Genomic DNA, 53,705 nt, shown 5'->3' on the forward strand with positions numbered 1-53,705 from the left:
ATGGTGGGTCGTGCAGGATTCGAACCTGCGACCAATTGATTAAAAGTCAACTGCTCTACCAACTGAGCTAACGACCCACTTTTGTGCTGCTGGATGCTATTTACATATCCCCCGGCAACGGCGGCATATATTACTGATTTGAATTTCCAGCGCAACCACTATTTCAACACATTACGTTCAACTGCTTAGCTTTCACGCGTTAAGACCAGAATTCAGGCGTATTCTGGTCAAGTCGCGCCAGTTAAAGAGCTGCGGAACGTTTTTGCGCCTGCTTTGCCGCTTCACTGTTTGGATAAAGTTTTATGACCTGCTGGTATACGGCTTTGGCTTTTGCCTTATCGCCCTTTTCCTGCATGATCACCCCAACCTTAAACAGCGCATCTGCGCTTTTTGGCGACTTAGGGTAATTTTTGACAACGGTGGCGAAATAGTAGGCCGCATCGTCTTTTTTGCCTTTGTTGTAATTCAACTGCCCAAGCCAGTAGTTGGCGTTAGGTTGATAAGTTGAATCCGGATACTTTTTCACAAAGGCCTGAAAGGCTGCGATAGCCTGATCGTACTGTTTCTTTTCCAGTACCAGCGCAACCGCTACGTTGTAGTCGGTATTCGCATCGCCGCTTTGCGTTGGTGCGGCCGATGGGGCCGCCGCCGTTGCATTGCCTGCCGCACTGCCGGTTGCAGCCGCCGCTCCGGCTGCTGCATCTCCCGCACCGCTGGCCTGCGCACCGGCACCGCCGCTGCTCAGAGTGTCGATCTGCTGAAGGATACTTTTCTGTCGCTCAACAACCTGGTTCAGCTGATAGCTGTTTTCCTGGATCTGGCCGCGCAAAGAATCGATATCGTTTTGCGTGTCGGAAAGCTGCTGCTGAAGCTGCTGGAGGAGTTGTGCTTGAGCATTAGAAATACGCTCAAGAGTGGTGACGCGGTCTTCGACCGAGCCTGAGCCAACGCTACTGATTGTTGCCTGGGCAATAGCGGCCCAGGGGGCCGCTATGCCAATCAGTAACGACAGACTCAATAGTTGAGCTCTGAAGCTACTAATCATGTCAGTCTCTTAGTAAACCAGTACGGCACGACGGTTTTTAGCATAAGCTGCTTCGTCGTGGCCCAGTACAGCTGGCTTCTCTTTACCGTAAGAAACGATAGAGATCTGGTCAGCAGAAACGCCTTTACCCTGCAGGTACATCTTAACCGCGTTAGCACGACGCTCGCCCAGTGCGATGTTGTACTCAGGAGTACCGCGCTCATCCGCGTGGCCTTCAACAGTCACTTTGTAAGACGGGTTGCTACGCAGGAAGTTAGCGTGCGCATCCAGCATCTGAGCGAATTCAGACTGGATGTCATACTTGTCCAGACCGAAGTAAACGATGTTGTTCTGCTGCAGCTGCTGCATCTGCAGACGCGCCTGCTCGTCAGAAGACATGTTGCCGCCGTTGTTGTAGCCGCTGTTAGAACCGTCCAGACCTGCATTGGTCTGGTCGTTGTTGTTGTTCTTGTGTGAGCTACAAGCCGCTACTGCGATTACTGGCAGTGCCAGCATTAAGCCTTTCAGCACTTTGTTCAGTTGCATTTTTGATTCCTAATTATTGTTTGTCATACATATTTATATGCATTACAGATACGGCGACCAGGCAGGAAACTTGACCTGTCCATCAGTTGCCGGAAGACGCGCTTTGAAACGCCCATCCGTCGAAACCAACTGCAATACGGAACCCATACCCTGAGTTGAGCTGTAGATTACCATTGTGCCGTTAGGTGCGAGACTTGGCGTCTCATCCAGGAACGTGTCCGTTAATTGTTGAACGGCTCCCGTTACCAGATCTTGTCGAGCGACGTGTTGAGCGCCGCCGTTGGTGCTGATCATCACCATTGATTTGCCATCAGCGCTCACGTCCGCATCCTGGTTCTGTGAACCTTCCCAGGTAATACGCTGCGGTGTACCGCCGCTTGCACTGACTTTATAGATTTGCGGACGTCCGGCCTGGTCAGAGGTATACGCCAGGCTCTGACTGTCCGGGAACCAGGTCGGTTCGGTGCTGTTATAGCGACCGTCGGTTACCTGGCGGATCTGGCCGGAGCCAATATCCATCACGTACAGGTTCAGGCTGCCGGTTTTGGACAGAGCGAAGGCCAGCTTGCTACCGTCCGGGGAGAATGCCGGCGCGCCGTTGTGACGTGGGAACGAAGCAACCTGACGGATAGCACCGTTAGCCAGCGTCTGGATCACCAGCGCTGATTTACCGCTCTCAAAGGTCACATAGGCCACTTTGCTACCGTCCGGAGACCAGGCTGGTGACATCAGCGGCTGCGGTGAACGGTGAACAACAAACTGGTTGTAGCCATCGTAGTCAGATACGCGCAGCTCATAAGGGAACTGGCCGCCGTTAGTGGTCACCACATAAGCGATGCGGGTACGGAACGCACCTTTAATACCGGTCAGCTTCTCGAAGCTCTCGTCACTGGCGGTATGCGCCGCATAGCGCAGCCACTGCCTGGTGACTTTGAACTGGTTCTGCGCCAGTACGGCACCCGGGTTGCCAGAAGTATCTACCAGCTGGTAGGACACCAGATAGCTGCCGTCTGCACCCGGCTGCACCTGACCCACAACTACCGCATCAATGCCCAGCGCAGTCCATGCAGCAGGCTGCACTTCAGCGGCAGAGGTTGGCTGCTGCGGTAAGCGTGAACGGTCAAGCGGGTTGAATTTGCCGCTGTTACGCAAGTCGGCAGCAACGATGCCACCAATGTCTTCCGGGGCAGCGCCTGGGCCATCCCACTTAAACGGTACCACGCCGATAGGACGCGCGGTGTTCACACCCTGAGTAATTTCAATACGTACTTCTGCATGCGCCACGGCGACAAACAGCAGTAGAAAACTCAGCGCTACACGAAATGCCTGCTTCATTATTTCTCCCTTATCCGGACATGACGCCCACGATAATTAGCCTTGTATCAACAAACCTAAGAGTACGGCATGCTTAACATAGTTCAACATGCCGCTGGTTACCGCATTCTTACGGTTTAAATTCCAAAGTGGCGTTTTTCACTGCCTGCCAGACTTCCGGGCTAGGTGGTTTCGGAATTCTTGCCGAGTTAGCCGCATTTATCGCAGCCTGACAAAGGGCAGGATCGCCATCCAGTGCTGCCGGACCAAACAGCGTGCCGTCTTCAGCAAGTTTAATTCGTATTTCACATTTTTTACCGGCGAAAGTATCCGCATCATAAAACTTGCTCTGAATCGCCGCTTTCACCTGACCCAGATAGCTATCTATCGCTGCACCAGAGGCACCGGATTTCTTCTGCGTGCCCTGCCCTGCAGCACCGCCACCGCCGGCAGCCTTACCTGATTTCGGCGCATTCTTACCGGAGGAGAGATCCCCAAGCAGGTCACCTACGTCATCGGCATCTTTCGCTGCCTCGGCTGCCGCTTTCTTCTTGGCTGCGGCATCGGCTTTGGCTTTTGCCGCGGCGTCAGCTTTGGCTTTCGCGGCCGCATCGGCTTTTTCCTTCGCTTCAGCGGCGGCTTTCTCTTTGGCTTCCGCTGCGGCTTTTTCTTTCGCATCTGCTGCGGCCTGCGCCCTGGCTTCCGCTGCTGCAGCTTTCGCATCCGCGGCAGCTTTCACTTTAGCCGCTTCAGCAGCGGCCTGCTTAGCCTGCTCTTCCGCTTTTTTCTTCGCGTCAGCAGCAGCCTTTTTGATCTCTTCTTCGGCTTTTTTCTTGGCATCCGCTGCGGCCTTAGCCTGTGCGTCGGCCTTGGCTTTCGCCTGGGCATCTGCTTTCGCCTTAGCCTGCGCGTCCGCTTCGGCTTTCGCTTCAGCCTTCGCTTTTGCTGCTGCCGCTTCGGCCTGTTTCTGTTCCTGCTGCGCCTGTTTGGCTGCGGCTTCCGCCTGTTTTTGCTCGGCGGCCTGCTGCTTAGCGTCTTCCTGCGCCTGGAGGCGTTCTTTTTCCAGCTGCTTCAACCGCTGCTGTTCGGCAGCCTGCTTCTGCTGCAGCTCTTCGGCCTGCTGTTTCGCCTGCTTCTGACGCTGCTGCTCGGCGCGCTTGCTGTCGCTCTGCTGATTTTGCTGGCGATTGTACTGTTCGACGACAGCGCCAGGATCGACCATCACCGCGTCGATATCGCTTCCGCCACCGCCGCCGCTGGCGTCGATATTTTCGTCAAACGAGCTCCATACGAGTACCGCAATCAAAATGATATGCAGCACCACGGAAATGGTTATGGCTCGTTTTAACTTATCGTCTTGCTCGGTTGCCTTCGACACTCTCGGTTCCCAAAAACGGTTCGGATGAATTAAATCGGCTGCGTCATCAGTCCGACAGACTTAACACCTGCCTGATGCAGCAAGTTCAGCGCCTTAATAATTTCGTCATAAGGCACTTCTTTAGCACCACCAATCAGGAACACGGTTTTCGGGTTCGCCGTAATACGGCTTCGCGCCTCGGCAACCACCTGTTCCGGCGGCAGCTGTTCCATCCGGTCGTGATCGACCACCAGGCTGTACTGTCCGACGCCCGCGACTTCGACAATCACTGGAGGATTATCGTCGCTGGAGACTGTTTTTGAATCGGTTGCGTCCGGCAGATCCACTTCCACGCTCTGGGTGATAATCGGTGCGGTAGCCATGAAAATCAGCAACAGCACCAACAGCACGTCCAGCAATGGAACAATATTGATTTCGGACTTCAGGTCGCGGCGACCGCGACCACGCTTTCTGGCCATAAAACCTCCGACTTACTTGCTTACGTCGCTGGAGAAAGCCTGACGATGCAGGATAGCCGTGAACTCTTCCATAAAGTTGTCGTAGTTCTGTTCCAGCTTATTCACTCGCTGGTTCAGGCGGTTATAGGCCATAACGGCAGGGATAGCCGCGAACAAACCGATCGCCGTGGCAATCAGTGCTTCAGCGATACCCGGAGCAACCATTTGCAGAGTCGCCTGTTTCACCGCACCCAGCGCGATAAAGGCATGCATGATCCCCCATACCGTACCAAACAGGCCGATATACGGACTGATTGAACCCACGGTGCCAAGGAAGGGAATGTGGTTTTCCAGCGCTTCAAGCTCACGATTCATCGAGATGCGCATGGCACGCGTCGCCCCTTCCACGACCGCTTCCGGCGCATGGTTATTGGCGCGATGCAAACGGGCAAATTCCTTAAAGCCCGCGTAGAAAATCTGCTCAGAACCGCCCAACTCATCGCGGCGTGCCTGACTTTCCTGATAAAGGCGAGACAGTTCGATACCCGACCAGAATTTGTCTTCAAACGCATCCGCATCGCGTGTCGCAGCATTGAGGATACGGGTACGCTGAATAATGACCGCCCAGGAAGCGATTGAAAACCCGATCAAAATCAACATGATAAGTTTGACCAGAAGGCTCGCCTTCAGGAACAAATCAAGAATGTTCATGTCAGTCACTGCTTGAACTCCGCGACAATAGACTTGGGAAGCGCTATAGGCTTCATTAGATGTGGGTTGATGCAGGCGATAAGGACTTCTGCTTCATTGAGCACACGGCCATCTGCATTAAGGATACGCTGGGCAAATGTCATGGTCGTTCTGCTCATGGCAATGACCTCGCTCTGCACGTCGAGCATATCGTCGAGGCGGGCAGCTGCAAGGTAATCGACCGTGATACGACGCACGACAAAAGCGATCTGTTGTTCCAGAAGCGCCTGCTGATTGAAATGGCGCTGACGCAGCATTTCAGTCCGTGCTCGTTCATAAAAAGCGACATAGCTGGCATGGTAAACCACACCACCGGCATCAGTATCTTCGTAATAGACGCGAACCGGCCATTGAAACAGCGTTGTACTCACTCTACATCCCGGTAATGCTTAAACGTTGGTACATGAAAACGTTGCTACTATACGCAAGAGATTACGCCTTTGGAATGGGTTGCCAGAGGGGAACGAAAATAATTATCAGCCGGTAACAACTTAGCTGATTTCAGCACATTTATCAGACAAAGATTGACACAAATGAAGCTAAAAAAAGATTTCTTAGCACTGAATCGTACAGAAGAATGAAGAGAGTGAAAGGGCCAGTCACCGCTGACCCCAGAGGCGTTTAAAAAAAGAAAAATGCCAGCCCGATGATAAGTACCACCAGAGCGGGGAGCGGGGAGAAGAATCCCTGCCAGCGGAGGCGGCGTGGGCGGAAGCCTACACCGTGAATAACCCCACTGCACACTGCCCACATCAGCACCAGTCCCTGCCAGATGGCAAGCTGGCTACTATTAGCAGCAAAGCGCGACGGGTCCCAAAACATACAGCCCGCCAGCAGCAGTGCTGCTATCAGCGAAAGGACCCGAAGCGGGCCCTTATCCATCAGCCGATAAAGATGAGCGATGCCCTGCCCCATTAATGTTTATCTTTCGCTGTTGCTTCCGCCTGCTCAAGAGCCAGCGCAGTGATCACACCGAAAGCGCAGGCCAGCAGAGTGCCAAGTATCCAGGCAAAATACCACATAGTGTCGCTCCTTCTTAGTAGAGAGAATGGCTGTTACTTTCAATCTGCTCTTTAGTCACACGACCGAACATTTTGTAGTAACACCAGATGGTGTAACACAGGACGGTTGGCACAAAGATAATGGCCACTACGGTCATCACCCTCAGCGTCAGAAGAGTTGACGTTGCATCCCACATGGTCAGGCTAACGTTTGGCACGGTCACTGAAGGCATAATGAACGGGAACATTGCCACGCCAGCCGTCAGAATAACGCAGGCCATCGTCAGAGAAGAGAAGACGAATGCCCAGGCACCTTTTTCCAGACGCGAGCAGAGAATCGTCAACAGTGGCAGCACCACGCCCAGCGCAGGAATAACCCACAGTATCGGAGCGCTGTTGAAGTTCCGCATCCAGGCACCCGCTTCATGGCTGACTTCTTTCAGTAACGGATTGGAAACGCCGTTATGGTCGATAGCGGAGGTCACTACATAGCCATCGATGCCGTAAACAACCCACACACCTGCCAGCAGGAAGCACACCATCATCACCAGTGCAGAAATCTGCGCGGTAACGCGGGAACGCAGATGCAGTTCACCCACGGTACGCATTTGCAGATAGGTTGCCCCCTGGGTCAGGAACATCGTCAGGCTGACAATACCTGCCACCAGGCCAAACGGATTCAGCAGCTGGAAGAAGTTGCCGGTGTAGAACAGGCGCAGATCGCTATCAATATGGAACGGTACACCCTGCAGCAGATTGCCGAATGCTACCCCAATCACCAGCGGCGGAACAAAGCTACCGATGAAAATGCCCCAGTCCCACATTCCGCGCCAGCGCATGTCTTCAATCTTCGAACGGTAATCAAAACCGACCGGACGGAAGAATAAGGACGCCAGTACCAGGATCATCGCCACGTAAAAACCGGAGAACGCTGCGGCATAGACCGTTGGCCAGGCAGCAAACAATGCACCACCAGCGGTAATCAGCCAGACCTGGTTGCCGTCCCAGTGTGGTGCAATACTGTTGATCATCACGCGGCGCTCGGTATCGGTTTTACCCAGAATACGCGACAGCATGCCCACGCCCATATCAAAGCCTTCGGTGACGGCAAACCCAATCAGCAGTACGCCGATCAGCACCCACCATACAAAACGCAATATCTCGTAAGAAAACATGTGAGAACTCCTGTCTTAGCGCGCCGGCTGCGAATGAGTACTGGACAGCTCGTAGTGATAGCGTCCGGTTTTCAGGCTACTCGGTCCAAGGCGGGCGAATTTAAACATCAGATACATTTCCGCGACCAGGAACAGGGTATACAGCCCGCAAATCAGACCCATCGAGAACAACAGGTCACCGGCTGTCAGCGATGAGTTTGCCACGGCCGTTGGCAGCACCTCGCCAATGGCCCACGGTTGACGACCGTACTCGGCAACAAACCAGCCGGATTCGATAGCAATCCACGGCAGTGGAATACCGTACAGAGCACATTTGAGCAACGTTTTACAGTTACCAATGCGGTTGCGAATCACTGACCAGAACGACAGACCAATAATCAGCAGCATCAACACGCCACAGCCAATCATGATACGGAAGGAGAAGTAGAGCGGTGCTACACGTGGAATCGAATCCTTAGTTGCCATCTCGATTTGTTCTTCGCTGGCATCAGTCACGTTCGGCGTATAGCGTTTCAGCAGCAGGCCATAACCAAGATCCTGTTTAGCGGCGTTGAAGGCTGTACGCACTGCCGGGTCCTGGTTACCGCTGCGCAGTTCCTGCAGCAGCTCATAGGCTTTCATCCCGTTACGGATACGCACTTCATGCTGGCCAAGCAGTTCTTTCAGACCGGTTACCGGTTTATCCACCGAACGGGTAGCAATCAGGCCCAGCGCCCAGGGGATCTGCACCGCATATTTATTTTCTTGCGTATCCTGATCGGGAATACCAAACAGGGTAAACGCAGCAGGAGCCGGCTGGGTTTCCCACTCGGCCTCAATCGCCGCCAGTTTGGTTTTCTGTACGTCACCAATTTCATAACCGGATTCATCACCCAGCACGATAACCGACAGAATAGCGGCCATACCGAAGCTGGCAGCAATAGCGAATGAGCGTTTAGCAAATGCCAGATCGCGACCGCGAAGCAAGTAGTAAGAACTGATACCGAGGATAAACATCGCGCCGCAGGTGTAACCCGCCGCGACGGTGTGAACGAATTTAACCTGAGCGACCGGGTTCAGTACCAGCTCAGAAAAGCTGACCATTTCCATACGCATGGTTTCGAAGTTAAATTCGGAAGCAATCGGATTCTGCATCCAGCCGTTGGCGACCAAAATCCACAGTGCAGAAAAGTTCGATCCCAGCGCAACCAGCCAGGTAACAGCCATATGCTGTACTTTGCCCAGACGATCCCAACCGAAGAAGAACAGGCCAACAAAGGTAGATTCGAGGAAGAACGCCATCAGGCCTTCGATGGCCAGCGGCGCACCGAAGATATCGCCTACGTAGTGAGAGTAATAGGACCAGTTGGTACCGAACTGGAACTCCATGGTGAGTCCTGTTGCGACGCCAAGAGCAAAGTTAATTCCAAATAACTTGCCCCAGAACTTGGTCATATCCTTATAGATTTGCTTGCCTGAAAGCACATATACCGTTTCCATTATTGCCAGCAGAAACGCCATACCCAGCGTTAATGGTACAAACAGGAAGTGATACATGGCAGTCAAGGCAAACTGTAACCGCGACAGTTCGACAATATCCAACATTTTGACTCCTTGCTCCGCTAATGGATCGTGGCAAAAAAATAATTGAGTAAATTACTCAGGTATATTTCGCTGACCCGAAAAAAATAATTATTCCTGGTATTGGTTTTAGACGCGTAACAGCGCGCCTCCCGCCAGGGTGATCTAAAAGTTAAAGACAGGTTAAAAAGCTCGGTAAGACTTGCACCAGCTATAATACGCCCCAATAGACTTATGTTTAAAGGGGTTTATCACTGCATTATTGTTTTTTATAACCAGATCAAATTTCAGCATCTGGCAGACCAGGACATCCGTTTGATATAGCGCAATTTATACCAAAATTGACAAATTCTTCCAGTTAAAAACTTGGTAAATAACTCGCGTTTTTTTGATCTAAAATAACATTAAGACTATTGGTAAATGGTAGCGAAGGCATGGTTGTTAATTATTTGTACCTTATATTTACTTAATAGTTAAAGATTAAGGTAATATAATGGGTATTTTAAGACATGACGAGAAATATTATATTAAATAATAAATAAGCCACTTTTGATGAACTGCTTAAAGCCTGGCAGAGGATCAAAAAAAAGGCCACCCAAAGGTGGCCAATATGTCGAGTATTTTTAACGTTATTTCTGTGGCAGAACGGCTTTAACCGCATCGCCGATGTCAGCCAGGCTACGTACGGTTTTAACACCGGCCGCTTCCAGAGCTGCAAATTTCTCGTCAGCCGTACCTTTACCACCAGCAATGATCGCACCGGCATGGCCCATACGCTTGCCCTTCGGCGCGGTAACACCAGCAATATAGCCGACAACCGGTTTAGTAACGTGTTCTTTGATGAACGCCGCGGCTTCTTCTTCAGCGCTGCCACCGATTTCGCCGATCATCACAATCGCTTCGGTCTGCGGATCGTCCTGGAACAGTTTCAGAATATCGATGAAGTTTGAACCTGGAATTGGGTCACCGCCGATACCGACACAGGTAGACTGGCCGTAGCCAATATCAGTGGTCTGCTTAACCGCTTCATACGTCAGCGTACCGGAACGGGAAACGATACCGATGCGGCCTGGCTGGTGAATGTGACCCGGCATGATGCCGATCTTACATTCGCCCGGAGTGATAACACCCGGACAGTTAGGGCCGATCATGCGCACACCGGCTTCGTCCAGTTTCACCTTAACGGTCAGCATATCCAGCGTCGGGATACCTTCGGTGATGGTGATGATCAGTTTGATACCGGCATCGATGGCTTCCAGGATGCCGTCTTTGCAGAACGGAGCCGGAACGTAGATAACAGATGCGGTTGCACCGGTTGCTTCTACAGCTTCACGCACGGTGTTAAATACCGGCAGACCCAGATGCTCGGTACCGCCTTTACCTGGCGTTACGCCGCCAACCAGCTGCGTACCATAGGCCAGCGCCTGCTCGGAGTGGAAGGTACCCTGACCACCGGTGAAGCCCTGGCAGATCACTTTGGTGTTTTTATCGATCAGAATTGACATTATTTACCCTCCGCTGCGGCAACAACGCGCTGCGCCGCGTCACTCAGGCTGGTTGCTGCAATAATATTCAGGCCGCTGTCTGCCAGTTTTTTGGCACCCAGTTCAGCATTGTTACCTTCCAGACGCACAACCACCGGTACGTTAACACCGACTTCTGCCACGGCACCGATGATACCGTCAGCAATCAGGTCACAGCGAACAATGCCGCCGAAGATGTTCACGAATACCGCTTTCACCGCGTCATCAGACAGAATGATTTTGAACGCTTCGGTCACGCGCTCTTTAGTTGCGCCGCCGCCAACGTCAAGGAAGTTAGCTGGCTGGCCACCGCTCAGTTTAACGATGTCCATGGTACCCATCGCCAGACCTGCGCCGTTAACCATACAGCCGATGTTGCCTTCCAGCGCAACGTAGTTCAGTTCCCACTGTGCTGCGTGTGCTTCACGGGAATCTTCCTGGCTTGGGTCACGCATTTCGCGCAGCTCAGGCTGACGGAACATCGCGTTGCCATCAGCAGTCAGTTTACCGTCCAGGCACACCAGATCGCCCTGCTTGGTAATCACCAGCGGGTTAATCTCAACCAGCGCCAGATCGCGCTCCAGGAACAGCGTTGCCAGGCCCATGAAGATTTTGGTGAACTGACCAATCTGCTTACCGGTCAGGCCAAGTTTAAAGGCCAGTTCGCGGCCCTGGAACGGCTGCGGGCCGGTCAGCGGATCGAGCGCCATTTTGTGGATCAGATGCGGGGTTTCTTCCGCTACTTTTTCAATTTCCACGCCGCCTTCGGTAGAGGCCATAAACACAACGCGACGCGTTGCACGGTCAACCACTGCACCCAGGTAAAGTTCCTGGTCGATGTCGGTCGCCGCTTCAACCAGAATCTGGTTTACCGGCTGGCCGTTAGCATCCGTCTGGTAAGTGACCAGGTTCTTACCCAACCAGTTTTCAGCGAAAGCACGAATGTCTTCCTTGCTGTTCACTACTTTCACACCGCCCGCTTTACCGCGGCCACCGGCATGAACCTGACATTTCACTACCCACGGACCGGCGCCAATTTTAGAGGCGGCTTCTTCTGCTTCACGTGGCGTGGTGCAGGCATAACCGGTTGGTGCCGGTAAGCCATACCGTGCAAACAACTGTTTTGCCTGATATTCGTGTAAGTTCATGATGTTCTATCCATTCAGGTCTGAAAAGACTTAGCCGTCAACAACGGCTACACATAGGATGGGTGCGGCACGAGGCCGCACGCCAGGGGTTTTAAACGTCCAGTAACAGACGGGCCGGATCTTCCAGCAGCTCTTTGATCGCCACCAGATAGCCGACGGATTCGCGGCCGTCGATCAGACGGTGATCGTAAGAGAGCGCCAGATACATCATTGGCTGAATCACAACCTGGCCATTGACCGCCATAGGGCGATCTTTAATGGCATGCATGCCAAGAATCGCGCTCTGTGGTGGGTTGATGATTGGCGTGGACATCAGTGAACCAAAGACGCCGCCGTTGGTAATAGTGAAGTTACCACCGGTCAGTTCATCTACGGTCAGCTTGCCGTCACGGCCTTTAATGGCCAGCTCTTTAATTTTCTTCTCGATGTCTGCCATGCTCAGGGCATCAACATCTTTCAGCACCGGAGTCACCAGACCGCGCGGCGTGGATACCGCAATGCTGACGTCGAAGTAGTTGTGGTAAACCACGTCTTCACCGTCGATTGAGGCGTTCACTTCCGGGTAACGTTTCAGCGCTTCTACTACGGCTTTGATGTAGAAGGACATAAAGCCCAGACGCACACCGTGGCGTTTTTCGAAGGCTTCACCGTACTGCTTACGCAGTGACATGATGGGCTGCATGTTCACTTCGTTGAAGGTGGTCAGCATAGCGGTACTGTTTTTCGCCTGCAGCAAACGTTCAGCAACACGCTTGCGAAGACGAGTCATCGGCACGCGTTTTTCACTGCGGTTGCCCAGCGAACTGGCCGGAGCAGCTTCAGCGGCTTTCGGAGCCGAAGCCTTAGCCAGATGCTTCTCAACATCTTCACGAGTCAGACGACCACCGACTCCGCTACCCTTGATTGCTGCGGCATCCAGATTGTGCTCAGCGATCAGGCGACGAATCGCCGGGCTCAGAGCATCGTTACTCTCTTCTTCCAGAGAAGCGCTCTGACGCTGTGCCGGAGTTGACTCTTTGCTGTCGGCTTTCGCTGACGTTTCTTTGCCCGCGCTATTGCCCTCTTTCAGGCGACCCAGCACCTGACGAGACGTTACGGTTGCGCCTTCATCTTCAACGATCGCTTCCAGTACGCCGTCTGCTGAAGCAGGAACTTCCAGGATCACTTTGTCAGTTTCGATCTCGACCAGCACTTCATCGCGCTGAACGCTGTCACCAGGTTTTTTATGCCAGGTTGCAACAGTCGCATCAGCAACGGATTCTGGCAGATCGGGAACAAGAATCTCTACACTACTCATTATTTTTCCTTAATTTATTCAACGTTCAGCGCGTCATCAACCAGATCTTGCTGCTGCTTCTGGTGAACGGACATATAGCCAACTGCCGGCGATGCAGATGCGGGACGACCGGCATAACGTAATGAAGCCCCAAACGGCACGACTTCGCGGAAATGATGCTGACTGCAGTACCATGCCCCCTGATTCAGAGGCTCTTCCTGACACCAGACAAAATCATGGACGTGGGCGTACTGCTGCAGAATATCCTGTACCGCTTTGTGCGGGAACGGATACAGCTGCTCGATACGTACTATAGCCACGTTGGTTTGCTCGTTTTTGCGGCGTTTTTCCAGCAGGTCGTAATAAACCTTACCGGAACACAGCACAACGCGCTTCACGCCCTGCGGATCGAGTTCATCGACTTCACCAATAGCCGGCTGGAAGCCGCCGTTAGCCAGTTCTTCCAGAGAGGATACCGCCAGCGGATGACGCAGCAATGACTTCGGTGACATCACCACCAGCGGACGGCGCATACCGCGCAGTGCCTGGCGACGCAGCATGTGATAAACCTGAGCCGGTGTAGACGGCACGCAAACCTGCATATTCTGCTCGGCGCAAAGTTGCAGATAACGCTCCAGACGCGCGGAGGAGTGCTCCGGTCCCTGACCTTCATAGCCGTGCGGCAGCAGCATCACCAGGCCACACATACGGCCCCACTTCTGCTCGCCGGAGCTGATGAACTGATCGATTACCACCTGAGCACCATTAGCGAAGTCGCCGAACTGTGCTTCCCAGATGGTCAGCGTACGTGGCTCAGCCGTGGCGTACCCGTATTCAAAGGCCAGTACCGCTTCTTCAGACAGCACGGAGTCCCAGACTTTGAAGGTACCTTGCCCATTGTGCACGTGCTGCAGCGGGGTATAGGTAGAACCGTTGGCCTGGTTGTGAATCACCGCATGGCGGTGGAAGAAGGTACCGCGGCCCATATCCTCACCGGACAGACGGCACGGGATACCTTCATCAACCAGTGTTGCATAGGCGAGGTTTTCCGCTGCGCCCCAGTCGAACAATTTATTACCCGCTGCCATTTCAGCGCGATCGTTATAAATTTTCGCCACGCGCGACTGCATTTCCACCGCTTCCGGCACCGTACTGATGCGCTTGGCCAGTTCCTGCAGGCGCTTCAGTTCGGTAGTTTCCGGATATTTCTCGTCCCACTCGTGGTTGAGATAAGGAGACCACGTGAAGGAGTGCAGGCTCATCGGACGCCATTCAGGCACCACGCATTCACCGGCATCAAGAGCATCACGGTACAGATTGACCATTTCCGTGGCATCTTCCAGGCTGGCGACCTTCTCGGCTTCCAGCTTGTCAGCATAGAGTTTACGCGGCGTGGGGTGTTTCTTGATTTTCTGGTACATCACCGGCTGAGTCGCGCTTGGCTCATCAGCTTCGTTATGGCCGTGACGGCGATAGCAAACCAGATCGATAAAGACGTCGCGTTTGAAGGTGTTACGGAAATCCAACGCCAGACGAGTGACAAAGGCAACGGCTTCCGGATCGTCCGCGTTTACGTGGAAAATCGGCGCCAGCACCATTTTACCAATATCGGTACAGTACTGAGTCGAACGGGCATCTTTCGGGTTTGAGGTGGTGAAACCAATCTGATTGTTGATCACGATACGTACGGTACCGCCCACTTCGTAACCACGAGCCTGCGACATGTTCAGGGTTTCCTGCACCACGCCCTGCCCGGTGACGGCTGCATCACCGTGAATAGTAATCGGCAATACTTTATTGCTGCTTGGCTCATCGAGACGATCGAGCCGCGCGCGAACCGAGCCCATAACTACCGGGCTGACGATTTCGAGATGCGATGGGTTAAAGGCCAGCGCCAGGTGCACGCTGCCACCCTCTGTTTCAACATCAGAGGAGAAGCCCATATGATACTTAACATCACCGGTGCCCAGATGTTCTTTGTGCTTGCCGGAGAACTCGTCGAACAGTTCCTGCGGCCTTTTGCCCAGCACGTTGATCAGCACGTTAAGACGTCCGCGGTGCGCCATACCCAGCACCACTTCACGCGTGCCGCTCTTACCGGCATGACGGATCATCTCATTGAGCATTGGCACCAGTGCGTCACCGCCTTCCAGTGAGAAGCGTTTAGCACCGGGGAATTTCGCCCCCAGATAGCGCTCCAGACCTTCTGCTGCGGTCAGCTGCTTGAGGAAGCCTTTCTTCTCTTCTGGTGAGAACGAAGCGCGCCCCATCACCGACTCAAGACGCTGCTGAATCCAGCGCTTCTCATCGGTATTGGTGATATGCATATACTCAGCACCGATTGAACCGCAGTAGGTTTGCTTCAGTGCTGCATACAGGTCGGCAAGCTTCATGGTGTCTTTGCCGATGGCAAAAGAACCGACGTTGAAGCTTTCCTGGAAATCGGCCTCACTTAATCCATGATACGCAGGATCAAGATCCGGAACCGTCTCCAGCTTCCATAGCCCTAACGGATCGAGGTTGGCATGCTGATGTCCGCGGAAGCGGAAAGTGTTAATCAGCTGGAGAACCTTGACCTGTTTGGCGTTGGTTTCAGGATCGCTAACGGAGGCGGTGTAACGCGATGCGTCTTTCGCCAGACGGCGGAAGTACTCGCGAGTGGAGGAATGAAATTGCTCAGGTTTAACCCCAGTACCGGGAAGCTGCTGGAAAAGAGACTTCCATGCATCATCGACAGAGTCAGGATCGGTTAAAAAGTCCTCATAGAGTTGCTCTATGTAGGACTGGTTCGCGCCGGCCAGCCAGGAGGAGTCCAGCCAGGGTTTCATCGCGCTGTTCTGCATTGTGATCCCTTAAGCATTTTTTGCTTTTTTTCGCCGTGGTTGTTTAATGGAACCTTTGCAAGTTCCGCGCCGCGTAAACGGCTTACCGAAATACGGTTCTTCGATACGAGCGACCGGCCCGTAAGGGAACCTTTGCAAGACGTTTCCAACAACTGCACTCTATTGGAAACATCTTACAAAGATGTCCTGTTAAAACTCCGGGAACCAGAGGTTCCCGGAAACAACACTATTATGCACCACGCTGCAGCAGCATCGACTTGATATGGCCGATGGCTTTGGTCGGGTTTAGCCCTTTCGGGCAGACACTGACACAGTTCATGATGCTGTGACAGCGGAATACACTGAAAGCATCATTCAGATTATCCAGACGCGCATCGGTTTCTGTATCGCGGCTGTCAATCAGGAAACGGTACGCAGCCAGTAAACCTGCCGGGCCAATAAACTTGTCCGGGTTCCACCAGAATGACGGGCACGAGGTGGAACAGCATGCACAAAGAATACACTCATACAGGCCATCCAGTTTTTCACGCTGCTCAGGCTGCTGCAAATGCTCCCTGGCCGGTGGTTTTTTCCCATTATTCAACAGGTAAGGCTTAATTTTCTCATACTGAGCATAGAATTGCCCCATGTCTACCACCAAATCACGAATAACCGGTAATCCCGGCAGCGGGCGGATAACAATTTTCTTCTTGCCGTTGCCCAATGCGGAAACCGGTGTGATGCAGGCCAGACCGTTTTTACCGTTCATGTTGATACCGTCAGAACCACATACCCCTTCACGGCACGAACGGCGGAAGGCTAATGTCGGATCTTTCTCTTTCAGACGCATCAGCGCATCCAGCAGCATCATGTCGCGGCCTTCTTCAGACTCCAGCGTGTAATCCTGCATCCGCGGAGCATCATCGACATCCGGGTTATAACGATAGATGGAAAATTCGAGTCTCATGTGTTTCTCCGCAAACTAGTAAGTACGCGCTTTCGGCGGGAAGGCCGCACGCAGTTTCGGCTGCATGTTCACCTCACGGCGCGTCATGCTTTCACTTTGCGGCAGATACAGGCTGTGACATAACCAGTTCGCATCATCACGCTCAGGATAGTCGAAGCGGCTGTGCGCTCCACGGCTTTCGGTGCGGTAGTTAGCCGACACCGCGGTGGCATAAGCCGTTTCCATCAGGTTATCCAGCTCCAGGCACTCAACGCGCTGGGTGTTAAAGTCACTGGAACGATCGTCAAGACGGGCATTTTTCAGGCGCTCACGCAGAACTTTAAGCTCGGCCAGGCCTTTCGCCATGGCGTCACCTTCACGGAATACCGAGAAGTTATTCTGCATGCAGGCCTGCAGGGCTTTACGCAGCTCAGCAGGATCTTCGCCTGAAACGTTGTTGTTCCAGCGGTTAAGGCGGGCCAGAGAGGCTTCAATCTCTTCTTCCGTCGCATCACGCAGCTCGCCCTGCTCGGCGATAGATTCCTGCAGGTGCACACCCGCAGCACGGCCAAAGACCACCAGGTCAAGCAGCGAGTTGCCGCCCAGACGGTTAGCACCGTGTACTGATACGCAGGCGATTTCGCCCACGGCAAACAGGCCAGGGATCAGCACATCTTCACCCTGTTCATTCACCGTCAGCGCCTGGCCGCTTACGCGGGTTGGGATACCACCCATCATATAGTGGCAGGTCGGGATAACCGGGATCGGCTCTTTGACCGGATCGACGTGAGCAAAGGTACGGGACAGTTCGAGGATGCCCGGCAGACGCGCTTCTAAAACATCTTTACCCAAGTGATCGAGTTTCAGCTTGGCGTGCGGACCCCACGGACCATCGCAGCCGCGGCCTTCACGAATCTCGATCATGATCGAACGCGCAACAACATCGCGTCCGGCCAGATCTTTTGCATTCGGCGCGTAGCGTTCCATAAAACGCTCACCGTGTTTGTTGAGCAGGTAACCACCCTCACCGCGACAGCCTTCCGTTACCAGTACACCGGCACCGGCAATACCCGTCGGGTGGAACTGCCACATTTCCATATCCTGTACCGGTACACCAGCACGTAGCGCCATACCCACGCCGTCACCGGTGTTGATATGCGCATTGGTGGTTGACTGGTAGATACGTCCGGCACCGCCGGTTGCCAGCACGGTCGCACGGGCCTTGAAGTAAACCACTTCACCATCTTCAATATTGAGTGCGGTACATCCCACGATGGCACCGTCGGCGTTTTTCACCAGGTCCAGCGCGTACCATTCGGAAAAGATAGTGGTGTGGTTTTTCAGGTTCTGCTGATACAGCGTATGGAGAAGCGCATGGCCGGTGCGGTCAGCGGCTGCTGCGGTACGGGCAGCCTGTTCACCACCGAAGTTCTTCGACTGGCCGCCGAACGGACGCTGGTAGATTCGGCCATCATCCAGACGGGAGAACGGCAGGCCCATATGCTCCAGTTCCAGAATCGCTTCCGGACCGACGTTGCACATATATTCAATCGCGTCCTGGTCACCGATATAGTCGGAGCCCTTAACGGTATCGTACATGTGCCATTCCCAGTTATCTTCGTGGCTGTTACCCAGCGCTACGGTAATACCGCCCTGAGCAGACACGGTGTGGGAACGGGTTGGGAAAACTTTAGACAACAGGGCACAGCTCTGGCCCGATTGGGAAATTTGTAGTGCGGCGCGCATACCTGCACCACCAGCACCAATAACTACGGCATCAAATTCTCTGACTGGCAAACTCATTACGCACCCCACACCACTACAGTTCCATAAATTGCATATACCAACAGCGCAACCACAATCACCAGCTGCAACATCATGCGCAGCGCCAGTGGTTTAATATAGTCGGTCAGTACCTGCCACATACCGATCCAGCCGTGCACCAGAATGGACAACAGCGTCAGAAGGGTGAAAACTTTAGTAAAGGAAGAGGCGAAAAAACCACGCCAGATGTCATAGGTCAGGGTCCCAGACATCACCAGAAAACCGAGGATATAAATCACATAGAGGGTCATCACCATGGCGGCGGCACGGAGTAACAGCCAGTCATGGATGCCATTACGACCCAGTGCAGAAGCATTGCTTACCATACAAGGACTCCAGCCAGGATTGAGAGCACGACAGTAATACCGAACGCAATTTGTGCAGAAAGTTTGCCCGTTTCTAATGTTTCACCCAGATAGCCAAAATCCATCATTAAATGGCGAATGCCACCGGCAATGTGATAAGCCAGCGCGGTCAGAATGCCCCACATAATGAATTTAGCGATAAAACTGTCCATCACGGCGGATGCCTGCTGGAAGCCTTCGGGTGAAGAGAGTGACAGACCCAGTAACCAGAGCAGAATCCCGATCGCCACGAAGGTGATCACACCGGAAACGCGGTGGAGAATGGATGCTATTGCAGTAACGGGAAACCGGATCGTAGTGAGATCCAAGTTGACAGGTCTTTGTTTTTTCACGGTTTTGCCCACACAGCTTTTCTTATTTTTGCTTCCTCCGGTCCTGAGGGCGGGTCAGACAGCGTTAACAAGTCAAACATTGCGCCAGGCACCTAAAACAACATCCAGTGTCAAAACGACGCGTATGAAACGCTGGGTGGCTCCTACAACAGGGTATTCCCGGAGACCTGGCGGCAGTATAGGCGGATCACATTCTCATTACAATTCCCCTACAAACACTTTGGGGACATTTCGATAGAACAGTGATCGCATTCACGGTTTTCATATTTGATACAAATTTAATTATCTGATTTGACATAACTTCAACACCTCTGTTACAAACTGTGCAATAAAAGTTCTATGATGCACAAAAGTTATGGGGATACACTTTCCCCTAAGCACAAGTTATGTAACATTGAGTCGTATTCTTTATAAAGCAACGGTATTGGTTATAACGTAAGCATGTTTAGACCGGATCTCTTAACTACTATGCTACACTCTCAGGAATGTGCCTAACCCAGCCCACGAGCGCCCGTCACTCTGTACCCTGCACGCCTTAAAGATGCCACAGAGATGATTACCTTCTGCGCCTGGCAATGAGCTGGGACTGCGTGACTTCCCGGTGTTAAAGATCCCTATATAAGGCGCTAAGGAGACTATAAATGGCTGATAAAAAAGCGACGCTAACCCTCGAAGGCGAAGCTCCTATTGAACTTAATGTGCTTAAAGGCACATTAGGTCAGGAAGAGATTGATGTCCGGGCTTTAGGCTCTAAAGGGTATTTCACCTTTGATCCAGGCTTTACCTCTACCGCGTCCTGCGAATCAAAAATTACCTACATCGACGGTGATGAAGGCATTTTGCTGCATCGTGGTTTCCCCATCGATCAGCTGGCTCTGCATTCCAACTACCTGGAAGTGTGTTACATCCTGTTAAACGGCGAAGCCCCAACGAAAGCCCAGTTTGACGAATTCAGAACGACAGTGACCCGTCACACGATGCTGCATGAGCAGATCCATCATCTGTTCCGCGGTTTCCGTCGCGACTCGCATCCGATGGCCGTCATGTGCGGCGTAACCGGCGCGCTGGCTGCCTTCTATCATGATGCCATGGACGTGAATATCGAGCGTCATCGTGAGATCGCCGCTTTCCGCCTGCTGTCTAAAATGCCTACCATGGCGGCAATGTGTTACAAATATTCAATCGGTCAGCCGTTTGCTTATCCGCGCAACGACCTTTCCTATGCCGGTAACTTCCTGCACATGATGTTCTCCACGCCGTGTGAGGATTATGTGGTTAACCCGGTACTGGAAAGAGCAATGGATCGTATTCTGATCCTGCACGCCGATCATGAGCAGAACGCCTCCACTTCTACCGTGCGTACCGCCGGTTCTTCCGGTGCGAACCCGTTTGCCTGTATCGCTGCGGGCATCGCCTCGCTGTGGGGACCGGCTCACGGCGGCGCGAACGAAGCCTGCCTGCGTATGCTCGAAGAGATTAGCACTGTAGAACACATTCCTGAGTTCCTGCGTCGCGCCAAAGATAAGAACGATTCGTTCCGTCTGATGGGCTTCGGCCATCGCGTGTACAAAAACTACGATCCGCGTGCCACCGTGATGCGTGAAACCTGCCATGAAGTACTGAAAGAGCTGGGTATGAAAGATGACCTGCTGGAAGTCGCCATGGAGCTGGAGCACATTGCGCTGAACGATCCGTACTTTATTGAACGCAAACTCTATCCAAACGTTGACTTCTATTCAGGCATCATTCTGAAAGCAATGGGCATTCCTTCTTCAATGTTTACCGTTATCTTCGCGATGGCACGTACCGTTGGCTGGATTGCACACTGGAAAGAAATGCACGACGACGGTGTGAAAATTGCCCGTCCGCGTCAGCTGTACACCGGCTACGACAAACGCGATTTTACCTCCAGTCTGAAGAAGTAACTGCGAAGCTGGCCTGATTTTTAATCAGTGCCAGAAACAAGCCAGTAAAAAGCCGGGATTTGCATCCCGGTTTTTTTATTTCTGGCAGCCGGGGCACCAGTAAAACGGGCGGGAAGATAGCGTCGTTTTGACGATAGTTTCACCGCAGCGCTCGCAGGCCTGCCCCGCGCGATGAAACACCTTAAAACTGAAAATCGCGCCGTGATGGCGGTTTTCATCAGGTGTACCGCGCGTTTTGTAAGAAAGTCGCGGTATCGCCAGCAGTGCTTTCGCCAGTACATCACATTGCGCATCACTCAGGTCCTCGGCCCGATGATTTGCCGCCAGCCCGGCCTGCCAGAGAATTTCAACCCGCAAATAGTTACCGAGTCCGGCAAGAAAGCTTTGATCGAGCAGTAGCCCGCTGAACTGGCGACGGCGAAAGCGCTTCGACAGTAAACGCTCGCGTACCTGCTCAACCGTCAATTTCATATCCAGTACGTCCGGTCCAACCCGGTTCAGGAACGGATGGACGGCAACACCGTCGGCATCAAGCAGTTCGATATCCGATGCGCTATATAACAGCAGCATTTTATCCACTGCCGACAGTTTGACCCGCAGCACACGCTTGCTGTCAGGCTGTTTACCGGTTGGGACCACGCGCCATACACCGTAAAGTTGATTGTGGCTGTACAGCGTCAGCCCGTTAGAAAAGTGGGTGAGTAACGCCTTGCCGCGCGTCTCAATTTCCGTGACGCGCTGCCCCACCAGCTCATGCTGACGGGCCTGCAACGCAGGATAGGCAAACCAAACCTCGGTCAGCACTTTACCTTTAATGGCTTCTTCCAGGCGGTCCGCCGCCCGGCGAATTTCAGGGCCTTCTGGCATGCAAACTCCGTTGCGTTGGAATGATAAAATCGGCGACAGATAAGCTCCTGACGACGACCATGGGATAATCAGGTTGTAAAACTTTATGACCCGGAGCGCTGCGTCGTTACAAAAAGAGAGTGTATTGACTAAGAATCCCGGCTTTAACGTCGGGTGACATCGATTTGATGCGCACGAAAAGCCTGCCGGAGCCGCTGTGCAAAGTTAAGCGCGTGGGGTCCGTCACCGTGCAGGCAGACTGTTTCCGCCCGAACTGCCACCCACTCCCCTATCACGCTCTGCACTTCGCCACGCCGTACCATATCCAGCGTCTGGCGAATTGCCAGCTCAGCATCTTCGATTAACGCACCGGGCTGCCCGCGCGGCACCAGTGAACCATCAGGCTGATAGCCGCGATCGGCAAACACTTCTTCACAGGTCACCAGTCCCTGCGCCCGCGCAGCTCGAACTGATTCACTGCCGGCTAACCCGACCAGAATCAGTGCCGGATCGACAGCTTTTATCGCCCGAGCTATCGCTTCCGCCAGCGGTGCTTCTCGCGCAGCCTGGTTGTACAACATACCGTGAGGTTTGACGTGAACCAGCCTGCCGCCGAGGCTGTTGGTCAGCGCCTTCAGTGCGCCAACCTGATAGATCACCTGCGCATAGACCTCTTCCGGCGGCAGATGCATTGCCGTACGACCAAAGTTTTCCCGATCAGGAAAGCTGGGATGTGCGCCAATCGCCACGCCCGCTTCCATAGCCTGCCGCACCGACTGCAACATGGTGGAAGCATCGCCCGCGTGAAAACCGCAGGCGATATTCACCGAGGTAACCAACGTTAAAAGCTCACGCTCGCCTGGGCACCCTTCACCGATATCAGCATTAAGATCGATTCTCATGCGCGAAGTCCCCAGGCGATCTGATCCAGTACGCGCTGCTGTTCTCTTTTAGCCTGTAGCGCTTCTTCCAGCGTACAGTGGACAAAGTGGATCGGCTCTCCCAGCCGCAGCTGCGCCAGATGATACAGATCCGCTTCAATCACGCAGGCAATGCGTGGATAACCACCGGTTGTTTGCGCATCGGCCAGCAGCACAATCGGCTGCCCTCCGGCAGGAACCTGGACTACGCCGGGAACCAGCCCGTGAGAAAGTAGCTCGCGATCGGCGTCGCGCCGGAGCTTCCGCCCCTGTAAGCGATAGCCCATACGGTTACTTTGCGGGTCGAGCCGCCATGCGGTACGCCAGAAGGCCTCACGACTCTCGGTAGTGAATTCATGATACTCCGGCCCGGGTAATGCGCGTACGCGGTTACCCCACAGCAGCTGCCGTACGCCTGCGGGTTCACCAAAATCACGCGTCGCTGCCCTCAGAGGAAGCCGATCGCCATCCTGAATTTTTCGCCCGTCAAAACCACCAAAGCCCGCTTTCAGATCGGTGCTCATCGACCCCAGCTGCGGTTCAACAGCAAAACCGCCATTGATGGCCAGATAGCTGCGCATACCACGCTGCGGCATACTCAAAGTCAGCCGCTGGCCTTTCTTTACTGCGGTTCGCCAGCCGGTCCAGACGGTCTTTCCGTCCAGTTTCGCATTACAGCCCGCGCCGGTCAGTGCAAGCCAGCCGTCGCGGCCAAACTCAGCGGTAAACTTCCCGAGAGTGATTTCCAGAACCGCCTCCTCCGCCGGATTGCCCACCAGCATATTTGCCGTCTGCATCGCAGGATTATCCAGCGCCCCGCATCGGCTGATGCCGTAGTGACGCCAGCCGTTGCGACCAGCGTCCTGAATACTGGTGCTGATCCCGGCGCGAATGATTTTTAACATACCCCCTCCTTCTGAGGCACAAAGCGCACCCGATCGCCAGATCGCAACAACACTGGCGACTGCCGGGCAGGAGTGAATAGCGTGGTTTGTGCCTGACCAATCAGCTGCCAGCCACCGGGCGTAGCCAGAGGATAAATACCGGTCTGCGCTCCGCCGATGCCAACCGATCCGGCAGGAACCATTAGCCTGGGATCGGCACGTCGTGGCGTATGCAGGCGACGATCAAGTCCGCCAAGATAAGGAAAACCGGGTTGGAAACCGATAAAGTAGACGACGTATTCTGCGGTACTGTGGCATTCAACCACCTGTGAGGCACTCATGTCGCAGTAGTGCGCGACCTGATGCAGATCGGGTCCTGCCGCCCCACCATAGATCACCGGGATCTCGATTAACCGTGACGCCGACACCTGGATCTCGCTACTTTCCCACCACTGCTGCAACCACTCGATGGCATCCAGTGCGGTTTGCTGCGGGTCGCTTAACACGACGGTAATATTATTCATCCCGGGGACAACATCGATGACTTCGGAACGATCGTGAAGGCGCTGCGCCAGTCCCCATATACGCTGCTGGCTGCTGAGTGAAACCGGCGGGTCCAGTTCCAGCACCACCGTGCGTTCTCCTAACAAATAACATCGTGCTCGCTGCACCCAAGCCTCCTGAGCGGAAGTGATCGCCATTGACGGACAGGAAAACAGTTATGCGAGATTGCGGTAACGGTGTCAACCTGCGGGGCCGCGAGGATGGCGCCCGGCAGGTTGCTTTTGTGGGATTAAACCGGATTATTAATATCAATAAAAGTGACATCCAGCCCGTGATGTTCGGCCAGCCACTCACCGAGCGCCTGTATACCGCAGCGTTCGGTGGCATGATGCCCGGCGGCGAAGAAATGCAGGCCCTGTTCCCGAGCACTGTGGAAAGTCTGTTCAGAGACTTCACCGCTGATAAACGCATCGACGCCAAACGCAGCAGCGGCATCAATAAAGCCCTGTCCACCGCCGCTGCACCACGCCACGCGTTTAATCAGCGCCGGTGCATTGTCGCCACAGTGCAGAGGCGTACGGCCCAGCGTATCTTCAATGCGCTGCGCCAGCTGTTTACCGCTCAACGGCTGGGCAAACTCGCCCCAGAAAAGCAGCTCCTCCACTTCACCTTTCACTTCAATCCCAAACAGTTTTGCGAGCAGGGCGTTATTGCCCAGTTCCGGGTGCGCATCCAGCGGCAGATGCCAGCCAAAGAGGTTAATGTCGTTTGCCAGCAGCGTTTTCAGGCGCTGACGCTTCATCCCTTTGATAACAGAAGGTTCGTTTTTCCAGAAATAGCCGTGATGCACCAGTACAGCATCGGCCTCCAGCCGCACGGCTTCGTCCAGGAGGGCCTGGCAGGCGGTAACGCCGGTAACGATTTTTTTAATTTCGCTCTTACCTTCAACCTGCAACCCGTTCGGGCCGTAGTCTTTGAAGGCGGCGGCATTCAGTAACTGGTTAACCAGCTGTTCGAGTTCACTATTGCGCATAATTAATCCATCTGTTTTCGTGCAGCTTCAAAGGCGTCCAGCGTTTGCTGGCGTGCCTGTTTATGTTCCACGATCGGCGCAGGATAATCGAGCTTTTGGTTCGTTTTCTTTGCCCATTCGTGGGGCTGATGGATATATTTTTCCGGCACCTGCCGCAGCTCCGGCAGCCACTGGCGGATAAACTCACCTGTGGCGTCGAAGCGTTCGCCCTGCGTGGTGGGATTAAAAATGCGGAAATAGGGTGCGGCATCGGTGCCGGTCGAGGCAGCCCACTGCCAGCCGCCGTTGTTGGCCGCCAGGTCACCATCGATCAGCTGCGACATAAAGTAACGTTCGCCTTCGCGCCAGTCGATTAGCAGGTCTTTTACCAGGAAGCTGGCGGTAATCATCCGCAGCCGGTTGTGCATCCAGCCAAGGCTGTTAAGTTGACGCATGGCGGCATCCACAATCGGATAGCCGGTTTTGCCTTGTTGCCAGGCGGCAAGATGCTCAGAAGAATCGCGCCAGGCAACCTTACGCGTCCAGCGTACAAAGGGCTGATGGCGGCAAAGCGCCGGATAAGCCACGATCAAATGCCGATAAAACTCGCGCCAGATAAGCTCATTCAGCCAGACAAAAACCTTACCGTCTTCCAGCCCGCGCGGATGTTCTTTGAGCAGACGGTAAAGGCACTGACGCGGTGACAGAACGCCAACGGCTAAATAGGCCGAAAGACGGCTGGTGCCGTCCAGCGCGGGCAAATCACGCCGATCGGGGTAGTGTGTCACCGGCTGCTGGCTGAACTCGCGCAGCCTGGCAATCGCCGCCTTTTCACCGGCGGGAAACAGCGCACTGTCGGTGGCCTCTCGCGGATAGTTAAAAGCCTTCACTGGAGAAACGTCTTTAATCGGCCCACTTTCACGCACGGCAGGCGCGGAAAAGCATTCGGGTAACCCTTCCTGCAGGCGCTTAACAAACGCCTTGCTGAACGGCGTAAAAACCTTATACATTTCGCGATTTCCGGTCAGCACGCTGCCGGGAGGCAGCAGAAGACTGTCGTCGAATCCCTGCACCATCACATCATTATCAAACAGCACCCGTTCAGCTTCAGCATCGCGCTGACGTTCATTCACTTCGTATTGGTAATTGTAAAACATGCGATCAACGCGATGCTCGCGGCAGAAGTCCAGCAGGAGATCCACTGACGCGCTGAAGTCCGTGCATTCAGCGAGATGCAGCTCAATTCCCTTTTGCGCCAGGGACTGCTGCAGGTCCTGCAAATTCTGCCAGATAAACTCAGCCTGTTTCGCCGCCATGTCATGGCTCTCCCACTGTTTCGGCGTGGCGATAAACAGCGCAATCACTTTTGGGCTGTTTGAGCGGCAGGCGGCATAAAGGGCATGGTTGTCGTTAATACGCAGATCGTTACGCAGCCAGACCAGGTGGGATGTCATAATGCTCCCTGAATTCATTTAATATCCATAACGCAGCCGCAGTGCTTCGGGATAAGGAGAAAAGTAGCGCTGTCCGGTCAGCCACGGATGCGGATACTGCGCCATATAATGTTTCAGCAGGGTAATCGGTGCCAGTAAAGGCTGGATGCCGCGACGATAGCTGTCAATCAGCGTGGCTAATTCCTGGCGCTGTGGTGAATTCAACTCGCGGCGGAAATAGCCCTGAACGTGCATTAGCACATTGGTGTGGTTGCTGCGCGATGCAGGTTGCTTCATCAAATCCATCAGCAGCTGGCGATAGGCCAGAGCGAACTCATCCAGCGATTCCCAACGATCCATTTTGGCCACGAACGGACCGATTTCCCGGTATTTTGGCTGTGAATGGGCCAGCAGCAACAGTTTATAACGACTGTGAAAGTCCATCAGCTTTGCACGGGTCAGACCGCCCGCCCACAGCTGATTAAACTCATGCAGCGCGTAAACCCGTGCAACAAAATTTTCGCGCAGGATGGGATCGTGCAGCCGTCCGTCTTCTTCCACCGGCAGCCACGGCAGCTGTGCCATCAGCTCGCGGGTGAAAATGCCGACGCCCTCTTCGCCCTGAGTCAAACGCAGTGCGGGTCGGGGAGCAGGCAGGCCAATCGCCATTTCCGGGCAGATCGATTCGCAGTGAAGATAAGGGGCCAGCTCTTCTGCCGCAAAAACAGAACGCTTATGCCCACCATCGAATCTTACCCGCTCACCGAGCAGGCAGGTACTGATGCCAACAGGAATTTTTTTACTCATATCTATACAACCAAAAAATTATTGTACAAATTTGAGTGTAGATTATTTTCGCTATTTTTTCTCTTAAAACCTCAATTGTTGAAATTAGCGCAAAAAAATCCCGCACTCCGGCGGGATAATAAACAGAAAAATGAATTGAAGTCGTGGGTTAGCTTTAGATCTGTAGTATCAGAGCCAGGCTTAATAAAAGTCGCAGCAGACCGATTCGGCCTCGGCCAGCCAGACGGGCTTATCGCTGGTTTTGACCCAAACCCGATGCAGATAACTGTAAAAGCGGGCACGGTCGGCGCGGAACAGCATAACCGGCAGCGCGAGCACACCGGCAAGTACTACCGCTGCACGACGCATGAAAATCCGCGTAGTTGAATAAGAGTGATAAAGATTCATACGTCCTCCTCAAATCGGCTAAAAGATTGTCTGTAATCTGAACAAAATAATACCGCCTTTAATGTAATTTTACTACTGATCGGACCACTTTTTTGACGAAAAATTGTTCTGCTTTTGCCCGAATTGTAATTTTGTTACCAAAAGGTTAATTAAGGCTTAATAAAGCCGTTAATAAGAACTATTCGTTAACAAATATCCTCCAGCAAAACTGCGGTGGGCGAACCGCATCTTCTTTTGCTAAATTAGCCGCCATCGCCATAATGACGTTTCCCGGCAAAGCTCTCTGGCTGCCGGTGCGGAGGAACCTTGACCACTATTCTGATCGTTGAAGATGAAAAAGAGATCCGCCGTTTTCTGCGCGTGGCACTTGAAGGCGAAGGCTTTCGCGTTGTTGATGCCGACACGCTCAGCCGCGGGCTGATTGAGGCCGCTACACGTAAACCTGAAATGGCGATCCTCGATCTCGGGTTGCCGGATGGCGACGGCATTCAGTTTATTCGCGAGGTGCGTCAGTGGAGCAGTATGCCGGTAATTGTCCTGTCAGCCCGCAGCGACGAGCAGGACAAAATCAACGCGCTGGATGCCGGTGCGGATGATTTCCTGACGAAACCTTTCGGCGTGGGCGAACTACTGGCGAGAGTGCGCGTTGCCCTGCGCCACCGTCCGAGTTCCAGCAGCAGCAGTGAACAGGCACAAATTACCTTTGGCGAGGTCAGCGTCGATATTGCCGCCCGGCGGGTCACCCGCGATGGCAGCGATTTGCATCTGACGCCGATTGAATTTCGTCTGCTGGTCAGCCTGCTGAATCATCCCGGCAAAGTGATGACCCAGCGCCAGCTGCTCGTCCAGGTCTGGGGACCAAACGCGGTTGAACACAGCCACTACCTGCGGATCTATATGGGGCACCTCCGGCAGAAACTGGAGCGCGATCCTGCCCAACCACAGCATCTGCTGACGGAGACTGGCGTTGGCTATCGCTTTATTCCCTGAATCACGGCAACAAAAAAGGCCATCCAGTGAATGGCCTTGTCATTTTTACCGCAAAGATAATGTCAGGGTCAGGCGTTTTTCAACACCGTACTGACGATCTCTACTGCTTCTTTCTCTATCTTCTCGCGATGCTCGGCACCGAGGAAACTTTCACAGTAGATTTTATAAGCATCTTCTGTACCGGAAGGACGCGCGGCAAACCAGCCGTTTTTGGTCATCACTTTCAGGCCACCAATGGAGGCTCCGTTGCCCGGCGCGGCAGTCAGGCGATCGGTGATCGGATCGCCTGCCAGCGTGTCCGCACTCACCATTTCCGGGGAAAGCTTCGACAGCGCGGCTTTCTGAGCAGACGTTGCCGCTGCCTGGATACGGTTGTAGCTTGGCGCACCGAAACGCGCGGCCAGTTCATTGTAGTGCTGCTGCGGGTTCTTGCCGGTAACGGCGGTGATTTCTGCCGCCAGCAGGCACATGATGATACCGTCTTTGTCGGTTGACCATGGAGTGCCGTCGAAACGCAGGAAGGATGCCCCCGCGCTCTCTTCACCGCCGAATCCGAAGGTGCCGTCAAACAGACCGTCAACGAACCACTTAAAGCCCACCGGAACTTCCACCAGCTTACGGCCGATATCGTCAACCACACGGTCGATCATTGCGCTGGACACCAACGTTTTGCCAACTGCAACATCTTTGCCCCACTGCGGACGATGCTGGAACAGATAGTTCACCGCAACCGCCAGATAGTGGTTAGGATTCATCAGCCCGTCAGGCGTTACGATACCGTGGCGGTCATAATCCGGATCGTTGGCAAACGCCAGATCGAATTTGTCGCGCAGCGCCAGCAGACCCGCCATGGCACATTCGGATGAGCAATCCATACGGATCACGCCATCTTTATCCAGGTGCATAAAGCGGAAGGTCTGATCGACGGCGTCGTTTACGATGGTCAGATCGAGTTTGTAGAACTCAGCGATGCGCTGCCAGTAGGCGATACCGGAGCCACCCAGCGGATCGACGCCAATTTTCAGGCCTGCTTTCTGAATTGCCGGGATATCAACGATCTGCGCAAGGCCTTCAATATACGGCTGGATCAGATCCTGCTCTTTCAGATAGCCGCTGGCCCATGCCCGATCCAGAGAAATACGTTTAACGTCTTTCAGACCGTCCTTAATTAAGGCGTTGGCACGATCTTCCACCACTTTGGTGACGTTGGTATCCGCTGGCCCACCGTTTGGTGGGTTGTACTTGATACCGCCATCTTCCGGTGGGTTGTGGGAAGGCGTAATCACAATGCCGTCCGCCAGTACCGCTCCGGCTTTATTATGCTCAAGGATGGCGTTCGAAATCGCAGGGGTCGGCGTATAGCCATTATCCTGCTGCACAATCACATCCACACCGTTTGCCGCCAGCACTTCAAGAACCGAGATAATCGCCGGCTCAGACAGCGCGTGGGTGTCCTTACCGACGTAGCAGGGGCCGGTCACGCCGTTCTTTTTACGTTCTTCGGCAATCGCCTGGGCAATAGCCAGGATATGCGTTTCATTGAAACTGTGACGACCCGCGCTACCGCGATGACCTGAGGTACCGAATTTTACTGCATGTTCAGCATTACCCAGTTCAGGCTGCAAGACGTAGTACTGCGATGTTAACTGTGCAACGTTAATTAAATCGCTCTGCCGGGCTGGCTGCCCGGCACGGGGGTGATTGGCCATTGGCGCTTCTCCCTGACGCTTCGGTTAAAGGGTACCGCAAACTTTCTCGGTCAGTTCCGCCGGGAACTGCATCGATAACATGATATGTTCCACCATGCTGCGCTTACGGCCGGTATTGGTGTTGGTGATCACCCAGTAAGGGGTGCCCGGAATATGCTGCGGCTTGGTATGCGTACCATTCTGAGTCAGCGTCTGCTGGTTGCCCGCGAAATAGACGCGCGTGCGGCCATGCAGCGACTCGGTGGCATCGCCAAAGGCTTTGGCGTCCAGGGTGTATAAAGTCGATAAAATCAGCATAAACCTGTTCACCACTTTCTTCTGCTCGGCATATTCGTCAGAAAGCAGCAGCTCACGCACGGCGCGAACGCGGTCCTGCGGGCGAGGTTCAGATTTCACAACAGCGGGCTCTTTAGCCGCCTGGGCAACGGGTGCCGCTGGCGCAGTCTGCCCCGCAGTGAACTTCAGCATACGGCGTAAAATGTCCGATGCGCTTTCCCCAATATGCTGAGTATGGCTGGCAATATAGCGGTATAGCTCTTCGTCGACTTCTATCGTTTTCATCTTTATCCAGTACGGTTGTTGCTTCTATCAGAATCGAGCGTAAAAACAGATACGATCTTCAGGATCGTCGGCTTTCTGGAACTCGTATCCTAACTTCAGGATTATAAAGTTAAACCCAGCCCGGGTGTAGCCTAAGCCCTCTTTGCCAGCAAAAGTCAGAATTTGCCGTAAAAAGATCGTTGGCAGCGCCTGTGCTACCCCCGGCAGAAAATGTAAAATCCATGATACCCTAAGCCTTCGTTCCAACTGTAAGAACTTTGCTATGAATTTGAATGTCCGCCTGCAATCTGAACAATCCGCAACAGACGATCTGCCTCTGGTGCTGATCCACGGGCTTTTTGGTAGCCTTGATAACCTCGGTATCCTCGCTCGTGACCTCAAGCACCGCCGCCGTTTGGTTCAGATTGATGTGCGCAATCATGGCCTGTCGCCACGCTCGAACGAAATGAACTACGCGCTGATGGCGCAGGATGTGTTGGAAACGCTAGACGGACTGGGCATTGAGCGTTTCGGCGTTATCGGTCATTCAATGGGCGGCAAAATCGCCATGATGTTAACCGCACTGGCACCGGACCGCGTGGCAGGACTGGTGGTGATTGATATGGCACCAGTCGCCTACTCCACCCGCCATCATGATGATATCTTCGCCGCGCTCCAGGCAGTTACCCATGCTGGCATCACCTCGCGTAGTCAGGCCGCAGCGCTAATGCGTCAGACATTGACGGAAGAGGGCGTGATCCAGTTTCTGTTAAAATCTTTCCACGAAGGTGAATGGCGTTTTAATGTATCTGTGCTGTATCAGTGCTACGACCAGATTATTGGCTGGCAGCCAGTGCCTGCCTGGCCGCATCCTGCGCTGTTCATTCGCGGTGAGCGTTCCCCCTATCTGGCCGATGAATATCGTGACGCGCTGCTGGCACAGTTCCCGCAGGCGCGGGCCTATGTTGTGGCCGGGGCCGGCCACTGGGTTCACGCTGAAAAACCTGATGCAGTTTTACGCGCAATTCGTCGATTTTTTGTGCTGTAAAAACAATTATTTCCCTATGTTGTTAAAACATTGTCGTCATCACTTTCACTGGGGTATGATGCGCGCTGACATTTTTCCGCTGGTGATTTTTACGGCGGATAACGGCCTGACACATCAGAAATCCAGCCTTTCAGTATCACTAATCTATGGCAAAAGAGAACACGGACCGCACAACGATCGATCTGTTCGCAGATGAACGTCGCCCGGGACGACCGAAAACTAATCCGCTGACGCGTGATGAGCAGCTGCGAATCAATAAACGTAATCAGCTTAAGCGCGATAAAGTTCGCGGGCTTAAGCGCGTCGAGCTGAAAATGAACAGTGAAGCCGTTGACGCACTGAACCAGCTGGCCGAAGCGCGCAATATGAGCCGCAGTGAGCTGATTGAAGAGATGCTGCTAAACCAGTTAAAACACCTGCAGTCCTGATTGCACCGCGTGTGCTCAACGCACAAAGTGACAAATGCCGCAGGATTACTCGTTTATCCGTTGACGGCGGTCTGCTATTATTACGGCTATCTGCAAAAATTTTGGCAGTCACCATATCATTAAGATTCAAGAGGTTATTAAACTCATGGCAATCGTAGGCATTTTCTTTGGCAGCGATACGGGCAATACGGAAAACATTGCAAAGATGATCCAGAAGCAGCTGGGTAAAGACGTTGCAGAAGTTCGTGATATTGCCAAAAGCAGCAAAGAAGACCTTGAAGCCTTCGACATTCTGCTGCTGGGCATTCCTACCTGGTACTACGGAGAAGCCCAGTGTGACTGGGATGACTTTTTCCCTACGCTGGAAGAGATCGACTTCAACGGAAAACTGGTCGCCCTGTTCGGCTGTGGCGATCAGGAAGACTATTCTGAATATTTCTGCGATGCGATGGGTACCATCCGCGACATCATTGAGCCAAACGGCGCAATTCTGGTGGGTCAGTGGCCGACTGAAGGCTACAATTTCGAAGCCTCTAAAGGCCTGGCCGATGACAACCACTTCCTGGGTCTGGCGATTGACGAAGACCGTCAGCCTGAACTGACCAACGAACGCGTTGATAAGTGGGTTAAGCAGATTTTTGATGAGCTTCAGCTGAAAGAAATCATCGAAGCCTGAGCCAAACGGCCTGATGTGAGAGACACCTCACATCAGGCCAATGGTTTTTCCTATAGAAGTAATAGATACGTATTTGTAAATACCACCTGTAAAAATGTACAATAACCCCATCGGTTATCCGCTTTCTCATCCTCCAGCATCCCTTTAACGATCTTTTATGATCGTTGTGCGATGGGATGAAATAGAGCGAAATGTTAACTTTGTAAGATTTGGACGCAGGCCTCACTGGACGTAATGACATTAATCCTTACATCCAACAGTGGCTTCAGGCATTCCTTGTTGTTTTCATTTCGATGTATGAGTTCTATACTGTGACGCATCCAACTCTAGCGTCAACCGATGTTCAGGGCTTTTCAGCCACTAAGTGACTAGCAAAGTAACAGGACAATATCCGCATGACTGACAACAATACCGCATTAAAGAAGGCCGGCCTGAAAGTCACGCTTCCACGACTGAAAATTCTGGAAGTGCTTCAGGAACCAGAAGGCCATCACGTCAGTGCGGAAGACTTGTATAAGCGCCTGATTGATATGGGCGAAGAAATCGGTTTAGCCACGGTGTACCGCGTGCTCAACCAGTTTGATGACGCAGGGATCGTTACCCGTCATAACTTTGAAGGCGGTAAATCCGTTTTCGAACTGACTCAGCAGCACCACCACGATCATCTGATCTGCCTGGACTGCGGCAAAGTTATTGAGTTCCGCGACGAATATATCGAAGCACGTCAGCGTGAAATCGCGACTCGCCACGGGATCAAACTGAGCAATCACAGTCTGTACCTCTATGGCCATTGCTCTAAGGGCGACTGCCGCGAAGACGATACGCTGCACGACGAGTAATCCATTCTGAAATCAGTATGAAACCGGTGGCCATCCACCGGTTTTTTTTGCCTGTTATCCGGCATAGACCGGCAGGACGTTCCAGTACGAAAGTAGAGAAACCAGCGCATTCACCGCGCCGAAGATCAGCACCAGTACGATTGGTGCCGTTCCCCCTCTTACCTGCCAGGCTGCGGTAGTAAAACGCTGCCTGGCCTTTCGCGCCAGCATTGCAGGGGTAATCACGGCCCAAAGTGTAGCCGCCAGCCCGGCATAACCAATCGCCACAAGAAAGCCGTTTGGCCAGATCATCGCCGCCGTCAGCGGCAGAATAAAGGTGACCACCGTCGTTTTTAACCGACCGAAGGCTGTACGATCAAACTTAAACAGATCGGCAAGGTAGTCGAAGAACCCCAGACTAACGCCAAGGAATGAACAGGCGACGGCAAAGTTCGAGAAGATATCCAGCAGCAGATTCAGATGGGGGCTGTGCAGCACACCCGAAAGTGCGGCGACCAGCACGTCGATATTTCCACCCTGTGCTGCAATCGCTTTGAATTCATGGCGCGGGATATTGCCCATCGTGCCAATAATCCAGATAAAGTAGATGATCAGCGCCAGCAGCGTGCCGAATACCAGACAGCGACAAACCCGGCTACCGTTCTTCTGATAGTAACTGACCAGCCCGGCGATATTACCGTGATAGCCAAATGACGCAAGGCAGAATGGGATCACCATCCACAGATAGCGAAGGTAATGGCTTTCCTCCCCATGACTGTCCAGCAGTTTCACCGGTTCGATATGCCATAGCAGTCCGCCAAAGATAATCAAAAACGTAATGACTTTCGCACCGAGAAAAATCAGCGTCATACGACTGACCATTGCCGTGCCCAGCCAGATAAACACCGCCACCAGAAGCGTAAAGGCGAAACCGGCACTACGGGCAGAAACCGGCAGTGAGAGCTGGCTCAGCGTGTGCTGAATAATCGCTCCGCTGGCGGAGATATAGGCATAGGTCAGTATCCCCAGAACAAAGGCGACAGACAGACCGTTAATCAGATTCCAGCCCCGTCCCAACAGATCGCGAGTGATCGTGTCAAAGCTGGACCCGGCAGGGTAATGCAGGCTGGCCTCCAAAAACAGCAGCCCGGAAAGCAGCATGCAGAACCAGGTGACAATCAGTAATGCTGATGACCAGAGAAACCATGCACCGGACATCACCACCGGTAACGAGAACATCCCGGCACCGATAATCGTGCCGCTAATAATTAGCGTTCCCCAGAGTGTAGAAGGCGGGCGGGCGGTGGAAACCGGTGAATCCATGACTAATCCTTAGCAAAAATAGGAAACTCGCCGCCATAACCGGAATTATTCACTGGATGAGCGGCATTAACGCCGCACATTCTACACCAGCCCGAACCCGTGAACTAGTACAGTATTCAGTTTATTACCATGGTTTCCTGCAGATAGCGCCAGCGTGGCGGTTGGGTTGCACAGTTAATCACCGCCAGCGAAATACGATGCGAATGATTATCCTGCTGCTGTTGCAGCTCGTGATACTGAATAATCACTTCATTCCCCCGCTGCGAAATAACGTTGCACTGCTCAATGCTGATCATCATTCCCTGGCGCGCGCCGGTTAAGCGGTTGAATAAGGCCTCAACCTCTGCCAGCACCAGGCTTTTACCTGTTGGGGTAATCATTACAAAGTCATCGGCAAAATGGGTCAGCAGCTCGGCAGTCTTGCTGCCGTCACCGTGAAAGACAGCCTCAATCAGCTGATGCAGAACAATGACGCTCTGTGATGCTTTGTTAGTGAGATCGATCATTGGATTTCCTTATGAAAACGTCGTTGATAAATCAGCCACAGCGGAAGCAAACCGCTAATGGCCGCAATAATAAATGCCAGATGCCACGCCTGTTCACCAGGAAAATAATGGCTCAGCACCGCCAGCAGCAGCGTAAATAACGCAGTGCCGAGGCTGAACGTCAGCTGCCGGTTAATATTCCACAGCGTACTCCCCCGGCTCATTTGCTGCTCGTTCAGCTCAATCAAGGCCGTGGTCTGCGCACAGTTTGCAGCAATCCCGCCACCGCTCCCCATCAGCAGATAGGCCGCACACAGTATCCCACTGCTGCTTGTATCACTGACTAAAGATAACAGCGCAATGCCGCCACTATGCAGCAACATACCGCAGCTGAATAAGCGGGGTCGCCTACCCGATAATAAATCCGCCCGGCCACCAGCATCGCCACCAGCGCGCCGGCGCCGTAAAGCAGCATAAAGCTACCGGTATGCCCGGCGCTGAAATGCAAAACCTGCTGCAGATAGAAAATATTGAGCAAATTAACGCCCGTAAACACGCCCGGTACGGCGTAGTAAACGGCGATGGACAGATTCAGCTGATGATTGTGCAGCAGGCTGAGATCGAGAATAGCCGTTGGTTGGCGGCGGTAATGCTGTACATAGCCCCACGCCAGCAGTAAAGAAACGCCCAGCCATAATGCAGCCTGTGGTAAAGCATGCTGCTCGCTAAACAGCGACAGGCTCCTCAACAGAGTACCCAAAGCGCCACAGACCAGAATAATTCCGGTGATATCTGCGCGTGTACGCACCGTTGCCTGTAGTCGTATCTATATCGCCGCCAGCAGCGCCGCAAGCAGGCTGAAAGGAATATTGCTGTAGAAGATCCAGCGCCAGGAAAACACATCCACCAGCATGCCTCCCAACAGAGGGGACAGCGCGGGGGCAATCAGCGCCACGCACATGATCAGCGTCGAAATAGCGGCGCGCTGCCGCCCCTGAAATAAATTAAAGGTTAACGCCTGCCCTACCGGGATCAGCAGCCCGCCGCCCGCGCCCTGGATAAAACGCCACACAACCAGTGTGTTGAAGGAGTCGGCCTGCGCGCAGCCCAGCGCGGCGATGCTGGAGATCAGCATTGAGGCGACGATAGTCTGCCGGGCGCCAAAGCGCGAAGCCAGCCAGCCGCTCAGCGGCACGATCAGCGTCAGCCCCAGAATATAACCATTGGCCACCCAGCTGATGGACTCCGTCGCCAAGGACATCTGCGCCGCAATTGACGGCAGCGCAATCGCCGACATAAAAATATTAATACAATCAATAAAAAAGCCGAGCAGAAAGATGGCCGCGACCCGATAACCATAGTGCATTGTCATACCTCCACGCGAAGCATAGCGGCGGTTGACCTGACAAATAAAGACGCATAAATTTAAATGATTGTTTGATTAAACTGAATAATCCCATGCACGCCCATCTTGATAAGATCCACACGTTTTTTGCCATTGTTGACAGCGGCAGCTTTACCCGGGCCGCCAGCAATCTCGGCTTAAGCCGCGCGATGGTCAGCCTGCATATCAAAAGTCTGGAACAGCTGCCTGGCGTCACACTGCTGGTGCGCAACACGCGAAGCCTGGCCCTTACCGGCCACGGGCAGCAGTTTTATCAGGATTTTAAGCTGATTTTCGCTGATATTGACCGGGCGGTCGCGCGAGTCACCACAGAGCATCACTCCCTCTCCGGGGAACTCCGCATTACCTCAACGTGGGAGTATGGCCAGCAGTTCCTGATGCCGCTGGTCGGCGAATTCTGCCAGCGCCATCCCCTGCTGAAACTGAACTACAGCGTCGGGGCTTCTCTTGATGATTTGGTGAGTAATAAGCTGGATGTGGCGATACGGCTGGGGGCGCTGCGCGACTCATCGCTAAAAAGCCGCAGGCTGGCAGACTATGCCATTTTACTGGTGGCTTCACCTTCTCTGGTAAAACGCTTTCGTCCGTAGGATCTGCAGGAGGTTTCCGCCATGCCGTGGATACACAACAGCAACCTGGCTCATCCCGGCCGCTGGACCTTTCGTGGAGCAAATAATCGTTTGTCCGAACTGAAGTCCGATGCCGCTTATACCGCCAACTCCGCACAAATCGTTCGTCAGATGGCACTGACCGGAATGGGTGTCGCGGTGCTGCCGGAATGGCTGGTCCGTGAAGATATTGCCGCAGGCAGGCTACAGCATCTGTGTAAAGAGTGGCAGCTGCCGAATCAACCGGTCAGTGCCGTGTTTGCCGGACAGGGGGAAATGCAGCGAAAAACCCGGCTGTTTATCGATTTTCTTTCGCAGAAATTACCGATGCAGCCGGGTTAGATCAGATCTACAGAGGCATAACGTGTTCTGTACGGCTGAAGCGCTTGCCGTCAGCGCTACTGGTGCGCACCCAGACTTCCCCGTTAATTAGTGGGCGATGGCTGTCGCTGTAGCGCTGCCAGCTGCGCCCCTCATCGATGGAATATTCCACCAGAATCCCCGGTAGCGCGGTATTTGCCTGCAGATAGCTATCGACAATTACCGCACCCGGCTGCGGCAGGCGCCAGGCAATACCGGCCTTGTCGAGCCTGGCCAGTTCACGCTGCCCCAGCAGGTTAGCAAAGCGTTGCCAGTCGCGATGCAGGGCCTGCTGGTCAACGTGGTGCGTTTTACCCCCTTGATACTCCCTTCCCTGCTGGTAATCCTGCTCCCACGCGGCGCGGTGCCAGCTGCGTTCGGCTACCGCCAATACCCGTGGAAAAATCATCGACTCAACCTGGCCGTCGGTACGAACCGTTTCGCTCCACAGCTGTGCAGACAGACCGTAAGCACCCGGCCACGGCTGTTCTGATTTGGTATCAAATGTATTGCCGTCACGGTCAACCGAGGTTTCAGCATTCTGCGGCAGGTTATCCGGCGCGAAGCTAAAGATCTTACGTTCATCGTTGTAGCGAGTACCCCAGTAGTAACCGCGCTCCAGCGGGTTAACCTCTGCAGGGAAGTCCAGATAGACATAATCCGGGTTGGAGATCACCACCTGATATCCCTTATTGGCCCAGTCGTTGACGCTGGAGGCTCCGCCCCAGAACAGCGTATCCCAGAAGTTCACCCGAACGTGCTGAGTGGCAAAATCGCTCGCGGCTTTAGCATCCTTAAGACCGTCCTGCCACGCCTGCATGCCGCCAATACCTTTTTCGGCAACGATCTGGCTGACCTTCAGGCCAAAATAGCTGGGCAGATGTGACAGGTCCTCAACCTTGCCATCCTTAATAATACGCTGGCAGACTTTAGATTTTGCCCATGGCTTGTCTTCGTTGCTCATATCCTTAATGCCCTTTCCGGCCTCAGGATGTCTGATATTGGTGTAGCCCGCTCCAAGATAGATATTTTTCGCCTCATCTCCACCAAAATGCCAGGTGGTCAGCGGCACGCCAGCCTGTTGGTGCATCAGATCGATTTCGGTGATGACCTTATCGGCAAAACGCAGCGATGAATCCAGGCACGGATTCAGGTAGCTGGTGCGATCGTAAAACTGTACCGACGTGGTATTTGAAGTATCGCTGGGATCGCGCAGACGATACTCACCGGCCTCATCCGGCTTGCCTTCGCGCATCAGCCTCTGATAGCGGGCTTCCATAGAGATCACCGCCGCTCGCGCATGAGCCGGCATATCAATTTCGGGGATCACTTCAATATTCCGCGCCCTGGCATATTTCAGGATTTCAATGTAATCGCTGCGGGTAAAGTAGCCGCTGCCGTTGTTGTCGCTGAACGGACCGGAGCCCAACTGCGGCAGCAGACACTGTTGCTCGCTAAGATCGTGGCAGCGCTTTGCCCCGGTTTCCGTCAGCTCCGGCAGGCCAGGGATTTCAATACGCCAGCCTTCATCGTCGGAGAGGTGGAAGTGGAACTTATTCATTTTCATCGCCGCCATTTGATCCAGCAGCCTCAGCACCACCTGCTTGCTGTGGAAGTTACGTGCCACGTCCAGGAACATTCCGCGATACGCAAAGCGCGGCGCATCTTCCACCCGCAGCGCAGCGATTTTTTGCGGGCCGGAAGCGGGGACCAGAGACAGCACAGACATCAGACCGTAGTAAACGCCCGCGCTGTCATAGCCCACGATGTTAGCTCCCCTCGGCAGAATTTCCAGACGATAGGCACCGGATACCGCCATGCTGTCGCTAAATCCACGGGAATCGATGCGGGTAGAGACGGGATAACCGCGAGAATTAACCTTAACGCCCATCAGCGTAAAACGCTGCTCGGCGGCGCGGGCCTCATCGGCGTTTAACCCAGCCAAATCGAGCGACACACCCCGGCTGAGATTGGCATTACCGTTTAAGCGGGTTGATTTCAACGGAGTCGGAAAAATTTCGGCCCGTAGCGCCGCAGCAGGCAGCAAACTCACGTCCGCATTTTTGGCAAAGCGGCTTTCAGCCGTCATCAGGACATTTTTATCCCCGGCGAAACGCTTCCAGTTATCGCCAAACGGCTCAACAAACGTCGTCAGATCCTCCGTATTGGTACTGACCATAATCTCCGGTTCCGCCTTACCGGCAGTGACGTACCAACGCGGCATGATATCGGTAATAAACAGCTGCCAGTATTCGTTAATAATCGGTATCTCAACGGATTCCCCGGCGGCAAATCCTTTGAACTTACTGGTCGGCTCCAGGCGACTGAGATCGCCGACAATATGTACAATACGGAACTGGTCACTGTCTACTTTGATCGTCTGGTGGACGTTGCTCATCCAGATAGCCCAGTTTTTACTGTTCACTGCCGGTCCGGGGTTGGTCAATCTGATAGTGGCGCGGTTACAGGCGGCCCAGTCCGCTCCCAGCGCAGCGCAGTCCACACCGTGTGCCGCCGCATCATTTTGCGTTACCTGATAGCTGACGCCAAACTGGCTGATACGGTGGACGGTTTGCTGGTCGTTAACGCCGTTACTACACCCTGCCAGCCCCAGCGTTGCCGCAGCGATTGTTGTTGCAATAAGCCTCATCCTGTTCCCCTTTGAGGTTCGGTTATCCATTACGCCAGTCACCGCTTAAAAAATGGTAAACGGCGCGGTGACGATAAACTTCACGTCCTTTTCATCCTGAAACATATTGCCGTATCCCCCTTCGTAGCTCGGAATACTGCTGTGATTATCGTAGTGGGTGTAGTGCAGCCTGAACTGGGTCCCTTTGCCCCAACCCTGCTGAAGTGTATAGAGTAAATCCAGATTCCACGCCGATTCGCGTACGCGTTGATGCTGATCGAATGCCGGGTTGCTGCTGGGTTTGGCATCCCATCCCCAGGCAAATGAGGTGCCCGTTTCCCATCCGGGCAGGTGAAGGCCATCCAGCTCGACCATCACGCCAGCGAACACCGCTTTTTCACCGTTGGCATTCCAGTCAGAGCGCGAATCCCACCAGACATCAAGGCGACCATTCGAACTGGCATAGGACGGGGTCATACGCTGAAGAAAATATCCCTGATTACCGTCAGCTTTGACCCAGGTGCCTTCCAGGCGGAATTTAAACGGACCGGTGCGATAACCCAAGGTGAGCGCCTGCAGCCAGGCAAGACCGGAATAGACATCGTTAACGTTTGCTGCACCGCCGTGCTCGCGATCGTGTGCGCCATAAAACTGCCAGCTGGTTTCCAGATCGTTGCCCAGCAGCGGAACGGCATAACTGGCTTTAGTAAAGAACTGGTCCATATAGCCATCGGCCTGGCCAACAGCCGCTTCCAGCTGCCACTTATTTTCCGAAGAAAATTTAGCACCAAGCGAATGCATGTAGTTCAGTTTCGTTATGCCGTCTGCCTTGCGGAAGTCATACATACGCTGATACCACGGAGCCTTATATTTATCGGACCACATATAAGAAACGGACAGATTGCCCAAAGAAGCAAAGTGGCTTGCTGTCCCTACTTCTACCCCGCGATAGGTACCCGGCAGCAGGCTCCAGTGCGGCGACATCAGCGTTTGGCCGCTCGGCTGCAGATATCCGGTACGCAGCCAGCTGCTGTTGTATTTCATTTTTAACGCAGCTTTATAGAGGCTTACGCCGTTTCTGTCACCGCTCCATGGCTCATCCCAACGGCTGTCGCCATCGCTGAAACCGATTTCGTTCGGTGCACCGGGCCCTTTGTTAGAAAGTTCTACAGCGGTAAATGCCGCCAGATCGATACCGATCCAGTCGGCGGCAAAGCCTGAAGAAAAATCGAGGTTCGCGTTAATTGTCGAGTGATGAAGATTTGAGGTGTACTGTTTATATTTTTCGCTATCGGGCTGAAGATCTTTGCGTTCGCGATGGCGCTGCCAGTAATAAACACCGCCAGCCAGCGAAGAGTCATCAATAAACCCACTGGCCAGGGCGGGCGAATTCAGCAAAACGCCACTGGAACCAGAGATAATCGCTAAAATAGTACTAAGTGCTTTAGTAAGCACGGGTTTGCGCTGCATTGAAAAATCCTTTTATCCCAGAAAAAATCCATGTCTATCAGGTAATTGCTGACCATTAATTTTAGCCAGCTGAATCCAGAACCAGTTAATTATTGGATTAGGATATTTTTTGCATCGCGAATTATCAATCAATTAAAACAACAAAAAGTGCAAAGTATGATCGACAGCACATTTAAAGAATGTAAATCAATGAGGGTGATGTTAAGGCGAAAAAAAGGGCGAATAATCGCCCTTTTATTAAAACAGAATCGGTTAGCCGCCGATTTTAGCCCAGGTATCACGCAGGCCTACGGTACGGTTAAATACCAGGTTATTAGCTGAAGAATAGACGCTGTCAGCACAGAAATAACCTTCTCGCTCAAACTGATACGCCGCTGAAGCTTCCGCTTTCTGCATACCCGGCTCGACGAAACCGTGACGAATCACCAGAGATTCAGGGTTGATGCTGGCAAGTAAATCTTCCGCTGCCGCCGGGTTTGGCACACTGAACAGGCGATCGTACAGGCGGAACTCTGCCGGTAACGCATGTACGGCGGAAACCCAGTGGATCACGCCTTTCACCTTACGTCCGTCAGCGGGATCTTTGCTCAGAGTATCAATGTCACAGGTGCAGAACAGGCAGGTAATATTACCGTCCTCATCCTTCGCCACGCGCTCTGCTTTAATCACATACGCGTTACGCAGGCGGACTTCTTTACCCAGCACCAGACGCTTATACTGCTTGTTCGCTTCCTCACGGAAGTCTGCGCGATCGATATAGATCTCGCGGCTGAACGGGACTTCACGGGTGCCCATTTCCGGCTTGTTCGGGTGGTTCGGCATGCTTATCATCTCTTCATGATGAGCAGGCAGGTTTTCAATCACCAGCTTAACCGGGTCCAGCACAGCCATAGCGCGCGGCGCGTTTTCATTGAGATCGTCACGAATACAGGATTCCAGCGCGGCCATCTCAACGTTGTTGTCCTGTTTGGTCACACCGATACGACGGCAGAACTCACGAATAGATTCCGCGCTGTAACCACGACGGCGCAGACCGGAGACGGTCAGCATGCGCGGATCGTCCCAGCCCTCAACCACGTTCTCGTTCACCAGCTGGCTCAGCTTGCGCTTCGACATAATGGCGTATTCAAGATTCAGACGAGAGAACTCGTACTGGCGTGGGTGAACCGGGATAGTGATGTTATCCAGCACCCAGTCATACAGGCGGCGGTTGTCCTGAAACTCCAGTGTGCACAGAGAATGAGTGATCCCTTCCAGCGCATCGGAAATGCAGTGGGTAAAGTCGTACATCGGATAGATGCACCACTTAGAGCCGGTCTGATGGTGGTCGGCGAATTTAATGCGGTACAGCACCGGATCGCGCAAAACGATAAAGTTTGACGCCATATCGATTTTGGCACGCAGGCAGACTTTACCTTCCTCAAAGCCGCCGCTGCGCATTTTCTCGAACAGCGCCAGGTTCTCTTCTACGCTGCGATCGCGATAAGGACTGTTTTTCCCCGGCGCGGTCAGGCTGCCGCGGTATTCACGGATTTGCTCAGGTGAGAGTTCATCCACATACGCCAGCCCTTTTTCGATCAGTTCTACCGCATAATTGTGCAGCTGGTCGAAATAGTCAGATGAGTAACGCACTTCGCCGCTCCACTCGAAGCCGAGCCACTGCACATCACGTTTGATTGACTCAACGAACTCCAGATCTTCTTTCACCGGGTTAGTATCATCAAAACGCAGGTTGCACTGCCCCTGGTAATCATTTGCGATACCAAAGTTCAGGCAGATCGACTTAGCGTGACCGATATGTAGGTAGCCGTTTGGCTCAGGCGGGAAGCGGGTATGCACGCTCTTGTGCTTACCGGACGCCAGATCTTCGTCGATAATCTGACGAATAAAGTTCGTTGGGCGGGCTTCAGCCTCACTCATCTCAATTTCCTCAATTAATGCCTGGAATAAATTCGCTACGAAATAACGGAGTATGATCCACAAAGCGGGGGACAGAGACAACCGTTTGTTACGGAAATCCAATAAAAAAAGGGCGGGAATTGCTCGCCGCCCTTTCTGCTGACGTTAGTATCGTATTTTAGCCATTAATCTCGTAGATACGGCTCTCACCGGCAACCACAGTATCGCCTGCCAGCAGTGTTAATCCGGAGAAGTCCTCAATGTTGCTGACCACGACCGGACTTATCATTGAGCGGGCATTCGCCTCAAGGAAGGCCAGATCCATCTCCAGAACCGGCTGACCGGCAACCACATGAGCCCCTTCTTCAACCAGGCGGGTAAAGCCTTTACCCTGCAGCGCAACGGTATCCAGCCCCATGTGCACCACGATTTCCGCCCCTTTTTCCGTTTCCAGACAGAAGGCATGATTGGTGTTGAAGATTTTCACCAGCGTACCACTGGCCGGCGCAACAACGGTGCTGCTGGTCGGTTTGATCGCCAGACCGTCACCTACCGCTTTACTGGCGAAGGCTTCATCAGGCACCTGGTCAATGGCTACTACGGTACCGCTTACCGGTGCCACCAGGGTACCAACAATCCCTTTACTGGCGTTTGGCACGGCCTGTGGCGCCGCAGCAGGTGCTGCTGGAACGACTGGGGTAGCGGTAGCCGCTGCCGCCGCGATAGGTCCTTTAGCAATCAGTTTTTTCATGCTTTCAGCGATGGATTCCGCTTTCGCACCCACGATCACCTGAATTGTCTGCTTGTTCAGCCGAACAATACCGGATGCACCCAGACGCTTACAGGCCGCATCGTTAACCAGTCCGGCATCTTTAACCGACAGACGCAGACGAGTAATACAGGCATCAATTACATTGAGATTATCGGAACCACCAACTGCCACGATATACTGGCGGGATAGCTGATCCATACCCTCTTCGGTATTGCTGTTTGCCTCTTCCTCTACCACCAGGTCAGATGCATCTTCGCGGCCAGGCGTTTTCAGGTTCATCATGCGAATGACGGCGCTGAACAGCACAAAGTAAACCACGAAGGCAACAACACCCATTACCAGCAGCATCCAAACGTTCTTACTGGCGGCAGGCAGGTTGTACATTAACGCATAGTCGATGGCACCCGCAGAGAAGGAGAAACCGGCATGAATACCCAGTAGCGTGGCGACAAACAGGCTGATGCCGGTTAACAATGCGTGAATCAGATACAGCATCGGCGCCAGGAACATGAACAGGAATTCAAGCGGCTCGGTAACACCGGTCAGGAAAGCGGTTACCGCAACGGACAGTAGCATACCGCCAACCATTGGACGACGCTCTTTTGGTGCGGCCATATACATCGCCAGCGCGGCGCCCGGCAGACCGAACATCATGATCGGGAAGAAGCCCGACATAAACATCCCTGCGGTACCGTCACCGGCGTAGAAACGGTTGATATCGCCGTGGAACACAGTACCTGCCGCGTTGGTGAATTCGCCAATCTGGAACCAGGCGATAGTATTCAGCACCTGATGCAAACCGGTAGGGATCAGCAAACGGTTAACGAAGCCGAACACACCTGCTCCGAATGCACCTTCAGCCACAATCCACTCACCACCGGCGTGAATCGCGTTCTGAACCGGCGGCCAGACATAGCCAAAAATGGCTGCCAGCACCAGACAGAAGAAGCCCGTCGCAATCGGCACAAAACGCTTACCACCGAAGAAACTAAGGAAGTCAGGCAGTTTAATGTCGGCCCAGCGGTTATAGGTTGCACCCGCAACCAGACCGGTGATGATCCCGGCCAGCACGCCCATATTGATCGCGGGATTGATGGTGACCATCGCTTTAGTCAGGATGAAGTAACCTACCGCACCGGCCAGCGCTGCGGCACCGGCATTATCTTTTGACCAGGTTGACGCAACACCGATTGCGAAGATTAGCGCCAGGTTATCGAAAATTGCACCGCCGCCCTGCGCGATGAACGGCATATTCAGTAAATCAGGCTGACCAAAGCGCAGCATCAGTGCAGCAACCGGTAGTACGGCTATCGGCAGCTGTAGTGAACGCCCCAATCGTTGAAAGAATCCTAAAATATTCACCTTTTCCCCCTTTGAACCCGTTAAGGTGCCAGAAATCGTTTATTTTTTTACGGTCTTCTGCAGTCTGAGTGACAGTATACACCACAGCCATAAGTGTAAAAAAAAATTAATTCGCTTCGCAAATTATATCGCTACTTATGTGACTAAAATCACCAAAAATAGCATTTTTGCAACCATTACACTGGTCAACAGAACAAACTTATTTTATTATACGAAAAATCAAAACGAACTTATCCCTCTGTTATCTGTTCGTAATCACGTTACGATAATTCTTAACTAGCAGAGCAGCGTTTTAGACCTATTTCATATTGTGCAATTGACGAGGTTCATCATGAGACTGATTCCACTGGCAACATCTCCTCAGGTCGGCAAGTGGGCAGCACGCCACATTGTTAACCGCATTAATAACTTTAAGCCTACCGCAGAACGCCCTTTCGTTCTCGGCCTGCCAACCGGCGGCACCCCACTGGAAGCCTACAAGCATCTTATTGATATGCATAAAGCGGGCCAGGTTAGCTTTAAGCATGTTGTCACGTTCAATATGGACGAATACGTGGGTCTGCCGAAAGAGCATCCTGAAAGCTACCACAGCTTTATGCACCGTAACTTTTTCGATCACGTTGATATTCAAAGCGAAAATATCAATCTTCTCAATGGTAATGCGCCTGATATTGACGCAGAATGTCGTCAGTATGAGGAAAAAATTCGCGCTTACGGCAAAATCCATCTGTTTATGGGTGGCGTAGGCAACGATGGACACATCGCCTTTAACGAACCCGCCTCCTCTCTGGCTTCACGTACCCGTATCAAAACGCTGACCCACGATACCCGTATCGCCAATTCGCGATTCTTCGGCAATGATGTGGATCAGGTACCCAAATACGCACTGACCGTGGGCGTGGGTACGCTGCTGGATGCAGAGGAAGTGATGATTCTGGTTACCGGGCACCTGAAGGCCCACGCACTGAAAGCGGCTGTTGAAGGCAACGTGAATCATATGTGGACCATCAGCTGCCTGCAGCTGCATGCGAAATCCGTTGTCGTCTGCGATGAGCCAGCAACCATGGAATTGAAAGTGAAGACCGTGAATTACTTCCGCGAAATGGAAGCGGAAAATATCGCCGGTCTGTGATGCCGGGAGGTAAGCCTCCCCTTCACCGATCGCATCCGGCCAAACACGGTTTCGTTAACGCTGGCCGGATCGTACCAGCATTAAGAGTCAGGAGAATGACTATGTACGCTTTAACTCAGGGTCGCATTTATACCGGCCATGAAGTCCTCGACGGGCACGCAGTGGTGATCGCTGACGGCCTGATCGACCGTGTTTGCCCGCAGGGCGATGTGCCCGCCGGTATTGAAATCCGTGACGTCAACGGTGCCATTATTGCCCCTGGCTTTATCGATCTGCAGCTTAACGGCTGTGGCGGCGTGCAGTTCAATGATGACCCTGCTGCAATCAGCGTTGAAACGCTGAATATTATGCAGAAAGCAAATGAAAAATCCGGCTGTACCAGCTTCCTGCCAACGCTTATCACCAGCACCGACGAGCTGATGAAGCGTGCGGTTGAAGTGATGCGGGCCTGGCTGGCACAAAACAGCAATCAGGCGTTGGGTCTGCACCTGGAAGGTCCGTGGCTGAATCCGCTGAAGAAAGGAACTCACAATCCGGCACTGATTCGTGCACCGGATAAAGCGCTGGTTGATTTCCTGTGTGAAAATGCGGACGTGATTACCAAGATTACGCTGGCCCCTGAAAAAGTGGGCACGGAAGTAATCCGCCAGCTGCGCGCGGCCGGCATTGTGATTTCAGCCGGGCATTCTCACGCGACCTATGACGAAGCACGCAGCGGCATCTCCGCCGGCGTCAGTTTTGCGACCCACCTTTATAACGCAATGCCAACCACAACCGGCCGCGAACCGGGTTTGATCGGTGCGCTGTTTGATTCACCGGACGTCTGGTGTGGTGTGATTGCCGACGGTTTACACGTCCATTTCGGCAATATCAGGAATGCGAAGCGTATTAAAGGCGATAAGCTGGTACTGGTAACCGATGCCACCGCACCGGCAGGCGCTAATATTGACCAGTTCATTTTTGCCGGTAAAACAATATACTATCGTAACGGGCTGTGCGTTGATGAGAACGGTACACTGAGTGGTTCTGCACTAACTATGATTGAAGCTGTCGAGAACAGCGTCGAACATGTTGGTATCGCTCTGGATGAAACGCTCCGTATGGCAACGCTTTATCCAGCCCGTGCAATGGGGGTTGATAATCAGTTAGGGTCAATTGAAGCCGGAAAAGTGGCGAACCTGACAGTATTCACCCGCGACTATAAAATCACCCGGACCATCGTTAATGGTAACGAGGTCTTTAGCGAGTAGATATTTAATGACCACTGGCGGCCAGGCCCAAATTGGAAATGTTGATCTTGTTAAACAACTGAACAGCGCAGCCGTGTACCGGCTCATCGATCAGCAGGGGCCGATATCGCGCATTCAGATTGCCGAACACAGCCAGCTTGCACCCGCCAGCGTCACCAAGATCACCCGGCAGCTCATTGAACGCGGGCTGATCAAAGAAGTTGAGCAGCAGGCCTCAACCGGTGGCCGCCGGGCCATATCGATTATCTGCGAAACCCGCGGCTTCAATACCATTGGCGTTCGCCTTGGCCGTAACGATGCTACGCTGACTCTGTTCGATCTCAGCGGCAAATCGCTGGCGGAAGAGCACTACCCTCTGCCAGAGCGCAGCCAGGAAACGCTGGAACATGCGCTGTTTAATGCCATCGCCGCCTTCCATGAGCAGCATCAGCGCAAGCTGCGCGAACTCATTGCGATCTCCGTGATTCTTCCCGGACTGGTCGATCCGAAGAACGGCGTGATCCGCTACATGCCGCATATCAGCGTCAGTCACTGGCCGCTGGTCGCCAACCTCGAAAAACGCTTTAACGTCACCAGTTTTGTCGGCCACGATATCCGTAGCCTGGCGCTGGCAGAGCACTATTTTGGTGCCTCACGCGACTGTGCAGACTCCATTCTGGTACGTGTTCATCGCGGAACGGGAGCGGGGATCATCGCCAACGGTCATATTTTCCTCGGTAGCAACGGCAACGTTGGTGAGCTGGGGCATATTCAGGTCGATCCGTTGGGAGAGCGCTGCCACTGCGGCAACTTTGGCTGTCTGGAAACCATTGCCGCTAATAGCGCAATTGAAAACCGCGTACGCCATTTAGTGACGCAGGGCTACCCAAGCACTCTGAGTCTGGATAATTGCCAGATCCAGCATATCTGTAGTGCCGCCAATCGCGGTGATGCGCTGGCCGCTGAGGTTATCGAACATGTCGGCCGCCACCTGGGTAAAGCCATTGCGATTGCGATTAACCTGTTTAATCCGCAAAAAATCGTTATCGCCGGTGAAATAACCGAGGCAGATAAGGTCCTGCTGCCAGCGATTGAAAGCTGCATCAATACCCAGGCGCTAAAAGCGTTCCGAAAAAATCTGCCAGTAGTACGCTCTGAGATCGATCATCGCTCGGCTATCGGTGCCTTTGCGCTGGCAAAAAGGGCGATGCTTAACGGCATCCTGCTGCAGCGACTTCTGGAAGCGTAATCAAGGACAGTAGTGCATGACGATTAAAAACGTAATTTGCGATATTGACGGCGTATTAATGCATGACAATATCGCCGTGCCTGGAGCACGAGAGCTCCTGCAGCGGATCATGGGAAATAATATGCCGCTGGTGGTGCTGACCAACTACCCATCACAAACCGCCATGGATCTGGCCAACCGCTTTGCCTCCGCGGGTATCGATCTCCCGGACAGCGTGTTTTATACCTCCGCGATGGCGACCGCCGATTTCCTAAAACGCCAGGAAGGAAAAAAAGCCTATGTCGTGGGTGAAGGTGCGCTAATCCATGAGCTGTATAAAGCCGGGTTTACCATTACCGATATCAATCCGGATTTTGTGATTGTTGGTGAGACGCGTTCCTTTAACTGGGACATGATGCACAAAGCCGCTTTCTTCGTTGCTAACGGCGCGCGGTTTATTGCCACCAACCCGGACAGCCATGGCCACGGTCATTCGCCTGCCTGCGGCGCACTCTGTGCCGGAATTGAGCGTATCTCAGGCCGACAGCCTTTCTACGTCGGTAAGCCCAGCCCGTGGATTATGCGCGCCGCGCTGAATAAGATGCAGGCCCATTCCGAGGAAACGGTTATCGTTGGCGATAATCTGCGCACCGATATTCTGGCCGGATTCCAGGCCGGTCTGGAAACCATACTGGTGCTTACCGGCGTTTCCAGCCTCAGCGATATTGATGCCATGCCTTTCCGCCCTACGTGGGTTTACCCCTCCGTCGCGGATATCGACATTTTTTAATCCCCAGCCCGGTTAACGCCGGGCTTTTTCTTTCTGTACCGCGCAAAATTCAGCCGATTTTTGTCACCTCTTGATGATTCATCAATAAAAACACCAATTAATTGAACAATCATCAAAGATAAGGCCAGGTTAACGGGCTATTTTTCAGGTATTGGCTAAATTGCTTGCATAGTCTGCTCTGTTAGCGCATTTTCTTATGCATCAGGCGACAACTCTCGCCTCAAACCAATATCAATACCGCAAGGTAAGTCGTTTAGGGAGCTGTGTATGTGTTCTATTTTTGGTGTACTTGATCTGAAAACCGATCCTACTGAACTGCGTAAGAAAGCGCTGGAGCTTTCTCGCCTGATGCGCCATCGTGGCCCGGACTGGTCAGGTATTTATGCCGATGACTATGCCATCCTCGCCCACGAGCGTCTGTCGATCGTTGACGTGAACAATGGCGCACAGCCACTGTACAACGCTGCGCATACCCACGTTCTGGCGGTTAACGGCGAGATTTACAACCATCAGGCACTGCGCGCTGAACTGAGCGACCGCTACGAATTCCAGACGGATTCCGACTGCGAAGTCATCCTTGCGCTGTATCAGGAAAAAGGCATCGACTTCCTCGACGATCTGCAGGGCATGTTCGCCTTTATTCTGTATGACACCGAGAAAAAAACCTGGCTGATCGGCCGTGACCATATTGGCATCATTCCGCTGTACATGGGCAACGACGAGCACGGCAACCTGTATGTTGCTTCTGAAATGAAAGCGCTGGTGCCGGTTTGCCGTACGATTAAAGAGTTTCCGGCGGGCAGCTACATGTCCAGCACCGACGGTGAGATTAAACACTACTGGCAGCGTGACTGGTTCGACTATGCCGCAGTAGCGAACAACATCACCGATGCAGCGGCTCTGAAAGGCGCACTGGAAGAATCAGTAAAAAGCCACCTGATGTCAGATGTGCCTTATGGCGTACTGCTGTCCGGCGGTCTGGATTCTTCAATTATTTCAGCCATTACCAAGAAATTTGCCGCCAAGCGCGTGGAAGATCACGACAAGAGCGAAGCCTGGTGGCCACAGCTGCACTCCTTCGCTGTGGGCCTGGAAGGTTCACCGGATCTCAAAGCCGCAAAAGCCGTGGCTGAGCATCTGGGGACTGTGCACCATGAAATTCACTTCACCGTGCAGGAAGGCCTTGATGCCATTCGCGATGTGATTTATCACATTGAAACCTATGACGTGACCACCATTCGTGCATCAACACCGATGTATCTGATGTCACGTAAAATCAAAGCGATGGGCATCAAAATGGTGTTGTCCGGTGAAGGTGCGGATGAAGTCTTCGGTGGCTATCTGTACTTCCACAAGGCGCCAAACGCGCAGGAGTTCCACGAGGAAAACGTGCGTAAGCTGCATGCTCTGCATATGTTCGACTGTGCGCGTGCCAACAAGGCGATGTCAGCGTGGGGCGTGGAAGCACGCGTACCGTTCCTTGACAAAAAATTCCTGGATGTGGCGATGCGCATCAACCCGGAAGATAAAATGTGCGGCAGCAACGGCAAAATGGAAAAACACATCCTGCGTGAGTGTTTTGAATCCTACCTGCCGGCAAGCGTAGCATGGCGCCAGAAAGAGCAGTTCTCTGACGGTGTTGGCTACAGCTGGATTGATACGCTGAAAGAAGTGGCAGCAGAGCAGATTAGCGACCAGCAGCTGCAAACCGCGCACTTCCGCTTCCCGTACAACACGCCAACCTCTAAAGAAGCGTATCTGTACCGTGAAATCTTTGAAGAGCTATTCCCGGTACCAAGCGCGGCTGAGTGTGTTCCAGGCGGTCCATCCGTGGCCTGCTCGTCGGCTAAAGCCATCGAATGGGACGAAGCGTTCAAAACCATGGACGATCCGTCAGGTCGTGCGGTTGGTGTGCATCAGGCAGCCTACTAATCCTTACCGTTTCACAAATACTTACGGGCCTTTATGGCCCGTTTTTTTTTGCCATAACGCTGTTTAGACTCAGAATTCGTCGATTTTATCGACATAATGGTCACAAGCCATGCAAACAACACGTTTATGGCAAAAAACGGGAAAAAACTAGTTGACGCTTTTGGGCCAACTCCGCATAATGCGCCCCGCAACGCCGATGAAGGTTACGCAAAAAAGAAGGCTACTTAGCTCAGCTGGTTAGAGCACAGCACTCATAATGCTGGGGTCACAGGTTCGATTCCCGTAGTAGCCACCACTTCTTTTTGCGCGGGAGTGGCGAAATTGGTAGACGCACCAGATTTAGGTTCTGGCGCCGCAAGGTGTGCGAGTTCAAGTCTCGCCTCCCGCACCATTTCCGACAGAGGTTTGCAGCAAGGATGGGGTATCGCCAAGCGGTAAGGCACCGGTTTTTGATACCGGCATTCCCTGGTTCGAATCCAGGTACCCCAGCCAGTTTTTTGTAGTAGAATATGTAGTTCTGACTGTCGTGTTATCACGATGCGGACATTGGGATATCGCCAAGCGGTAAGGCACCGGTTTTTGATACCGGCATTCCCTGGTTCGAATCCAGGTATCCCAGCCAGTCAGAAAGTTGTAAAGCAATAATGTACGGCTACTTAGCTCAGCTGGTTAGAGCACAGCACTCATAATGCTGGGGTCACAGGTTCGATTCCCGTAGTAGCCACCAAATTAT

Annotated in this window: 49 protein-coding genes, 6 tRNA genes and 1 pseudogene; 17 read left to right on the top strand and 39 right to left on the bottom strand. The window is 53.2% G+C overall.

Going from position 1 to position 53,705, the window contains the following annotated elements; genetic code table 11:
* Position 1 precedes the first annotated feature (1 nt).
* The 20 genes from AC07U6_RS10305 to sdhC all read right to left on the bottom strand — a co-directional run bounded on the left by AC07U6_RS10305 (position 2) and on the right by sdhC (position 19,433).
* Positions 2 to 77 (bottom strand) — tRNA-Lys (locus AC07U6_RS10305).
* A gap of 164 nt (positions 78 to 241) precedes the next feature.
* Positions 242 to 1,045 (bottom strand): cell division protein CpoB, encoded by an 804-nt coding sequence (gene cpoB / locus AC07U6_RS10310; RefSeq protein WP_494762034.1) that lies wholly within the window; start codon positions 1,043 to 1,045, stop codon positions 242 to 244.
* Between the two features lie 9 nt (positions 1,046 to 1,054).
* Complete coding sequence (pal, locus tag AC07U6_RS10315; RefSeq protein WP_105591097.1) at positions 1,055 to 1,570, bottom strand: peptidoglycan-associated lipoprotein Pal; 516 nt, start codon at positions 1,568 to 1,570, stop codon at positions 1,055 to 1,057.
* A gap of 42 nt (positions 1,571 to 1,612) precedes the next feature.
* Complete coding sequence (tolB, locus tag AC07U6_RS10320; protein ID WP_494762033.1) at positions 1,613 to 2,905, bottom strand: Tol-Pal system beta propeller repeat protein TolB; 1,293 nt, start codon at positions 2,903 to 2,905, stop codon at positions 1,613 to 1,615.
* Between the two features lie 109 nt (positions 2,906 to 3,014).
* Positions 3,015 to 4,262 (bottom strand): cell envelope integrity protein TolA, encoded by a 1,248-nt coding sequence (gene tolA, locus AC07U6_RS10325; protein ID WP_494762032.1) that lies wholly within the window; start codon positions 4,260 to 4,262, stop codon positions 3,015 to 3,017.
* A gap of 29 nt (positions 4,263 to 4,291) precedes the next feature.
* Positions 4,292 to 4,720 carry a colicin uptake protein TolR gene (gene tolR, locus AC07U6_RS10330; protein WP_314418127.1) on the bottom strand — a complete coding sequence of 143 codons (429 nt, stop codon included), beginning with the start codon at positions 4,718 to 4,720 and terminating at the stop codon, positions 4,292 to 4,294.
* A 12-nt stretch (positions 4,721 to 4,732) separates the two neighbouring features.
* Positions 4,733 to 5,410 carry a Tol-Pal system protein TolQ gene (tolQ, locus tag AC07U6_RS10335; RefSeq protein WP_205065627.1) on the bottom strand — a complete coding sequence of 226 codons (678 nt, stop codon included), beginning with the start codon at positions 5,408 to 5,410 and terminating at the stop codon, positions 4,733 to 4,735.
* Between the two features lie 5 nt (positions 5,411 to 5,415).
* Positions 5,416 to 5,820 carry a tol-pal system-associated acyl-CoA thioesterase gene (gene ybgC, locus AC07U6_RS10340; protein ID WP_494762031.1) on the bottom strand — a complete coding sequence of 135 codons (405 nt, stop codon included), beginning with the start codon at positions 5,818 to 5,820 and terminating at the stop codon, positions 5,416 to 5,418.
* Positions 5,821 to 6,070: 250 nt separating this feature from the next.
* Positions 6,071 to 6,364 carry a cyd operon protein YbgE gene (ybgE, locus tag AC07U6_RS10345; protein WP_494762030.1) on the bottom strand — a complete coding sequence of 98 codons (294 nt, stop codon included), beginning with the start codon at positions 6,362 to 6,364 and terminating at the stop codon, positions 6,071 to 6,073.
* Positions 6,364 to 6,471, bottom strand: a complete 108-nt coding sequence (cydX, locus tag AC07U6_RS10350) for a cytochrome bd-I oxidase subunit CydX (protein ID WP_105591090.1) — start codon at positions 6,469 to 6,471, stop codon at positions 6,364 to 6,366. Before cydX ends, ybgE begins: the two co-directional genes overlap by 1 nt.
* Before the next feature lie 14 nt (positions 6,472 to 6,485).
* The gene (gene cydB, locus AC07U6_RS10355; protein WP_494762029.1) at positions 6,486 to 7,625 is read right to left on the bottom strand and encodes a cytochrome d ubiquinol oxidase subunit II; all 1,140 of its coding nucleotides are present in this window, start codon (positions 7,623 to 7,625) and stop codon (positions 6,486 to 6,488) included.
* Between the two features lie 15 nt (positions 7,626 to 7,640).
* Positions 7,641 to 9,209 carry a cytochrome ubiquinol oxidase subunit I gene (gene cydA, locus AC07U6_RS10360; RefSeq protein ID WP_494762028.1) on the bottom strand — a complete coding sequence of 523 codons (1,569 nt, stop codon included), beginning with the start codon at positions 9,207 to 9,209 and terminating at the stop codon, positions 7,641 to 7,643.
* 605 nt (positions 9,210 to 9,814) lie between these two features.
* Positions 9,815 to 10,690, bottom strand: coding sequence for a succinate--CoA ligase subunit alpha (gene sucD, locus AC07U6_RS10365; protein WP_105591087.1), 876 nt, complete (start codon positions 10,688 to 10,690; stop codon positions 9,815 to 9,817).
* Positions 10,690 to 11,856 carry an ADP-forming succinate--CoA ligase subunit beta gene (gene sucC, locus AC07U6_RS10370; RefSeq protein WP_105591086.1) on the bottom strand — a complete coding sequence of 389 codons (1,167 nt, stop codon included), beginning with the start codon at positions 11,854 to 11,856 and terminating at the stop codon, positions 10,690 to 10,692. Before sucC ends, sucD begins: the two co-directional genes overlap by 1 nt.
* A 91-nt stretch (positions 11,857 to 11,947) precedes the next feature.
* Complete coding sequence (odhB, locus tag AC07U6_RS10375; protein WP_494762027.1) at positions 11,948 to 13,153, bottom strand: 2-oxoglutarate dehydrogenase complex dihydrolipoyllysine-residue succinyltransferase; 1,206 nt, start codon at positions 13,151 to 13,153, stop codon at positions 11,948 to 11,950.
* Between the two features lie 14 nt (positions 13,154 to 13,167).
* Positions 13,168 to 15,975 (bottom strand): 2-oxoglutarate dehydrogenase E1 component, encoded by a 2,808-nt coding sequence (gene sucA, locus AC07U6_RS10380; protein WP_494762026.1) that lies wholly within the window; start codon positions 15,973 to 15,975, stop codon positions 13,168 to 13,170.
* A gap of 229 nt (positions 15,976 to 16,204) precedes the next feature.
* Positions 16,205 to 16,921, bottom strand: a complete 717-nt coding sequence (locus AC07U6_RS10385; RefSeq protein ID WP_123336537.1) for a succinate dehydrogenase iron-sulfur subunit — start codon at positions 16,919 to 16,921, stop codon at positions 16,205 to 16,207.
* Positions 16,922 to 16,936: 15 nt separating this feature from the next.
* On the bottom strand, positions 16,937 to 18,703 hold the full coding sequence (gene sdhA, locus AC07U6_RS10390; protein WP_494762025.1) for a succinate dehydrogenase flavoprotein subunit: 1,767 nt from the start codon (positions 18,701 to 18,703) through the stop codon (positions 16,937 to 16,939).
* Positions 18,703 to 19,050: a succinate dehydrogenase membrane anchor subunit gene (gene sdhD / locus AC07U6_RS10395; protein ID WP_123336541.1), complete on the bottom strand. Its 348-nt coding sequence runs from the start codon at positions 19,048 to 19,050 to the stop codon at positions 18,703 to 18,705. Before sdhD ends, sdhA begins: the two co-directional genes overlap by 1 nt.
* Complete coding sequence (sdhC, locus tag AC07U6_RS10400; RefSeq protein WP_105591080.1) at positions 19,044 to 19,433, bottom strand: succinate dehydrogenase cytochrome b556 subunit; 390 nt, start codon at positions 19,431 to 19,433, stop codon at positions 19,044 to 19,046. The genes sdhD and sdhC overlap by 7 nt, the downstream gene beginning before the upstream one ends.
* Positions 19,434 to 20,062: 629 nt before the next feature.
* Here sdhC and AC07U6_RS10405 point away from each other — a divergent pair.
* Complete coding sequence (locus tag AC07U6_RS10405; RefSeq protein WP_205065349.1) at positions 20,063 to 21,346, top strand: citrate synthase; 1,284 nt, start codon at positions 20,063 to 20,065, stop codon at positions 21,344 to 21,346.
* 75 nt (positions 21,347 to 21,421) lie between these two features.
* Here AC07U6_RS10405 and nei read toward each other — a convergent pair whose 3' ends face one another.
* The 8 genes from nei to AC07U6_RS10445 all read right to left on the bottom strand — a co-directional run bounded on the left by nei (position 21,422) and on the right by AC07U6_RS10445 (position 28,139).
* Positions 21,422 to 22,213, bottom strand: coding sequence for an endonuclease VIII (gene nei / locus AC07U6_RS10410; RefSeq protein WP_494762024.1), 792 nt, complete (start codon positions 22,211 to 22,213; stop codon positions 21,422 to 21,424).
* A gap of 143 nt (positions 22,214 to 22,356) precedes the next feature.
* A complete protein-coding gene (pxpA, locus tag AC07U6_RS10415; protein ID WP_494762023.1) occupies positions 22,357 to 23,094 on the bottom strand; it encodes a 5-oxoprolinase subunit PxpA in 738 nt (245 codons plus the stop codon).
* Positions 23,091 to 24,017: a 5-oxoprolinase subunit PxpC gene (gene pxpC, locus AC07U6_RS10420; protein WP_494762022.1), complete on the bottom strand. Its 927-nt coding sequence runs from the start codon at positions 24,015 to 24,017 to the stop codon at positions 23,091 to 23,093. The genes pxpA and pxpC overlap by 4 nt, the downstream gene beginning before the upstream one ends.
* Positions 24,011 to 24,667, bottom strand: coding sequence for a 5-oxoprolinase subunit PxpB (pxpB, locus tag AC07U6_RS10425; RefSeq protein WP_494762021.1), 657 nt, complete (start codon positions 24,665 to 24,667; stop codon positions 24,011 to 24,013). The genes pxpC and pxpB overlap by 7 nt, the downstream gene beginning before the upstream one ends.
* A 122-nt stretch (positions 24,668 to 24,789) precedes the next feature.
* Entirely contained in the window at positions 24,790 to 25,533 is a 744-nt protein-coding gene (locus tag AC07U6_RS10430; protein WP_494762020.1) for a type 2 GTP cyclohydrolase I, read from the bottom strand.
* Between the two features lie 2 nt (positions 25,534 to 25,535).
* Positions 25,536 to 26,966: a deoxyribodipyrimidine photo-lyase gene (gene phrB, locus AC07U6_RS10435; protein WP_494762019.1), complete on the bottom strand. Its 1,431-nt coding sequence runs from the start codon at positions 26,964 to 26,966 to the stop codon at positions 25,536 to 25,538.
* A gap of 18 nt (positions 26,967 to 26,984) precedes the next feature.
* Positions 26,985 to 27,752, bottom strand: a complete 768-nt coding sequence (locus AC07U6_RS10440; protein ID WP_494762018.1) for a DUF523 and DUF1722 domain-containing protein — start codon at positions 27,750 to 27,752, stop codon at positions 26,985 to 26,987.
* 180 nt (positions 27,753 to 27,932) lie between these two features.
* Complete coding sequence (locus AC07U6_RS10445) at positions 27,933 to 28,139, bottom strand: YbfA family protein (protein ID WP_105591071.1); 207 nt, start codon at positions 28,137 to 28,139, stop codon at positions 27,933 to 27,935.
* 306 nt (positions 28,140 to 28,445) lie between these two features.
* On the opposite strand from AC07U6_RS10445, the gene kdpE reads away from it, so the two are divergent.
* Positions 28,446 to 29,129, top strand: coding sequence for a two-component system response regulator KdpE (gene kdpE / locus AC07U6_RS10450; RefSeq protein WP_494762017.1), 684 nt, complete (start codon positions 28,446 to 28,448; stop codon positions 29,127 to 29,129).
* A 68-nt stretch (positions 29,130 to 29,197) separates the two neighbouring features.
* On the opposite strand, the gene pgm is transcribed toward kdpE, so the two are convergent.
* The gene (gene pgm, locus AC07U6_RS10455) at positions 29,198 to 30,838 is read right to left on the bottom strand and encodes a phosphoglucomutase (alpha-D-glucose-1,6-bisphosphate-dependent) (protein WP_494762016.1); all 1,641 of its coding nucleotides are present in this window, start codon (positions 30,836 to 30,838) and stop codon (positions 29,198 to 29,200) included.
* Positions 30,839 to 30,862: 24 nt separating this feature from the next.
* Positions 30,863 to 31,399 (bottom strand): replication initiation negative regulator SeqA, encoded by a 537-nt coding sequence (seqA, locus tag AC07U6_RS10460; protein ID WP_199735255.1) that lies wholly within the window; start codon positions 31,397 to 31,399, stop codon positions 30,863 to 30,865.
* A 262-nt stretch (positions 31,400 to 31,661) separates the two neighbouring features.
* Between seqA and ybfF the strand changes: the two genes are divergently transcribed.
* The 4 genes from ybfF (at position 31,662) to fur (ending at position 34,369) form a co-directional block, all read left to right on the top strand.
* Complete coding sequence (ybfF, locus tag AC07U6_RS10465) at positions 31,662 to 32,426, top strand: esterase (protein WP_494762015.1); 765 nt, start codon at positions 31,662 to 31,664, stop codon at positions 32,424 to 32,426.
* Positions 32,427 to 32,572: 146 nt separating this feature from the next.
* On the top strand, positions 32,573 to 32,854 hold the full coding sequence (ybfE, locus tag AC07U6_RS10470) for a LexA regulated protein (RefSeq protein ID WP_105591066.1): 282 nt from the start codon (positions 32,573 to 32,575) through the stop codon (positions 32,852 to 32,854).
* Between the two features lie 145 nt (positions 32,855 to 32,999).
* Positions 33,000 to 33,530 carry a flavodoxin FldA gene (fldA, locus tag AC07U6_RS10475; RefSeq protein WP_123336569.1) on the top strand — a complete coding sequence of 177 codons (531 nt, stop codon included), beginning with the start codon at positions 33,000 to 33,002 and terminating at the stop codon, positions 33,528 to 33,530.
* Positions 33,531 to 33,925: 395 nt separating this feature from the next.
* A complete protein-coding gene (gene fur, locus AC07U6_RS10480) occupies positions 33,926 to 34,369 on the top strand; it encodes a ferric iron uptake transcriptional regulator (RefSeq protein WP_105591064.1) in 444 nt (147 codons plus the stop codon).
* Between the two features lie 54 nt (positions 34,370 to 34,423).
* Here the strand turns inward: fur and mtr are convergent, their stop codons facing one another.
* The 5 genes from mtr to AC07U6_RS10505 form a co-directional block, all read right to left on the bottom strand.
* Positions 34,424 to 35,671 (bottom strand): tryptophan permease, encoded by a 1,248-nt coding sequence (gene mtr / locus AC07U6_RS10485; protein WP_494762014.1) that lies wholly within the window; start codon positions 35,669 to 35,671, stop codon positions 34,424 to 34,426.
* Between the two features lie 116 nt (positions 35,672 to 35,787).
* Positions 35,788 to 36,177, bottom strand: coding sequence for a hypothetical protein (locus AC07U6_RS10490; RefSeq protein ID WP_494762013.1), 390 nt, complete (start codon positions 36,175 to 36,177; stop codon positions 35,788 to 35,790).
* Positions 36,174 to 36,539 (bottom strand): hypothetical protein, encoded by a 366-nt coding sequence (locus tag AC07U6_RS10495; RefSeq protein ID WP_494762012.1) that lies wholly within the window; start codon positions 36,537 to 36,539, stop codon positions 36,174 to 36,176. Before AC07U6_RS10495 ends, AC07U6_RS10490 begins: the two co-directional genes overlap by 4 nt.
* A complete protein-coding gene (locus tag AC07U6_RS10500; protein ID WP_494762011.1) occupies positions 36,500 to 36,964 on the bottom strand; it encodes a hypothetical protein in 465 nt (154 codons plus the stop codon). The genes AC07U6_RS10495 and AC07U6_RS10500 overlap by 40 nt, the downstream gene beginning before the upstream one ends.
* An 18-nt stretch (positions 36,965 to 36,982) precedes the next feature.
* Entirely contained in the window at positions 36,983 to 37,522 is a 540-nt protein-coding gene (locus AC07U6_RS10505) for an MFS transporter (protein WP_494762010.1), read from the bottom strand.
* Positions 37,523 to 37,614: 92 nt separating this feature from the next.
* On the opposite strand from AC07U6_RS10505, the pseudogene AC07U6_RS10510 reads away from it, so the two are divergent.
* Positions 37,615 to 38,511: pseudogene (locus AC07U6_RS10510) on the top strand (LysR family transcriptional regulator).
* 7 nt (positions 38,512 to 38,518) lie between these two features.
* Here AC07U6_RS10510 and AC07U6_RS10515 read toward each other — a convergent pair.
* The 4 genes from AC07U6_RS10515 to nagE all read right to left on the bottom strand — a co-directional run bounded on the left by AC07U6_RS10515 (position 38,519) and on the right by nagE (position 46,661).
* Positions 38,519 to 41,179 carry a beta-N-acetylhexosaminidase gene (locus tag AC07U6_RS10515; RefSeq protein WP_494762009.1) on the bottom strand — a complete coding sequence of 887 codons (2,661 nt, stop codon included), beginning with the start codon at positions 41,177 to 41,179 and terminating at the stop codon, positions 38,519 to 38,521.
* A 45-nt stretch (positions 41,180 to 41,224) separates the two neighbouring features.
* Positions 41,225 to 42,628, bottom strand: a complete 1,404-nt coding sequence (gene chiP / locus AC07U6_RS10520) for a chitoporin ChiP (RefSeq protein WP_494762008.1) — start codon at positions 42,626 to 42,628, stop codon at positions 41,225 to 41,227.
* Between the two features lie 252 nt (positions 42,629 to 42,880).
* The gene (gene glnS, locus AC07U6_RS10525) at positions 42,881 to 44,548 is read right to left on the bottom strand and encodes a glutamine--tRNA ligase (protein ID WP_494762007.1); all 1,668 of its coding nucleotides are present in this window, start codon (positions 44,546 to 44,548) and stop codon (positions 42,881 to 42,883) included.
* Positions 44,549 to 44,705: 157 nt separating this feature from the next.
* Complete coding sequence (nagE, locus tag AC07U6_RS10530) at positions 44,706 to 46,661, bottom strand: PTS N-acetyl glucosamine transporter subunit IIABC (RefSeq protein ID WP_494762006.1); 1,956 nt, start codon at positions 46,659 to 46,661, stop codon at positions 44,706 to 44,708.
* A gap of 331 nt (positions 46,662 to 46,992) precedes the next feature.
* Between nagE and nagB the strand changes: the two genes are divergently transcribed.
* The 10 genes from nagB (at position 46,993) to AC07U6_RS10580 (ending at position 53,699) form a co-directional block, all read left to right on the top strand.
* Positions 46,993 to 47,793: a glucosamine-6-phosphate deaminase gene (gene nagB / locus AC07U6_RS10535; protein WP_494762005.1), complete on the top strand. Its 801-nt coding sequence runs from the start codon at positions 46,993 to 46,995 to the stop codon at positions 47,791 to 47,793.
* 101 nt (positions 47,794 to 47,894) lie between these two features.
* Positions 47,895 to 49,043, top strand: a complete 1,149-nt coding sequence (gene nagA / locus AC07U6_RS10540; protein ID WP_494762004.1) for an N-acetylglucosamine-6-phosphate deacetylase — start codon at positions 47,895 to 47,897, stop codon at positions 49,041 to 49,043.
* A 7-nt stretch (positions 49,044 to 49,050) separates the two neighbouring features.
* Positions 49,051 to 50,271 (top strand): DNA-binding transcriptional regulator NagC, encoded by a 1,221-nt coding sequence (gene nagC, locus AC07U6_RS10545; protein WP_494762003.1) that lies wholly within the window; start codon positions 49,051 to 49,053, stop codon positions 50,269 to 50,271.
* 16 nt (positions 50,272 to 50,287) lie between these two features.
* Entirely contained in the window at positions 50,288 to 51,040 is a 753-nt protein-coding gene (locus AC07U6_RS10550; protein ID WP_494762002.1) for an HAD-IIA family hydrolase, read from the top strand.
* A 267-nt stretch (positions 51,041 to 51,307) separates the two neighbouring features.
* Positions 51,308 to 52,972, top strand: a complete 1,665-nt coding sequence (gene asnB / locus AC07U6_RS10555) for an asparagine synthase B (RefSeq protein WP_494762001.1) — start codon at positions 51,308 to 51,310, stop codon at positions 52,970 to 52,972.
* A 218-nt stretch (positions 52,973 to 53,190) separates the two neighbouring features.
* Positions 53,191 to 53,267: transfer RNA gene (locus AC07U6_RS10560), tRNA-Met, on the top strand.
* Positions 53,268 to 53,278: 11 nt separating this feature from the next.
* Positions 53,279 to 53,363, top strand: a tRNA-Leu gene (locus AC07U6_RS10565).
* A gap of 26 nt (positions 53,364 to 53,389) precedes the next feature.
* Positions 53,390 to 53,464 (top strand) — tRNA-Gln (locus tag AC07U6_RS10570).
* 55 nt (positions 53,465 to 53,519) lie between these two features.
* A tRNA-Gln gene (locus tag AC07U6_RS10575) sits at positions 53,520 to 53,594 on the top strand.
* 28 nt (positions 53,595 to 53,622) lie between these two features.
* Positions 53,623 to 53,699: transfer RNA gene (locus tag AC07U6_RS10580), tRNA-Met, on the top strand.
* Positions 53,700 to 53,705: the final 6 nt, after the last annotated feature.

The sequence above is a fragment of the Erwinia sp. GW821-FHT03D09 genome (assembly GCF_059420805.1).

What these genes read in the sequence shown, in the direction of transcription:
- cpoB (WP_494762034.1), bottom strand. Translation starts at nt 1,045, where the DNA reads ATGATTAGTAGCTTCAGAGCTCAACTATTGAGTCTGTCGTTACTGATT.
- pal (WP_105591097.1), bottom strand. Translation starts at nt 1,570, where the DNA reads ATGCAACTGAACAAAGTGCTGAAAGGCTTAATGCTGGCACTGCCAGTA.
- tolB (WP_494762033.1), bottom strand. Translation starts at nt 2,905, where the DNA reads ATGAAGCAGGCATTTCGTGTAGCGCTGAGTTTTCTACTGCTGTTTGTC.
- tolR (WP_314418127.1), bottom strand. Translation starts at nt 4,720, where the DNA reads ATGGCCAGAAAGCGTGGTCGCGGTCGCCGCGACCTGAAGTCCGAAATC.
- tolQ (WP_205065627.1), bottom strand. Translation starts at nt 5,410, where the DNA reads ATGAACATTCTTGATTTGTTCCTGAAGGCGAGCCTTCTGGTCAAACTT.
- ybgE (WP_494762030.1), bottom strand. Translation starts at nt 6,364, where the DNA reads ATGGGGCAGGGCATCGCTCATCTTTATCGGCTGATGGATAAGGGCCCG.
- cydX (WP_105591090.1), bottom strand. Translation starts at nt 6,471, where the DNA reads ATGTGGTATTTTGCCTGGATACTTGGCACTCTGCTGGCCTGCGCTTTC.
- cydB (WP_494762029.1), bottom strand. Translation starts at nt 7,625, where the DNA reads ATGTTTTCTTACGAGATATTGCGTTTTGTATGGTGGGTGCTGATCGGC.
- cydA (WP_494762028.1), bottom strand. Translation starts at nt 9,209, where the DNA reads ATGTTGGATATTGTCGAACTGTCGCGGTTACAGTTTGCCTTGACTGCC.
- sucD (WP_105591087.1), bottom strand. Translation starts at nt 10,690, where the DNA reads ATGTCAATTCTGATCGATAAAAACACCAAAGTGATCTGCCAGGGCTTC.
- sucC (WP_105591086.1), bottom strand. Translation starts at nt 11,856, where the DNA reads ATGAACTTACACGAATATCAGGCAAAACAGTTGTTTGCACGGTATGGC.
- odhB (WP_494762027.1), bottom strand. Translation starts at nt 13,153, where the DNA reads ATGAGTAGTGTAGAGATTCTTGTTCCCGATCTGCCAGAATCCGTTGCT.
- sucA (WP_494762026.1), bottom strand. Translation starts at nt 15,975, where the DNA reads ATGCAGAACAGCGCGATGAAACCCTGGCTGGACTCCTCCTGGCTGGCC.
- AC07U6_RS10385 (WP_123336537.1), bottom strand. Translation starts at nt 16,921, where the DNA reads ATGAGACTCGAATTTTCCATCTATCGTTATAACCCGGATGTCGATGAT.
- sdhA (WP_494762025.1), bottom strand. Translation starts at nt 18,703, where the DNA reads ATGAGTTTGCCAGTCAGAGAATTTGATGCCGTAGTTATTGGTGCTGGT.
- sdhD (WP_123336541.1), bottom strand. Translation starts at nt 19,050, where the DNA reads ATGGTAAGCAATGCTTCTGCACTGGGTCGTAATGGCATCCATGACTGG.
- AC07U6_RS10405 (WP_205065349.1), top strand. Translation starts at nt 20,063, where the DNA reads ATGGCTGATAAAAAAGCGACGCTAACCCTCGAAGGCGAAGCTCCTATT.
- nei (WP_494762024.1), bottom strand. Translation starts at nt 22,213, where the DNA reads ATGCCAGAAGGCCCTGAAATTCGCCGGGCGGCGGACCGCCTGGAAGAA.
- pxpA (WP_494762023.1), bottom strand. Translation starts at nt 23,094, where the DNA reads ATGAGAATCGATCTTAATGCTGATATCGGTGAAGGGTGCCCAGGCGAG.
- pxpC (WP_494762022.1), bottom strand. Translation starts at nt 24,017, where the DNA reads ATGTTAAAAATCATTCGCGCCGGGATCAGCACCAGTATTCAGGACGCT.
- AC07U6_RS10430 (WP_494762020.1), bottom strand. Translation starts at nt 25,533, where the DNA reads ATGCGCAATAGTGAACTCGAACAGCTGGTTAACCAGTTACTGAATGCC.
- phrB (WP_494762019.1), bottom strand. Translation starts at nt 26,966, where the DNA reads ATGACATCCCACCTGGTCTGGCTGCGTAACGATCTGCGTATTAACGAC.
- AC07U6_RS10440 (WP_494762018.1), bottom strand. Translation starts at nt 27,752, where the DNA reads ATGAGTAAAAAAATTCCTGTTGGCATCAGTACCTGCCTGCTCGGTGAG.
- AC07U6_RS10445 (WP_105591071.1), bottom strand. Translation starts at nt 28,139, where the DNA reads ATGAATCTTTATCACTCTTATTCAACTACGCGGATTTTCATGCGTCGT.
- pgm (WP_494762016.1), bottom strand. Translation starts at nt 30,838, where the DNA reads ATGGCCAATCACCCCCGTGCCGGGCAGCCAGCCCGGCAGAGCGATTTA.
- seqA (WP_199735255.1), bottom strand. Translation starts at nt 31,399, where the DNA reads ATGAAAACGATAGAAGTCGACGAAGAGCTATACCGCTATATTGCCAGC.
- ybfF (WP_494762015.1), top strand. Translation starts at nt 31,662, where the DNA reads ATGAATTTGAATGTCCGCCTGCAATCTGAACAATCCGCAACAGACGAT.
- ybfE (WP_105591066.1), top strand. Translation starts at nt 32,573, where the DNA reads ATGGCAAAAGAGAACACGGACCGCACAACGATCGATCTGTTCGCAGAT.
- fldA (WP_123336569.1), top strand. Translation starts at nt 33,000, where the DNA reads ATGGCAATCGTAGGCATTTTCTTTGGCAGCGATACGGGCAATACGGAA.
- fur (WP_105591064.1), top strand. Translation starts at nt 33,926, where the DNA reads ATGACTGACAACAATACCGCATTAAAGAAGGCCGGCCTGAAAGTCACG.
- mtr (WP_494762014.1), bottom strand. Translation starts at nt 35,671, where the DNA reads ATGGATTCACCGGTTTCCACCGCCCGCCCGCCTTCTACACTCTGGGGA.
- AC07U6_RS10490 (WP_494762013.1), bottom strand. Translation starts at nt 36,177, where the DNA reads ATGATCGATCTCACTAACAAAGCATCACAGAGCGTCATTGTTCTGCAT.
- AC07U6_RS10495 (WP_494762012.1), bottom strand. Translation starts at nt 36,539, where the DNA reads ATGTTGCTGCATAGTGGCGGCATTGCGCTGTTATCTTTAGTCAGTGAT.
- AC07U6_RS10505 (WP_494762010.1), bottom strand. Translation starts at nt 37,522, where the DNA reads ATGCACTATGGTTATCGGGTCGCGGCCATCTTTCTGCTCGGCTTTTTT.
- AC07U6_RS10515 (WP_494762009.1), bottom strand. Translation starts at nt 41,179, where the DNA reads ATGAGGCTTATTGCAACAACAATCGCTGCGGCAACGCTGGGGCTGGCA.
- chiP (WP_494762008.1), bottom strand. Translation starts at nt 42,628, where the DNA reads ATGCAGCGCAAACCCGTGCTTACTAAAGCACTTAGTACTATTTTAGCG.
- glnS (WP_494762007.1), bottom strand. Translation starts at nt 44,548, where the DNA reads ATGAGTGAGGCTGAAGCCCGCCCAACGAACTTTATTCGTCAGATTATC.
- nagB (WP_494762005.1), top strand. Translation starts at nt 46,993, where the DNA reads ATGAGACTGATTCCACTGGCAACATCTCCTCAGGTCGGCAAGTGGGCA.
- nagA (WP_494762004.1), top strand. Translation starts at nt 47,895, where the DNA reads ATGTACGCTTTAACTCAGGGTCGCATTTATACCGGCCATGAAGTCCTC.
- nagC (WP_494762003.1), top strand. Translation starts at nt 49,051, where the DNA reads ATGACCACTGGCGGCCAGGCCCAAATTGGAAATGTTGATCTTGTTAAA.
- AC07U6_RS10550 (WP_494762002.1), top strand. Translation starts at nt 50,288, where the DNA reads ATGACGATTAAAAACGTAATTTGCGATATTGACGGCGTATTAATGCAT.
- asnB (WP_494762001.1), top strand. Translation starts at nt 51,308, where the DNA reads ATGTGTTCTATTTTTGGTGTACTTGATCTGAAAACCGATCCTACTGAA.